Here is a 57,671-nt window from a genome sequence, read left to right as displayed (position 1 = left end):
GGTTGTGAATCCGGCTGTATTTCAGGATCTAGTCCGCATTGGGATCGTACCCATGAGCGACTAAGATTAAATCCGTAATCCTTTTCCATTAGCTCCACTATTAGTGATCCAGCGGTTCTGCTCGCAATCTCGTTAAGTAAAAATTCTCCATTGTCTGTATAAAATATCTCTGCATGGAAAGCTAACGGGTCTGTTTGTGGGAGAGCTGCTATCACCCTTTTGCAAAAACTGATTAGGTTTTTCGATAAGATGGTCTCTGGATCCATAGTCATACTTCCGTAACAACCATGACTTTGGTAATCTAAAGATGTGTTGATGTACTTGTATGCGGCAATAAAATGATATTGATTTTGATAAAAAATTCCATTTACATGGTACATTTTTCCGTTGACAAAACGCTCAACCATATATGGTCGAAGTACTGGAACAGATAAATATCTATTTAAGTCTTGTTCGGAGCGTAAAAGCTCCACGCCACGTGAGCCTGCCAAGTCAATGGGTTTTACGACCACAGGGTAACCGTGGTTGTGAACAAATTTAATCAAGTCAACACTGCTATCAAGTTTTCGATATGCTGCCGTTTTGATTCCGGCTCTGTTTAAGTAGTCTTTCATGACTACTTTATTTCTATAAGCGTGTGCGCTTTCTAACGATTGTCCTTCGATATCCAAATATTCTCTTAGGGTGGCCGCACGTATAACATCATATTCTGATTGAGACACTATACGGTTCAGTTTGGTTTTTTTAGAAATTTCTAATACTAATTTGTCAGCTAACCCTGTATTAAGGCTATCAAACCGGCGAACTAGCTTGTATTTTCCGGGAGTATTCAACGGCTTTTCCGAGGCAGCATAAATAACAGGAGAACTGTCGGAAAGCCAATTATAGTAATCGAACTTTGTTGATCGATTAAAAATAAAAACTGACATATCTCGTAAATTCAACTTTGAGAAAAATGAAAATCTTGAATCTTCATACACTCGGTCGCAAAGCATTCACCAATCACGTGCCAACTGTCCGAAAGTGCATTTTTTGATACTATGATACGGGCGCTGTTGGAGTATTTTCCTCCTTGAAAAATATCGATGGATCGAGATTTTCCGTCTCGCCATATATGCTTAGCCACCGTTGAAGCAATAGCGCCGGTGGCGATATCTTCTTGCTCACCCAAATTCACAGGGAAATGGCGAGCCAGTAGCTTGCTTTTGCTTGCATTGGATTTATCTGCAAATACGTAGATGCCTGTAGCTTCTAGAGAACAGCAAATTTCATCTCGAATCGAGGCGTTGACCTGAATCATCTTCAAAAATTTGTCATTCATAAATTGCACAATTATTTTCTCTCTTGCCCCGCCTTTGGTATAAAAAAACAGTATTTCATGATTGTCCGTGGATAAAAAACGGGGAAGTCCTAAAGATTCCAAAATTCTGCTTTTGTACTCAGAAGTAAATTGTAACTATCCCCTAAAATAATACAGCTGAAGCGTAGAATTTTTCTTACACTAAGAAAAAAGGATTTTTACGATGAGCAAACGGATGACAGAAAGCCAAATTGTGGCGATGTTGAAAGAAGCGGAAGCTGGGATACCGATTAAAGAGCTGTGCCGCAAGCATCATGTAGGTAACTCCACATTTTATAAATGGCGAGCCAAATATGGCGGCATGGAGCTCTCCGACGTAAAACGACTCAAAGAGCTCGAGGAGGAGAATCGTCGCTTAAAGCAGATGTATGCTGATTTAAGTTTGAAGTCTCAGTTGCAGGAAGAAATCATAAAAAAGCTGTAGTGCCTGTTGCGACGCGTAAAGACTGGGCAAAAGCGCTACAGGCACAGCATGACATCAGCGTTGTTTTAAGCTGCATGATTACGGGGATGAGTCGCACCGCGTTTTACTATCAGCCTAAACGTTGTGATGATAGCGAGGTAATTACAGTGCTAAACACGCTGGTTGAAAGACATCAACGTTGGGGGTTCCCCAAGTGTTTTAAGCGCATACGCGCTTTAGGTTACCGCTGGAATCATAAGCGTGTACAGCGTGTTTATAATGCATTGCGACTCAACATAAAGACAAAGCGCAAGCAACGCGTGCCTGCTCGCCAACCCGAACCACTCGTCGTACCTAAAAGTACGGGTCAGTGTTGGTCGATGGATTTTATGTCGGACCGCTTAGAAAATAACGTGCGATTTCGTACATTTAATGTGATTGACGATTGCAATCGCGAGTTGCTAGGAATCGATATTGGCACGGGCTTGCCGTCTGCTCGTGTCACCCGTTACCTAGATGGGCTGGCCTCTTGGCACGGCTACCCACGTAGAGTTCGTGTCGATAATGGCCCCGAGTTCACCTCCGCGGAGTTCGTTCAGTGGGCACATCAACATGGCGTTTATATTGATTATACGCAGCCCGGTTGCCCCTATCAAAACGCCTATATTGAGCGCTTCAATCGTACGTACCGCCAAGAGGTATTAGATTTATATCTTTTTACGTCGTTGAAGCAAGTTCAACACATCACGGAACACTGGACAACGATTTACAACACCGAAAGACCGCACGATTCACTCAATGACATGACACCCATTGACTATAAATTAACATTATAAATTCTATGTGTGTGGTGTATTAAAGATGGGGTATTTACACTTTGAACTCAGAATTATTCTGTTGCCGTCTGAGGAAACAGTAATTCATCAGGCAAACACCATTTCAAAATCTATCTTCAGGAGAATATCATGGAGAATATTGTAGTTTTTACAATTGACGAGGAAGCAATATTTGATTCTGCGTTAGCTACTTTGCAACTGAGCACCAGCACGACACCTTAATTTTTGGCTGGCTAGCTTATCTAGCGTTTAATGAGCACCAGGATGTTCACTACGCTGTTCGGAAGACATCCGGTGCTCTACTTTCTGGAGATGATCCAATGAGCAGAATCTTCCCATTAGTATCCGTATATCCCAGTCGAGATCGCGCGAAGTTGGCTAAAGAATATTTTTATCATAGAGTCATAAATAGTCTGCTTCATCTAAAAAACTCAGCAGTTTCCACGCTTAACAGAGCCAATTTTTCACTCGAACATCTCGTGGCACCAAAATCCGTGGGCTCTTTAAATCCAGAGTTATTCTATCTGCATGATAAATTGTTGCGATCAATGCGTGCTTCTGACGCTTTGATCGTAAATCAAACACTCGATCAGTTGATGACTCTGAAGAACTGTACAGCAGAAAACATGTATCCAATAATTAGTTCGATCGAAGAGTCTGATTGGGAGAAATTTATTATCGACGAGGCAGTGTTAAGTCTCAAGGAAGACTTAAACAAGCAAGCTGTACTAATGCCGATAACCGAAAGTGAGCAGCTCCATCACGAGCAAGAAGAAATAAAAAAGGCATTGAGAACAATCAAAAATCTGTTCGGCGATATGTACGATGAAATTTCAGAACTGCTTGCACATATTCGATTATTCTCTGGGCGACTTACCATGGGACTGACGGATGTACGGATGTTCGGTTGTATGTTCATTCGCCTACCCAGACCCGGGGTTGATAGGCAACTGTACTATATTGAACACATTTGCCATGAAGTCTCGCATATGTATTTGAATGCGGTTATGAGCATCGACCCAATTGTACTGAATGATAGAGAGAAAATTTACAAGTCGCCCTTGCGAAGTGATTCACGGGCGATGATTGGCGTATTCCACGCAACATTTGTTACATCACGCATTGTGCAAATGTTCGATCGATTGGGTAAATCTGGATTCACCGATGAAATAGGGGTTTATCTATCCCAACAATTAGCGGAGCTAAAAAATGGAATAATTGAGATCGGGCGCTATGCAACGCTCACAAAACAAGGAGGGATATTGTTAGAGGAAATTCAAGATATTTACTGGGACGCAGAAAAGGGCGGGTATTGGAAAAATTTCGATTTTAGTATTGAACGTAATCATCGGTTCTTGGGCAAAGGCGAAGAGCCCGTTCCAGCTTAAATTAGCTTTCTGTGTTCAGGTTAGATCAGCATGGATATCCGGCCTCACATAAGAATGATAAGCAGAATAAATGTATGCAATGAGAAATATTGGCTCGCGAAGGCAGGGGTTGGATTTGCAGATTCAAATGGAAAGAAGCATTACATCTTCGGTTTTGGTAGCCATACAGAAAGAACAATAGCCGAAAATTGCGCATACTACGAATGTATTGAGCACTTTTTCGGATCTCTCTGCGCCTATAACAAGAATCAATTACAGGAACCAATCCAAGTGCTCAGTCATTTTAACGATAATGCACAAGGAACGGCCGCCCGGGTTTCTTTTTTGATCGGAACGAATTCGAACGGTAAGACATATAACGCTACGGGTTTAGCTGTAGGGAAAACAATTGATCGTGCGAAAAGGCACGGCGAGTTTGAGGTATATGAGCGCCATATTACGCACAGTTGGTGGCATGGAAAATTAAATTTAGGCAAGCCAGTATTCCGTTCATTGGATGATACTCAGTACCGAATTGTATGGGAATCGGATTTTTTGAAATATTCGCTCCAGTACGCACTTGTGATTCATGTCGATTTTAAGCAAAGGTACATCGCGTCCGGATCAGCTTGTCGAATTTCGAGTGCTGACGCAATGGCGCATGCGCTGGCTGAGTGCGAAATGATAAGAGATAGCGTGTTAACGGCGAGAAGTACAGAGAAAGGAATAAAATTCAGCCGCAATTCATTGCGTCGGCTATCGCGGAAATATACGGAAAGGGAACTACAAGACTTTGTTTTTAAAGTAGAAAATTATAGTAAGTGCACCACGTACCAGAAGGCACAGTCTCTATCAGATCTCTCCATTTTGGATGGATTGAACCCCTGTTATGCGGTTTTGCATTTCGATAATAACATCGTCTGTATTCGTTCAAAGAGTAATTCTGCTAGTGACATTAGTTTAGGCCCTCCCAATGAGTCAGACGAAGTTTGGCCATTCTTTTGAAGTACAGGGATTTCTCTCATCAGTTTCAATTTCAATCGTGGCAATGCCCGCTGCGTTTGTGGTCGTATTGATTACGTCTATCTCTGCGAGATCCAACGGAGTAGAACTGGCATCACTGCTCTTTACTGGCCCATTAATAGGGCAGGTCATTGTTCAGCCGGTAATTGCGATATGGATGCGGGCAGTCTCACTGCAGAACCAAGCGATAATCACATTATTGGTACGCGTCGTCTTGGCTCTTTTGAGTTTATATCTGGTTATCGATCTGACAGCGGCTGAGTCTGCACTTCGAGCGAGACACTACGCGGTCTATGGTGTTTGGATGGTTCTGGGCATGGTAGATCAGCCGCTTGCTGTCAGAGCAAACTTATTGAATTGCCGATACTATAATTTTTCATTTCTACGAAGCAATTCGATTGGTAGTCTACTGGGGCGTGGAAGTATGGCGCTTGCTCCACTTGTATTGCTCGTAACTACTCGATATGTCCAGTACACCCTCTGGGCGTTATTGATATTGATTTACCTTTTCGCCTTGTATGCACCGTGGCAAACACTCAGGCGAACCAAGTCTGGAGACCCTTGCCAGGATCGAACGGATGCGAAAAAGCGAAGACTGCATTTCGACCGAGGATTGTCGTGGGAAACATGGTTCGTGTTGTTTCAGTTTTTGGCTAATGCGTCCATTGGTGCAATTGGTTTTCTATTACTCTCGTCTTCTAAATATACGACTTTGTCTCCACCTCCGTATTCGGTCCTTTATGGTGTATTCCTGGTCGTCCAAGCAGTTCTGGTATTGAAAATTGTTCAGCTGGAAAATTTTGCGACGCTTAGAACAGTAAGGAATTTATTTCTTCTTATTTCTATTGCGGTCTTGATAAATGGTCAGTCCAATCATGCCATTACGATAATGGCAAGCACCATAGTTTTAGGTATCTTGTATTCATTTCTTTTGCCGCTCTTGGCCGAAACAGTGGCGCGTAAAATAGCGGACCACAGGTTGCCAGAGTCTTTGATGCTAGGTAAGAGCGTCGGACGTATCGCTTCTATTACGTCAATTTGGCTGGCAGGGTGGGCGCTTGGAAACTCGATCCCGATTTCACTTATTCAATTGAGTTTCGGATTAATCGGCGTTATCTCCGTTGTCACGCTCGTGATCATAGAGAGACGTCTGCTAATTCAATAGCTGATTCAGAATTAAATTGGGAGAATTTATATCGACAATCGGAATTAGCGACGAAGTGCACGTCGACATTCAGTTGTTCTTTGAATAGTTATTATTGTGCGTTATGGGAACGACAACGTAGTGGGCTTTGCATACTAAAACTCAGGCTGAGCGGCTTCTGGTCGCGTAGAGGGATTGGGTTTTCTACCATGGTATCAGAACGTTGCACACTAAACATTGACTCGCACAGTTCGGTCGCTTGATGGAGCAGGGTCGCTCTGAGGGAGATCAGGCCAATAGCAGCCGGAAGCGAACTAGCACGTCTTGCGAGGGATTTTGAGTTTGCGTTTTAAGGTGTTTGTATAGGGAAACGTAGCAAAGTTGAGCGTAGGTTAAAGTAGGTAAAAGTAATTACTAATCAGTAGGTTAGCGTAGTTTGGCGAAATTGTCGAGAACTGATGAGTGTACCTGTACTGTACCGAAATTCGGGCGCCTCCTTTGGGAGGAACTCGGTCATTGTATTAGACCAAATAACAATTCCGGATATCTACATTCAAACCCGAGGGCCAATCAAATGGTAGTCGCCCGCCACTCGCGACATTCGTCCAGGTACGCCCTTGTATCCTGGGTAAGCCGGGCGATGCCAATTAATCTTGAAAGTTCCAGTACAGGATCCTCGGAAGCTGCTATGCGTGCCGTATGCTGATCTTCGACCCACGCAATTTCAGTACGCGATACTTCCCGAATTGTTCGTCCAGCCAAGCCTCTGAAGGGTACTCGGCTGGTAAGTGAGCCTTTGTTCCATAAAAAAGTTGTGCTGCCCTCGCTTGCAGACTCCCACAGATGATGCATGGATGAGATTCGTTTCTGGATACGACTGCCTGTCCGTTGCCAACCGTGCGCTTGAGAGATACGGCGGGCCAGACTTAGTTCAGATATGGGAGTGTCCGAGGCAATTACATGACTAATCAACTGAGCCAATGTGTCGTCGTAGGATGAGTCGAAGAATCGCTCCGGATCTGCTATAACATCAGAGGAATAGGGTGTTGATATGACAGCATCTGGTGCCGAGGCATACATAATCCTTGTTTGCTCTTCGTCTTTCGTCTCTTCCTCTGTAAATACCTCAATGAGCGTCGGTGGCTCTTCATTCGGAGTGAGCGCTTCCATGTCCACGTGATGAAGGTCGGGCGTGGTTACCTGCATGGTGGCTTTTTGCTCTCGGTCTTTAGCTAACGCTGCATGGAGGGCAATATCTACTCTCTCGGCGGCTGCGCCAGAGTTTCGAAACCAATCGGTCGACCAAATTCTTATCACGTTCCATCCGAGCCCTTCCAGCACCGCTTGACGGATGCGGTCACGGTCACGGGCCGTGGCAGAACTGTGATACGTGGCACCGTCGCATTCGAGGCCCGCCAGCCATGCGCCTGCGTAGTCCGGATGGCGTATGCCTAGGTCAATCCGGAAACCGGAGACTCCTATTTGAGTGTGCACTTCCCACCCTTTTTGGATTAGCGCTTCACGCACGGCTGCTTCAAAGGGCGAGTCCACTCCGCCCAAAGACCCCGCGTCTTGCGCGGCAAGTGCAATTGCTCCTCTATCAGCAAAATCGAGGAAAGCCTTGAAGTCCTTTACGCCCCTGGCACCGGTTCGGCTCAGGTCAATCTGGTCAGCGGTGAGTGAGCTGAACACATGAAGCTCTGAGCGCGCGCGCGTGACCGCAACGTTAAGGCGTTTCTCTCCGCCATCCAAATTCAGGGCGCCAAAGTTCATCGAAATCTTACCGGCTGAGTCGGCCCCGAAGGTCGTGGAGAACAGGATGACATCACGTTCATCCCCTTGAATGTTCTCGAGGTTCTTTACGATGACCGGCTCTTCGCGTTCGTCGGAAAAGAACCACTCTAACGAAGGATTTGATTTTCTCTCGGCATCCAGAAGATCCAGAAGGAGGCTCTGCTGTTGAGCATTGAAGGTGATGACGCCCAAAGTAAGCCGTTGCCGTTCTGGGACCAGCAACCACTCAGTGAGTCTGGCTCGAATCAACGAGACGACTGCGCGCGCTTCGTCCGGATTCGTACGCCCTTGGCCTCGCATGTAGGTCCCCTTGATTTTATGAAGGCGTAGGGCTTCTCCAGATGCGTTGGGCGACGGGAACGTCACAAGCCCGCCATCATAATAATTATGGTTGGAGAACGCGATGAGTGTCTCGTCGCGACTCCGATAGTGCCAGTTCAGACGATGTGTGGGTATGCCGGCCGCTGTTACTTCGTCCAGGATCGACGGCATATCTTTTTCGAACTCGGCGAGGTCCTGGCTATCACCCTCTCCATCGTCATTGCGGCCGAAGAAATTAGTTGGAGGAAGCTGCTTAGGGTCACCTACGATGATGGCTTGACGTCCTCGTGCAATAGCGCCCACGGCATCCCAGGTTGAAATCTGGGATGCCTCGTCGAAAATAACGAGATCAAACTGCGCTTGCCCTGGGGGCAGGTACTGAGCTACCGACAAGGGAGACATAAGCACACACGGCGCCAACTTTGCAAAGGTAGTTGGCATTTCGGATATAAGGTTTCGAATGGCGGCCGTGGGTCTTTGAAGCCCCAACTGATGGCGTAGCAGACCGAGTTCGGATCGGCGGGGCACACTGCCAGCTGTCGGCAGGTCATTTCCGAGTCGGCGCATGACTTCGCTGGCAGCCAAGTCTGTCATGGCTTGATCAAGTTCGCGGAAGCGCTGGATGAGCGCTTCATGTTCCCAGTGTGCGAAACTGCGTAAGGAGCTTGAGGCGTCCATGGCTAACCTGACCCACCATTTCATGTACGCTCTTTCAAAGGTCGCAGCGCTGTCGGAAATCACTTCGCCTGCTTCTAGTGCTTGGGCCAGAGGCAAGAGGCCGACGGCCTCTGCACGCTGTCTGGATGACAACCATTTCAGCCAGTCCGCCAGCCTGCCACTATGGGTTTCCAGCCCCGCTAAAAGTGTTTCAACCTGCGGTCCTTCGTCGAAAGCCATCCCTCCCGCCGCAGCGAAGGCTTCCCGCTCTAAAACTAAAGTTTTCAAGGCTGTGTCCAGCCGTTGAAGGAGCGGTTTCGTTGTTCCTCCGTCTTGCAGGATTAGTTCGGCCCGCTGCTCCATAATGCGTGCTGGCGGAGTTCCGGAACGAGCGAGTAGTCCCTCGAAGCTCAGGTAACCTTCAGCCGTGTCCAGTACTTCCTTTATCTTTTCTATATCCGTTTTCTCGCCGTCAAAAGATAAAAGCGCTGCTAGAGGCGAAGCGCTGATGCGAATTTGTGCAGCTTGCAAGGTGCGAAGTGCAGGAATATCCGTCTGGGGGTTTACCAGCTTTCCACTACTGAATGTCCGCAGCAGCTTCGTTACCCTGTTCTGTGCGAAAGATTTGAGTATCGAGAATTTGGTTCCTGCTTCAAGCCATTGCAGCTCAAGCGCTTCAAGCGGCATTGTTGCAATGGTTCGGTCCTCGTATTCTCCCTTTAGCTGCTGGCGCGCGGCATCGCACTGACTCAACTCATTTGCTAGCGCCGGTATCGCTGCCCGCAACTCACGCGGATTTCTCAGCGAGGCGGGATCAAGGGGGGCTTTGCCCAATCGCATGGCAGGCAGACCGTCGATCACTGGCCAAACTTCTGGCTGGACGGCCGAGCAGCCGAGCCGTTCACCTAGCGCTGTCCGGGCGGAATTGACTTCTCGTATCGCAATTTGCAGCCGTCGCGCAGTTTCCAGAAGCTTGTCTTGCCATGCATATGACCATTCTCCTGGACAGATCAAGGAAAGAGGACCATCGGGGGGGAGGTCAGCAACAATAGTGTGTCGCTGACCCAGCTCGGCTGCCAGTGCACGTAGTCGGTTCCAACTGTGTGTGTCGTGGCAGTCCTTATCGGCAAAACTAAGCGTGAAGGGCGCGGGGCCGCTTACCGCGCATCCTATCGCCTGGAAAATGCTGAATCCTTGAGTGCCAGGCCGGTGGAGCTCTTTGACGTAGGCGTTGAGTTGGTCGCGCGTCAGACGTACATCTTCCGTTATCTGCATCCATGCCTGCGCACACGATGTACTTGCACGCTGCCACGATCGGCCCAGTTGTTGGAGAACAGCCTTGCGATCAGCTTTGTTGGAGTGGAGCTCGAGAATAGCGGATCCCAGGCCCTGGCGCTCCAAGCGTCGTTGAACGACGTCCAACGCTGCGGCCTTTTCCGCAACGAATAGTACGGTCCGTCCTCTCGCCAACTGGTCGGCGATAATATTAGTGATTGTCTGGCTCTTTCCTGTCCCGGGCGGCCCAATCAGCACGAAATCACGTCGCTCTGCCGCGGCCACCACCGCCGCAAGTTGCGAGCTGTCTGCTGGCAGCGGAGCCAGGATGTTGGCGGGCGCGTGTCTATGATCGATCTCTTCCGGCTGCGGCATGGGGGTGCGCGCGCCTTCGAATGCTTCGCTCGGGCTGTCGACCAAATGTCTGACTAGCGCGCTTTCTCGTAAGCTGTCGGTGCGGTCGACGAGATCTTTCCACATCAAATACTTTGCGAACGAGAAAGTAGAGAGCGCGCACTCCTCCAGGACTTCGAAGCCGGCGACATCGCGAATTCGTCGACGCATGATCTCGAGAATGCGAGGAATGTCTAGTCCACGCTCGTCGCAAGGCAACTCCCCCTCTAGTTCGGGAATACGGAGCTCGAAGTCCCGTTTAAGGAGTTCAAGCAGCGTCGCGTTGATCCGAACCTCATCTTCAAGTTGTGTAAGACGGAACTCGGACTGGGCCGAACGTCGCTCTAGTTTCACAGGTATGAGCAATAGTGGAGCGCGGTAATGGCGAGGCTCCGCCTCGGTACGCTTCCACCTGAGGAAACCGACGACCAGAAATAGTGTGTTCGTTCCTCCTTCCTGTACATCGCTGCGCGCCTTTCTGTATAGCTCAGTAAGGCGATTGGCCATCTCGCGTGCTGTAAGCGGTACGGCAACCTGGCCCTTGGCTAGCGCATCCTGCGCTAGGCTCGCCTCGATCGCACGAGCTTGTTGCGGAGTGACATCACGCCCGGAAAGTGCATTCTCGTCCTTGAGGGCCAATAAGCGGAACGTCTTGCCTTCGGACAATTGGTCTTCGAGTTCCGACACATTTGGGCAGGTCAAGCCCACAGATAGCTTAGTTTCCTTGAAGTTGAGCAGTTTATTGGCCAACGAAAGGTCTAATAACTTACGTTGCCACCTTTCAATTCTCCCCAGTGCCGTCGAGGGAGCTGTTTCAACGATATCGCCTGGTAAATGGCCAAGATCCAGTGGACGAGGAAGGGCAGCGGGCGCCGACGTATCAGGTTGCTCGTCTGAAGCGATAGGTTCCCGATGACTGGCAAGCGGGCGGATGTGCGCCGCTCGTGCGCGGTTGATATCTATTGCTTTCTCGAACTCGGTTTCGTTCGCTTCGGAAAATCTATCCAATCCGGCTGCCATTGCCTGCTCGAAGCCGATGCTGGGGCGCTTTGTAAGTAAAGTGGTCTCCAGCGCGATGAACTCGCGGGCGGCCGCCGCTTTGCGCACAGCGATGACATCCGGCTCTATCAATTTGCCAAAATCACTGTTGGTGAGCCAGACGCCGACCCACGCATGGCCTTGCGAGAAAAGCACGGACGCATGCAATCCTGCCGCTTCGAATGCTGCAGCTAGCAGCAAGGTTGTATCGAGGCAAGTAGCGAGGCCTTCGGCCACGATGCGTTCAGGATCGCGTATTTTCTGTCCGCTGCGCTCAAATGAGGCCGGTGGAACGGCATACGCGAGGTTCAGCCCCGTTGCGGCGGACCAAATAGCTCCCGCGATCATCCACACGCGCTGAGGGTCATTCGATTGGTACCCCTCCATCGAACCAGCATGTCCCGCGGCCTCTAGTAACGATGATGCTTGCTTTAGCAATCGGGCTACCTGCGGCTGATTCGGAGATACGAATGCAGCAAGAATGTTTTCCATCTCGTGGAGGCCGCCCCATTCGTCTCGGGCTAGTAGCTCGACGGGATCTTGGTTGCACTGGACCAGATCGTCGCCGATCCTGAGTGAGAACTCGAGCTGTCCGATCTCTGCTTCGTCGATACCGCCTAGAATTGCCGTATCGAGCGGGGTGGTTAGATCGCCCAATTCGACACGTTCCCCGGGCCGAATGCGGTCGATTTGCCAAACCTTGTCGCGCAGAACGGCAGGATTAGCACGGAGTGTTAGCGACACGTTGGTTGCCGCTACGTTACCGCTGTTGTGAATGCAGAGTGAGTGCAGCACAGACGCGTTGTTTTGCGCCATTGCGAAGTTGATCTTCGCGTTGACTCGCTTCTCTAGCACAAGGATTGCTTTCGGTGGCTCCGATGCCAGCGGGTTGGCAACGGTCGCGCTGTTCTGCTCTTCTTGCATGTCTCGACCCGGTAGTTTTTAACTCGCTCAGAGTGATCGGGAAGCCTACTGGACTCTAGTTCTAATTATGAATTTGGAACGACTGTAGCCCGATGGGGGTTCCACGTCTCGCTAAGACTGGTTGAAAAATATACTTACAAATGGGAATAGCTTAACACATATCAAGAGAACTTGAGCGACCTTGCCACTTAAAGGTCGTCTGGCTTTTCATCAAGAACGGGGGCCAAGGGTAACCCAATGGTGGCTCTTCATCCTAAGCGGGGACATGCTGGAGTCAGCGGTGCTTGATTTAATTGTGGTGCCCGGGGCCGGAATCGAACCGGCACGCCTTGCGGCGGGGGATTTTGAGTCCCCTGCGTCTACCAATTTCACCACCCGGGCAGGTATGGAGGGTATTGCAGATAAGAGCGGAATTATACCCATATTCTTTTTCTTGCGCCATTCCCACGCGCCTGCGCACAAAAAATCCTCATTTCCCTGCCAATTTCCCACTTTTCCCCTTGAAAACCCTCCCGTCATCCCCACTACTATCGGATACGCGGGCAAAATCACCTGTAAACCGGCTGTTTTGCCCCATTTTTCACCATTTTCCATCCAATTTAACGAAAAGCTACCATGAGTCAATCCGATACTACCGTGAAAAAAGCAGAGGAAACGCTGGGTTTCCAGACAGAAGTAAAGCAGCTTCTGCATTTGATGATTCATTCCCTGTACAGCAATAAGGAAATTTTCCTGCGCGAGCTGGTCTCCAACGCGTCAGACGCCTGCGACAAGCTGCGCTTCGAGGCAATCGACAAGCCCGAGTTGCTCGAAGGCGGCGCAGAGCTGGAAATCCGCGTCAGCTATGACAAGGATGCGCGCACCATCACAATCGCCGATAACGGTATCGGTTTGACCAAGTCCGAGGCAGTGGCCAACCTGGGCACCATTGCTCGCTCCGGCACCAAGGAGTTTTTCTCCCAGCTCTCGGGCGACAAGCAAAAAGACGCCCAGCTTATCGGCCAGTTCGGCGTGGGCTTTTATTCGTCCTTTATTGTTGCCGACAAGGTTACCGTGGTCAGCCGTCGTGCCGGCGAGCCGGTAGATCAGGCGGTGTTCTGGGAGTCTGAAGGGCAGGGCGAGTTTACGGTTGCCGATACCGAGAAAACAGAGCGCGGCACCAGTGTGACGCTGCACTTGCGCGCCGATGAAGACGAGTTTTTGAATGGCTGGAAGCTGCGCGAAGTGCTGCGTCGCTATTCCGATCATATTTCCCTGCCTGTGCTTATGCAAAAGGAAGAGTACGATTCCGAGAAAGGCGAGCAGGTCAAAAAGGACGAGTGGGAAACCATTAACCAGGCCAGCGCGCTGTGGACCCGTGCCAAGAATGACATTACCGACGAGCAATACACTGAGTTCTACAAGCACGTTAGCCACGATTTTGAAGAGCCGCTGGCCTGGACGCATAACCGCGTAGAAGGCCGCAGCGAATATACACAGTTGCTATATTTGCCCAAACACGCGCCGTTTGACCTTTACGATCGGGAAGCGCGTCGCGGCGTCAAGCTTTATGTCAAACGTGTTTTCATTATGGATGATGCCGAGCAGTTGCTGCCGTCCTACCTGCGCTTTGTGCGCGGGGTGATTGATTCGGCCGACCTGCCACTGAACGTGTCGCGTGAAATCCTGCAGGAAAGCCGCGATGTGAAGTCGATCCGCGAGGGTTCGACCAAGCGTATCCTGAGCCTGTTGGAAGACCTGGCAGAAAAGCGTGCCGAAGACTATGCCGGTTTCTGGACGGAATTCGGTCAGGTGATCAAGGAAGGCACCGGCGAAGACATGGCCAACCAGGAGCGGATTGCCAAGCTGCTGCGTTTTGCCTCTACCCATAACGACGATGCCGTCCAGAATGTGACGCTGGCAGACTATGTCTCTCGCATGAAAGAAGGGCAGGAGGCCATTTACTATGTCACGGCCGATACCTTTGCCGCGGCCAAGAACAGCCCGCATCTGGAAATCTTCCGCAAGAAAGGCATCGAGGTGTTGCTGATGTCTGATCGTGTAGACGAATGGATGCTTTCACACTTCCGTCAGTTCGATGGCAAGTCTTTTGTTTCCGTGGCCAAGGGCGGCCTGGACTTGGACAAGCTCACAGACGAAGCAGAGAAAAAGCATCAGGAAGAGGTGGCCGAGTCCCTCAAACCGTTGCTGGAGCGCCTGAAAACGTCGCTGGGCGAGTCTGTGAAGGAAGTGAAGGTCACGAACCGCCTGGTGGATTCTCCTGCCTGCGTGGTAGTTGGCCAGAACGACGTGAGCCCGCACTTGCTGCGCTTGTTGAAAGCCGCCGGCCAGGAAACGCCGGATATCAAACCGGTGCTGGAGATCAATCCTGAACATGCCTTGATCGAAAAAATCAAGGGCACCGAAGGCGAGGCATTTGACGATTGGGCACATGTGCTGCTGGATCAGGCCATGCTGGCCGAAGGCGCGCAAATTGCCGATCCGGCTGCGTATGTGAAACGCTTGAACGGCTTATTGCTGAAAAGCTGAACAAGCGACAGTGTGCGATGACCGCTGTGGGAGGATCATCGCCGCGTGGCCGGTTGGCCTGTTTATCTGCCCGCTAGTACAAAAAAGCAGCCCCGGGAAATTGCGGGGCTGCTTTTTTAAATCCGTCGGGTATGACGCAAGCGATAATGCGTCTATGCGCTATGCCGTTGCAGTCACGAAACCCGCACTATCCTCTGGCTCGCGATCCCTTCCGGCATTTGCCGCCAGTCCCATCCGGTCAGTCGCCTATACCAATGCCAATCGAAATACGGCCCCGGGTCGGTCTTGCGCCTGGGCGCGATATGTTGGTGGCCGCGTACGGCTTTCAGGGTATAGCGATTACGCAGCACGGTCGTGAGCGCAGCCAGTTGCAGGTATTGGTCATCGGTAAAGGGGGTAAGGTCGGTGCCTTCCAGTTCGATTCCGATGGAAAAGTCATTGCAGCGGTCGCGTCCGTCAAAACGCGATACGCCCGCGTGCCAGGCGCGCCGGTTGGCGCTCACAAACTGGATAATGCGGCCCTGGCGGTTGATGAAAAAGTGGGCCGAGACGCGCAAGTTGGCGATCTGGGCAAAGAAAGGATGTTCGTGCGAACGCAGTGTGTTGGTAAAGAGTTGCTGCACGTGTGGCCCGCCAAATTGGCCCGGCGGTAGGCTAATGTTGTGAATGACCAGCAGGGAGATGTTTTCCAGCAGCGGGCGGCGATCCTGGTTGGGCGAGCGGATATGTCTGACGCCGGGTTGCGGACACAGCCAGCCGTGTCGATCCAGTTTAAGGTCTTCGGTCATAGGCATATTTCATTTGTCGTAAACACATTATTTGACTCCAAGTCGGGCATGGTCGTGGCTGCACCACTGGCGTCCCTGCTGCGTGACCGCTTCCGAGGCCGGCAGGTAGACGCCGCAATGGGCGCATTGGACCATATCTTCTTCGGGCAGGCTTGCGGTGGCGGTGCCTGAAGCACGGGCAGCCTGCGCCGCAGCGCCGTCATTGAGCCTGCGGATAAACGAGCGCAGAAAATGACGTATCACAAGGTAGAGCACACAAAGCAGGACGATCGTAATAATGAAGCGCATCAGGCACCTCCTTTGTGCAGCATGACGTCAAAAATAAAGCGGGTGCCGGTGTAGGCAATCATGAGCAGGGCAAAGCCCACCAGCGTCCAGCGCAGGGCAAAGCGGCCGCGCCAGCCGCGCAGGGCGCGTCCCAGCAGTAACAGCCCGAACACCACCCAGGACATCATGGTAAAGACGGTTTTGTGGTCAAACGGCAGCAGCACGCCGTTAAACCGCAAGGAAACGACCACACCTGTGATAATGGAAAGCGTAAGCAGCACAAAGCCGATCCAGATCAGGCGAAACAGGATTTTTTCCTGGACCAGCAGCGGCGGCTGCTCTTCGAGCGCACGGGCAAATACCGAGCGGTCGGCCCGGCTTTGCACCGGCTGGTGCAAGTACCGATCCAGCCAGGTCATCAGGAACGCGTGGATGGCGGCAATCGCGATCAGGCTGTAGGCGCCGATGGAAATGAGCAGATGTATCTGGAAATAGGCGTCGGCAACGGGGATGATCAGGCTGTCGTGGCCAGGAAACAGGGCTGCCAGCAGGCATATCCCGCCCGCAATGGGCAGAAGCAGCAGTTTTAGGCCATCAATGTCGCTGATCAGATTTTCCAGCCAAAAGACGATCATGCCCAGCCAGATGGTGAGCGACAGGCCCACCGACCAGGACAGGCTAAGCGAACTTTCCTGCAGCATGGCCATATGTACGGCCACGCCATGCACAATAAGCACGGCAGCCAGCAGCCAGCGGGAGGCGCCGGGCGAAAGCGTAGTGCCGTGTGTACCAAGCAAAGGCCGCCAAATTAGTAAACTGAGCAGCAGATAGGCCACGGTGGCCAGAGAGTGAAATACAATGTCGTAAGACATAAATAATGACGTGTGTTTCCGGATAAGCAATCAGCGGGTCTGCACAGCACGATCCGGCCTGCAGGCTTATAGTATAGCCGTTTTGCCCGGTCCCCCAATTTACTTCAGTGAAATTCCATGTTTGATAATTTGACCAACCGGTTAACCCGGGCCATGAAAACCCTGCGCGGCGAAGCGCGCCTGACCGAAGCCAATACCCAGGAGATGCTGCGCGAGGTGCGCATGGCGCTGCTGGAGGCTGATGTCTCTCTGCCAGTGGTGCGTGAGTTCATTGCCAAGGTCAAGGAGCGCGCGCTGGGCACCGATGTCACAGGCAGCCTGAACCCCGGGCAGGCGCTGGTCGGCGTGGTACACAAGGAGCTGACCGCCGTCATGGGCGGCGACCTGGGTGATAATGCCTCGGAGCTGGATCTGACCACCACGCCGCCGGCCATTATCCTGATGGCAGGTCTGCAGGGGGCGGGTAAAACCACTACCACCGGCAAACTGGCGCGCCTGCTGGTGAGCGGCGAGCTTATCCAGAACGGTCGCAAGATCCCCAAAAAGAAAGTGTTGGTCGTCAGTGTCGACGTTTATCGTCCTGCCGCGATTGAACAGCTTCGCACTGTGGCCGGTCAGGTGGGGGCAGATTTTTTCCCGTCGGCCGCAGACCAGAAACCGCGTGATATTGCGCTGGCAGCGGTCGATCACGCACGCAAGCATCATTATGAAGTGCTCATTGTCGATACCGCGGGCCGCCTGGGCGTGGACGAGGCCATGATGCAGGAAATCAGCATGCTGCACGGGCTGATCAAGCCGATTGAGACGCTGTTTGTGGTTGACGCCATGCAGGGCCAGGATGCGGTGAACGTGGCCAAGGCCTTTGGCGAGGCGCTGCCGCTGACCGGTGTGGTATTGACCAAGCTGGACGGCGATGCGCGCGGCGGTGCGGCGCTCTCGGTGCGTCATGTCACGGGCAAACCGTTGAAATTTATCGGGATGTCCGAGAAACTGGACGGCCTGGAAGTGTTCCATCCTGAGCGGATGGCGCAGCGCGTGCTGGGCATGGGCGATATCGTATCGCTGGTAGAACAGGCGCAACGCAATATTGATATTGCCGAAGCGCAAAAGCTGGCGTCCAAGATCAAGACGGGCGATCGCTTTGACCTGAATGACTTTCGTGATCAATTGCAGCAGGTCAAGAAAATGGGCGATATGAGCTCGCTGATGGAAAAACTGCCCGCGCAGTTTGCCCAGGCAGCGGGCCAGATTCAGGGTGGCCAGGCTGAAAAGCAATTGCGCCGTACCGAAGGCATCCTGAACTCCATGACGCCGCTGGAGCGCAGCAAGCCCGAATTGCTCAAGGCAACGCGCAAGCGCCGCATTGCTGCGGGCGCCGGCGTGCCGGTGCAGGAAGTGAACAAGTTGCTCAAGCAATTTGAGCAGATGCAGGGCATGATGAAGCAGTTCAAGAAAGGCGGCATGGGCAAGATGATGCGCGCCATGGGCGGCTTAAAGGGCCTCAAAGGCGGCATGGGCGCGTTTGGCAATTTCAAGAAATAGGATTGCCCCAGTCATCATTTGGCCGGGCGTCATGCCACGGTTTGCCAAATAGAGCGGGGGCAGCTCGGATAGTCGCGCTGGCGATCACGCAGAAAGAGATAGTCTATCTGGCTCGTGTCTCCCGCCAGCGCGCCAATCAGGCGCTTAAGGAAACGGGAGGCTTTCGTGGCTTCCGCATTTATTCGTGCAGCTTACACGGAATCAGGCGGCCAGCAGTCAGGAGCCGGGATTTCAGGAATCAGGCAGCCAGGTAGGCAGGTTCACGCAATGCTGTGCGGCGTACATGCCGTTAGGACAATGCGGCAAGTCCAATGGCTGCGGATGCATGGGCGTGGTAAACCAGACGCCGATATCACAATTGAGTTCATCCGCCAGCGCCTTGGGGTTGCGCTTATGCTCGGCATCAACCAGTATGGGAAAGCGCAGCCACGTTGAGTTGGCACTGTCAATATTGTGTGCTCGCCGGATATTGTGCTCGTCCGCCCATTGGCTCCAGAAGGCTGCGCCTTCGCTTCGCTTGCGGACAATGGCAGGCAATTGTTGCAATTGCTGTAATAGCAGCTGTGATACGCTGTCGGGCATGCGCCAGCGATATTGCTCGGTAAAGAGCCCACTGAGTTCTGCCGTCATCATTTGCGGAACGGTTTGGTAGCCGGTCAGACGTTCTGCCTCGTCCAGCCAGCCAGCAGCTAACGCTTGTTTCGACTGTGGCGCGTCTTGCCAGCACCGATAGACGGTATACAGCAGGTTGTTGATGTATTCGTCAGGGGGCAGTGGCGTCTGCGCATAAACATTCATGAGTGATTCGCCCAGTTGCGGATGGTTCGTGATCACCCAGCCTCCCTGGATCGTATTGACGATTTTGGAGCGTTCACTGCTGAAAAACGCGATATCCCCCAATGTGCCCAGGGCCTGGGAGCGGTAGGTGCCGCCGGTGGCGTGAGCACAATCTTCGATAATCCACAACTTGTGTTCTCTTGCCGTTTGCAACAGAACATCAATGTCTCTGCAAACCAAACCAAACGTATATTGAATAAGCAGGGCTTTGCTTTTTGGGGTAATGGCGTTTTTCAGTGCGTCGGCGGCCATGGCGAACGTATCCAGTTCGATATCCACGAAAACGATTTCCACACCGTTGAACGAAAAAGCGTTGGTAACGCATTGGCAGGTGAATGCCGGCACCAGTACCTGGTCTCCCGGCTGCAGGCCCAGCGCCTGTACGATGGCATACAGAGACGCGCGTCCTCCCATGAAGCTGGCAGCAAACGCTGCGTCCCAGGTCTGGCCGATGACGTCATGCAGGCTGTCGGTCGCTCCCATGTACTGTTCTGTGTTACTAATACAGTTGATGGCTGTTTGCGCGTTTTCTTGCGTAAGTGTATTATTCAGCAGCGGGATTCGATGAGTGAAACGGGTTTTTTTCATAGAATTCAGGGTAGTTACTAGTAGGCAGCTTGGGTTTCTAGTGTATTACAATAGCATAACAGGTCTGGAGTCTACATCCCTGACTACCCTTATATCTTCTTACCAGATCCCGGAGAACCCCCATGGATACGCGTAGCAAGTCGTTTGAGCGAAGGTGGTTTTGCCTCTTTTTGTTCATGTATGTTTTCGTCATGATTCCCTTTCCCTTCTTTTTCAATACCGACTATGTAGCCGGTTGGCTGGGTGTTCCTGTTTTTATTTATGGCTGGATTATCCATGGTGTTGTGGTGGTCGCCTTGATTATGCTGTTTGCACATCAATGCCTGAAGCGACCTGAATATCAGGATTTCGAGGACCAGGACGATCTGGCTGAAAATAATGGGGAGCTCAATCATGAATGATACCGTGGCACTGGTCCAGCCTGACCCGGTGGCTTTCTACGTTACCCTGGGTATATTTTTCATCGTTCTGGCCGCCATTGGCTGGTATGCCTCCACCAAAACCAAGTCGCTCAGCGATTTTCTGGTGATGGGCGGCAAGGCCGGGGCGCTGGTCGGCGGGTTTGCCTATTTTGCCAGCCAGTACAGCATGAGTACCTTCATGGGGGTGCCGGCCATGACATACGGCACAGGGTTTGCCGGTATGAGCGTTTCCGTACCGGGCCTGGCGTTTTCAATGATCATTCCGGCCCTGTTTGTGGGGCGCAAACTCATGCTGATGGGGCGGCGCTATGGCTTCATGACCATGACCGACTACCTTTCTGATCGCTACGAATCCAATGCCATTCGTGGTGTTCATGCGGTCATGATGCTGGTTTTCGTGATTGCCATGATGGGGGCCCAGACAGTGGGCGCCGGCGTGGTATACAACGTCTTTACCGGTGGCCCGGAATGGGTCGGTGTGGTGGTGATGGGCGTTGTGGTGGTGTTCTATTGCATCGCAGGCGGCATGCGTGGCGCCATGCTGACCGATGTACTGCAGGGCATGTTGATGGTGGCAACGGCGGTTGTCACGTTTATCATCACGGTGCAGGTCGGGGGCGGTATGGAAACCATTACCGCCACACTGGCCAATGATATGCCGGGTCATTTGTCTCATCCGGGTACGAATGATAATTTCCCCTGGCCGGCGTATTTTTCCATGATCGTCATGTGGAGTTTTTTCACCATCGGCCAACCGACGCTGTTTACCAAGTTTTTCACGATGAATAGCTATCGCACCATGTTCAAGGCGGTGATTCTGGGGACGCTTGGCATGCTGTTTTCTGCCACGCTGATCGAGTGGTCCGGCGTGAACGCCGCATCATTCCTGCATGGGCTGACAGGCAAGCAGACCGACTTTATTGTTCCGATTGTCCTGCAACAGAACCTGCCTCCTTATATTGCCGCCTTACTGATTACCGGCATTGTCTCGGCCGGGATGTCCACCATTTCAGCGTTGCTTATCGTCGCAACGGGGGGCGTGACGCGCGATCTGTATCAAAATTTTGTTGACCCGCAGGCGTCTTCCCGCAAAATGCTGTCATTGTCGCGCTGGGCCACCGTTGTGTTGGGCGCTATGGCAATTGCAATTGGCATCATGAAGCCCGCTGGCATTTTTGCCCTGATCCGCTTCGCGTTTGGCGGCCTGGGCATCTGGGTGGCGCCGGTGATCCTTGGTATGTTCTGGAAAAAAGCCACTCGTAGCGGCGCAATCAGCGCGGTCGTTATCGGGGAGGTAGCCTATATCGCCATGGAAATCTGGTTCAAAGATTGGTCCTTTGGATTCGAACCATTGATTATTTGCTGGACGTTGACGATGGTAGTGATGATCGTGGTCAGCCTGTTTACTCGAAGTGCCAGCGAAAAGACGTTGTACCGGCATTTCGAAGGCCTTGTGCGTCATCCCGGGCCTGCGCGCAATCGCCAGGTGACGGGGTTGGCAGCTCAAGGGTCTGAAGCCCGGCCTTAAAGAGTCACGCCATGATTTCCGTTGATCGCTCTCTGCCTATTTCGCTTCATGTCCAAATCGTGGGGGCGATCGAGTACGGCATTATGGCAGGCACGTTTCGGGGCGGCATGCTGCTGCCTTCGGTGCGTGAATTGAGTCGCACGCTGAATGTCTCGCCGCTGACTGTGAGTGCTGCGTATCGGGAGCTGAAGCAAAATGGCCTGATCGTGGCAGAGCAGGGCAAGGGGACCTACGTGCGCATCGAAAGTCGGGATGCGGCTGTGGAACAAAGCATCGTGTCGTTGCGAACCCGTTTTCAGCAATTGCTGGCCGAGGCGAACGCGCTGGGCGTGACGCCGTCTTTTTTTGCCGAAATGATCCGGCAGCAAAACGATAGCCGGGAGCTGGCGCAACTGCCGATAAAAATGATGATGGTCGGCAACTCCAATCGCATGGGCCGGGAGTACGCCGCTATTATCCAGCAAGCGCTGCCTGACGGGCAGACTATTGACGTTTGTACATTCGAGCAATTCGAGGCCATGGCGCCAGCGCAAGTGGATGCATGCTCTTTTTATTTAACGCTGCCCCATTGCGTCGCGCGTATCCGCCACAGGGTGCCGCAGACCACTGTCGTGCTGGCCCCTTACCTTATCCCTTCCGAAACCACCAGGCGTAACCTGGCCGGTCTGCCCAGCGAAAGCAATGTCTTGCTGGTTTCGCGATTCCGCAATTTTCTGCCGGCGATGCTTGAGGGTGTCAAGTCCTTCGCGCCGCACCTGGGCAATATCGATGTTTTTTCTGTCGATGAAAAGAACCTGGAAGGAAAAATCTCGCAATGCCAGGTGCTTATCTACAGTACGGGATGCCATCACCTGGTCCAGGACTATGTGGGTGTAAAGCCTGCATTCGAATATATGCACGTGCCGGAGCAACGGTACTTGCGCGATATTCTTCAGCCTGCCTATTTTAATTTCCGGCGACAACAGTCGCTGGATCATGAGGAAAATATTAATGTTGATTAAAGAGATGAATTGGTTTGACGTACAAGCCTATCTGGAAAATGACGATCGCGTGATTATGCCACTGGGCAGTACCGAGCAACATGCCTACTTGAGCCTGTGCACTGACTTTATTCTTTCTTCAAAGCTGGCACAAGAGGTTGGCGAGCGCAAAAACATTCCGGTTTACCCTGGCCTGCCGTTCGGCATGGCCGCTTACTTTACCGATTTTCCGGGAACCATTAATCTTCGGCCAGAAACCTATGGCGCCCTGGTTATTGATATTCTGGACAGTTTGTATAAAAGCGGCTTTCGTCGCATATTCCTGGTCAATGGCCATGGCGGCAATAGTCCCGTCCAGGTATTTATCGGCAATTGGCTGAACCAGCACGAGGATGCACGGGTCATCATTCATAACTGGTGGGCATCTGCCGAAGTGATGAAGCGTGTCAAGGCTATTTCCACCAACGCATCCCACGCTTCATGGATGGAAAATTTCCCGTGGACGCGCATCAAGGGCGTGGTGGTGCCACAGGAAGAAAAGCCGGGCATCGACGTTACAAAGCTGGGCCAGCTGTCGGCGCGCGACGTGCGCAAGTATGTGGGTGATGGCAACTATGGCGGCCAGTATCAACAGTCTGACGAGCAGATGCAGGACATCTGGAATGCCGGCATCGAAGAGACCTGTCAATTGCTGGATTCTGCCTGGATGCCGGTCGACTGACCGTATCGATCTGATCCGTGGTGCCTGCCAATGTCACGGTGCGCCAGCGCGTCAGCAGTCGTAACGGACAAAGCAACGCCCCTGAAGCGCCTGAAATCAGGCCTTTATCAGGGGCGTGTTGCCTCTTGCGGCAAATGCAGGGGAGGCTACCCGAGGTTTCTGTCGTTCAGAAACCGGGCGGTGCCCGTCACATCATATTACTTGGGAATACGCAGAACCTGGCCGGGATAGATTTTATCCGGATGGCTCAGCATTGGGCGGTTTGCTTCAAAGATTTTCTGGTACTGGTTAGCATCGCCATACTGGTCTTTGGAAATCTTGGAAAGTGTATCGCCAGACTTGACTGTGTAGAAATTGGATTCTTCTTCGGCGGTTGCGGCAGCCAGCTGGTTGTCTACAGAAGCGACGCCCTGAGTATTGCCAATGGCAATGGCAATTTTTTCGGCATCGGCGGTGGTTGCTGCATTGCCTTTGACCGTTACCTTGTCACCATCAACGGCAATGTCCAGACCGTCAGCGTTCAGGCCGTGCTTGGCCAGTTCCTTTTTAAGATCTTCCGGGGTAGCGGCTTGCGCTTCGTTGCCACCGAAAACTTTCTCGCCGACTTCTTTGATAAAACTGAGAATACCCATGGTTTTTACTCCTTGTTATCATGAATGACAACTTCAATATAGCACGGTTCGTGCGTATCCCTATTATTCATGCAATACATGACAAACGGAAGATCCTGAAGGTTAACAAATGTTAGAGGTGGCTTATTTCTGAGTGCAGGCGACCGTTGCCAGGCAGGCATAAAAGCCAAGAGCCGCGACAGCAATGCGCGGCTCTTGGCTTTGAGCAGCCGGCTTTTCAGGTTTGAACAAGCGGAGGTTCAGTTTGGGCTATTTTTCCGCGTAACGGTCGGTGGCCTGTAGCAGCAGTTTTTGAATACCCGGCTCATTAAATGCGTGGCCGGCGTCGGGCACCATATGGAACTCGGCCTGGGGCCAGGCCTTGTGCAAGTCCCAGGCGGTTTTGGCCGGGGTGCAGCAGTCATAGCGACCCTGGATTATCACGCCGGGAATCTCTTTGAGTAGGTGAGCATTGTCCAGCAACTGGTTCTCTTTCATGAACCCCGAATGCATGAAGTAGTGGTTCTCGATGCGGGCGAAGGCCAGGGCAAAGTGATCGGCAATGTAGTTCAGGGTATTGGACTGATCCGGATACAGGGTGATCGTGCGGCCTTCCCATTGACTCCACGCCCGTGCTGCAATGATCTGCGCCTGCCGATCGTCGCCGGTCAGCCGTTTGTGATAGGCGGCAATCAGGTTATCGCGCTCTTCGGGCGGGATCGGGGCCACATAGTCTTCCCAGTAGTCCGGGAACAGGTAGGAGGCGCCTTCCTGATAGAACCAGCGCAGCTCTTCCTTGCGCAAGGTAAAGATGCCGCGCACGATCAGCTCGCTCACTTGTTTCGGGTGCGCCTGGGCATAGGACAGGGCCAGGGTTGAGCCCCAGGATCCGCCAAACACCAGCATTTGTTCTGCCTTGAGCACGTCGGTGCGCAGCCGTTCAATATCGCGGATCAGGTGAGCGGTGGTATTGTTTTCCAGACTGGCGTGCGGGACAGAGCGACCGCAACCGCGTTGATCAAACAGCAGGATACTGTAATGTTGGGGATTGAACAGTTGCCGATGGTGCGTGCCGCAACCGGCGCCTGGGCCCCCATGCAGAAAAACAGCCGGTTTGCCCTGCGGATTGCCGCAAAGCTCCCAGTACACCTGGTGGCCGTCACCGGTATCAAGCAGGCCGGTCTGATAGGGTTCGATTGGCGGGTACATGCAGTGTTCCTTCAAATAAAACTAGATACGTTTGAAAACGAGATCACGAATGCCATGGCCCAGTCGCAGGCCACGGGTTTCAAATTTGGTCTGTGGCCGGTACTCGGGTTTGGGGCTGTAGTCGGCGCTGGTGTTTTGCAGCAAAGGCTCGCCGCTGAGCACTTGCAGCATTTGTACTGCGTAGTCTTCCCAGTCTGTCGCGCAATGGATGTAGCCGCCCGGTTTGATGCGGCTTGCCAGCAGGGCAATGAAGTCCGGACGCACCAGACGACGCTTGTGATGGCGCTTTTTCGGCCACGGGTCGGGGAAATAAATATGCACACCCGCCAGGCTGTCCGGGGCAATCATGTTCTGCACCACCTCGACGGCGTCGTGCTGGATGATCCGGATATTGCTCACGCCAGACTCTTCAATGCGCTTTAAGAGCGCGCCGACGCCAGCATTGAACACTTCCACGCCCAGAAAGTTTTCCTGGGTGCGCAACTGGGCAATTTTCTGCGTGGTCTCGCCCATGCCGAAACCGATTTCCAGAATCGTGGGGGCTGTGCGGCCAAAGGCCTGGTCATAGTCAAGCAGCCTGGCCTGATAGGGCAGCGCCCATGTGTCCATATGCTGTTCCAGGGCCTGCTTCTGGCCCGGCGTCATGTGGGAGCGGCGATGCACAAAACTGCGGATGTGGCGCTCTTTGAAATCGTCCGGATTGCTGCTGTCCTTGTCGGAAGCGGCCGATGGCGCAGTGACTGTGTCTGCGGCGGTGTCGCTACCGATATCACTGATGGGATCCCTGGCCGTATTGCCGCTGCCTCGCGCCTGCTGTGCCGACTGCGGCTGGCCTTGTGGAATCTCGGTCTTGTCAGTGTCTGCGGGTACGTTGCCGGCAGGCGGGTTGTTGGTCTTGTTATCAGGATCTGCAGTGGTCATGGTAAAGAGTGCAAGGGGTACAAGTCTGGCTTGTGTATAGGGTCTATGCGCGGGCGGGCAGCCCAACGGGCAATGTCAGCCAACAGCGGCCAGAACGACAAAACCTGCATTGTAGTGCATTCGCCCAGCGGGCGCGGGCTGCCTACGCTGCGAAGCGGAATGTCATGACCCGGGCCGGCGGCACATTAGTCCACACAATCTCACTGCTGTAATGACAGGCTTTCAGGGACGATTGCCAATGGGCCTGCCGCAGGTTGTAGGTAAACTGAATGGCGCGCCCGTCATCCTTGAGTAGGGTCTGCCAATGATGCAGAATGCGGCTGCGCACTTCGGGCGGCAAAGAGATTAGCGGCAGGCTGGAGACAATCGCGTTGATGCGCACGTCTGGTGGCAGCAGGGCGTCCAGATCGGCGGCATTGCCATTGATAACGGTCACTTGCGGAAAGCGCCGTTGCAGGTGCTGGGCAAAGACGCTGGAGAACTCGATGACGATCAGTTTGTCGGCGGGAACGCCACGATCAAGAATGGCTTGTGTGATGACCCCGGTGCCGCCGCCCAGCTCGATCACGATCCCGTCATGTTTTAGCGGGATGTGCTTGGCCATATACCGCCCCAGCTTGCGCGAACTGGGGCAGATGGCGCCGGTAAACTTGGGCTGGTGCATCAGTTCGTTGACAAACAACAGCGGGCGAGAGCCCCTGACGGTTTTTTTCAAACGGACAAAACCGCTTCTGCACCACGTTCCAACCATATGAATCTACGTCCCGTTTTATTGTTGACCACGCCATGATGCCGTCGCACACGGTCCTTTTTACGGGACCCACTGCTTAGCGAACGCGCATGCCGGGCTGAGCGCCTTCCCAGGGTTCCAGAATATAGATACCCGGGTTGGCCTTTTCATCAGCATCGCTGGCGGCAAGCACCATGCCTTCGGAGACGCCAAACTTCATTTTACGGGGGGCCAGGTTGGCCACCATCACCGTATATTTTCCGATCAGAGCCTCAGGCTGATAAGCGGACTTTATTCCCGAAAACACATTCCGGGTTCTGCCTTCGCCTACGTCCAGTGTAAGGCGCAACAGCTTGTTTGAGCCTTCCACATGTTCGCAATTAACAATTTTTGCAATTCGCAAATCAATTTTTACAAAATCGTCAATGGTTATTACGTCTGCAATGGCCTCGCCCCCGGGCAGTGCAGACGCAACAGCAGCGGCGACCACATCGGCTTCGGCTGCCGGCGCATCCGGTTCGATCAGGGTGTCCAGCAAGCTGGGTTCAACCCGCTGCATCAGGTGTTTGAACGGCGCGATTTGGGCGGGCAGTTGCGCCGCATCGGCCCAGACAAAGCCTTGCTTCATGCCGAATAATTCAGTCGCAATACGCTCGGCCAGCGCAGGCAATACCGGCGCCAGCATCACAGACAATGCCTTGAAGCCGGCAATGGCGCGCGAGCAAACGTCCTGCAGGGCCAGTTTTTGCTGCTCGTCTGCGGTGCTGATGCCCTTGGCCATGACCCAGGGCCGGGCGTTGTCAAAAGCCTGGTTGATTTTGTCGGCATGCGCCATCAGGTGGCGGATCGCACGGGCGTATTCGCGGTTTTCGAAATCATTTCGTACTTGTTCAGTCAGTGTAGCCAATTCGCTTGTCATTGCCTGCGTATCACCGGCATAACCCAGCTTGCCATCGAAATGACGGGTGACGAAAGTGGCGGCGCGGCTGGCAATATTGATGTACTTGCCGATCAGGTCACTGTTGACGCGGGCAACGAAATCATCGGGATTAAAGTCGATATCTTCAACGCGCGCATTGAGCTTGGCTGCGATGTAATAACGCAGCCATTCGGCGTTCATGCCAATATCCAGATATTTGATGGGTGATATTCCGGTACCGCGGCTTTTGGACATTTTCTCGCCACTCACGGTAATAAAGCCGTGCACGTTCAGTGCGTCTGGCACCTTGCGTCCGGAAAACTTGAGCATGGCGGGCCAGAACAGGGCGTGGAAGTACACGATGTCCTTGCCGATAAAGTGCACCTGCTCGGTCGCACTGTCCGGTGCCAGCAATGCGTCAAAGTCGATACCCTGAAGCTTGCAGTAGGATTTGAGCGATGCCAGATAACCCACCGGCGCATCCAGCCAGACATAGAAATATTTGCCTGGCGCATCGGGAATTTCAATGCCGAAATAGGGCTCGTCACGTGAGATATCCCAGTCGTTCAGATTGCTTTCTTGATTGTCATCGTCGCCCAGCCATTCACGGGTCTTGGCCAGCACTTCCGATTGCAGGCGTTTGTTGCCCTGGCTGTTGGTGCCCGTGGTCCACTCCTGCAGAAACTCAACGCAGCGGGCATCGGACAGATTAAAGAAAAAGTGTTCAGAGGACTTCAGTAGCGGTGTGGCCTTGGTTAGCGTGGAATACGGGTTGATCAGATCGGTGGGCGCGTACACGCCGCCGCACACTTCACAGGAATCGCCGTACTGATCCTTGGCGTGGCACTTGGGGCACTCGCCCTTGATGTAGCGGTCGGGCAGGAACATGCTTTTGACCGGATCATAGAACTGCTCGATGGTCTTGGTGCTGATGAAACCGGCAGACTTGAGCTGGCGGTAGATCGCCTGGGACAGTTCGATGTTTTCTTCGCTGTCTGTGCTGTGCCAGTGGTCAAATTTGATATGAAAGCCGTTCAGATAGCGGGGGCGTTCCTGCGCATAGCGGGCCACCAGTTCCTGCGGCGTAATGCCTTCCTTTTCTGCCTTGAGCATGATGGGCGCCCCATGGGCGTCGTCGGCGCCGACAAAATGCACGGTGTGGCCCGCCATTCGCATGCTTCGTACCCAGATGTCGGCCTGGATATACTCCATGATGTGGCCAATGTGGAACGAACCGTTAGCGTAGGGTAGAGCCGTGGTAACAAAAATCGTGCGGGACATAAGATGCAGTATCAGATCAAAAAAGGAGGGAAAAGACTGATTTTAGACGAATATTGGGGTACAACGGGGTTTTGTGGCGATGGGCGTGCAATGACCGGGCCGTGGCACTTGCGACCTTGCAAGGCAGCTCGCGAATGTTCCTGGAGCCCCGCTTTCAGAGTACGCCAGCCTGATAGGCCAGCATCCCGCCAATGGCGCAGACCAGCAGCGCCCACATTGGATTGGCTTCGGGAAGACCAGCGTGCCCAGGACCATGCTCCAGGTTAGTACGTCAAAGGCCGAATAGAACGATAGCTCAATGCCGCTTGCAATAATCAGCCCGATGGCCACCGGCACCACTGCATCCTGCACCAGCTTGTATTCACGCCGGTGCGTAAAGTGGCTGATGACGCGGCCAATGGCAAAGGCCAGCACCGAGGCGGGAAGGACCATGGCAATGGTGGCCACCACCAGCCCGGCAATACCGGCCACGTGCCAGCCGATAATACTTGCAATAAGCACATTGGGGCCGGGTGCCGACTGCGCCACAGCAAACAAGTGCGTGAAGGTATCTGTATTCATCCATTGATGCACATCCACGGCTGCGTGACGGATTTCCGGTATGGCGGCGTTGGCCCCGCCAATGGCGATCAGCGAAATGCGTCCGAAGGTCAAAAACAGCTCCAGCAGCACGCTCATGGCTGATGTCCCTGGCGGCGGGCGATGACGAAATTGGCAACAATGGCCAGCGGCATCATCACCCCGACAACCTGCAACAGGGAAAATTTCAGCAGGACCACAAGTGCAATAGTCGCTATGCCGGCCATCATATGATGCGCACGCAAGTCAATTTTGCTGGCCATTTTCAGGCCGGTACCGATCACCATGCCGGCCGCAGCACATGCCGACCCTTGCAGGGCTGCGTTGAAATAAGGATTTTGATCCAGGAATTGGTACAGGAGTGCCAGCACAATTAATATCAGGATTGGCGGCACCAGCAGTCCGAATACGGCCACAGCGGACCCTTTGAATCCATGATAGCGGTCGCCCAGCATGACGGCTACATTGACAGTATTGGCGCCCGGCAGAACCTTGCCGATGCCCAGCAGGGTTGCGTAATCCTTTTCGCTAAGCCACTGTTGTTCGCGGACAATGACATGTCGCGTGATCGGGCCGACTCCGCCAAAACCGAGCAGGCCGATTTTGGCAAAGCCGCGAAACAGGCTGGCCAGTGTAATGTCAGGAGTTCTGGTGGGAGCAGGAAAGGGGGGTGTTGCCGGAGTCCGGGCCATAAGCGGAGGTACCAAAAATTTAAGTCTTATATAAGACTTAAATTGTACCCGCAATATGGCGACGGTTCCGGGAAAACGTGCCGGCACGGGCTCACGTTTTCAAATCGGCCTTTTTGGGTGGCCTGCACGCTCTCCGGCCGCGGTACGAGGTTCTTTGTCTGGTCAGCGCCAGCCAGCCATTGCGCAGTGATGGCAGAATACAAAACAAGGCAAGGGCCGCCATAATAAGTCCGACATTGCGGAACATATCGGCGTAACCGACCACGCTGACCCAGTATTGGCTTAGAAACGGCGAAATGAACTGGCCGATGAAGATTGAGGTCGCAACCATGCCAGCGATGCGACCGCGCAGCGAAGCGGGGGAATGCGAAATGGCGGTTGAAAACACATTGGGTATGGCAATGCCCAGTCCCGCGCCCATGATGACATTGGCCAGCACCAGTCCGGGAAAGTGCGACGCGACTGACAGTAAACCAAAACCGGCCGCCATCAGACTCAAGCCTGCCAGGAATATTACCGCCGTATCCAGGCGGCGTTTGAGCCTTCCAAAGCACAGGGCGGCAATGCCGCCGGCCAGATTGAAGGCGGCCAGCACCATGCCAAAGGCACTGGCGTCATAAATGCCTAATCCTTTCATGTGAAATTGCAATTGCGAAGGGACGGTATAAAAAGAAACATTGATCAGGAAAGCCAGCAGGCACACCGCTGCCACAACCGGCCAGTTGGCCGGCACGCTGGTCAGTGCTGTGATCGTTTGCCGGGACTGCTTGCGCTGTAGACGTTGTGGCTCGGTCAGGAAAATAATGACTGCGGGGATCAGTATCAGTGCGGCGCCGTAGATGACAAATGGCATACGCCAGTGCAACTCGGCCAACAGGCCGCCGGACATGACAAAAACAACGCCGCCCAGTTGCACAAAAGCCTGTTGCAGGCCGAGATATTTTTCCCGCTCAGCGCCGGTAAAATAATCTCCGATTAGCGCTGTATTCAATGTAATGATGCCGCCAATGGCGATACCCAGAATGGCGCGTCCGGTCAGCAGCATTGGAAGGCTGTCGGCAATCAGTCCCGAGGCTCCCGCTATGCCATAAAGCGCGATCGCCCCCACCAACAGCTTTTTGCGCCCGTAGCGATCGGCCAGTATGCCGGCAAGCGGTGCCGACATGGCCACGAACAAGGAAGGCAGCGTCAGCACCATGCGGCTGAGCAGGGCGATATGATCGCTATCGCCAAAACGGCTTTCAATGGCCGGCAGCGACGGGGCGATGATAATGCCTGCCATGATGGTCAGCGTTGCCACCAGCAATAGGACCAGCTTGCGCCCGGCCAGAGAACGCGAACTCATGGGCGCAGGCGGTGTTGGTGGCGCTGCGTCTGGCAGCTTGGCCTGGGCTGCGCCGGTTTTTGTCGCGGCGCGCGGCGGCTGTTGCGCTTGGGTCCGCATTTGATCGAGAGAAGGGTCGTTCATGCTATGAGGGTTATTGGTGCTCCCAGGGCTCTCAAGGCCATCACGGCTTTGAGAACTTTGAGGATTTAGCCGATTTTGCGGCGTAGGCGGTGTATCGTTGGTCATTATTACCTTGGTTGGCGATCTTTATTGTTATCATAAAACCTGAAGCTAAGTTGATGTCAACCGAGCATGCCGAATGTATTTTTACGTACGGTAGCGTCAGGCAGTGATATAAAGCGATAAGACAAATGGCATTATTTACAAATGCGATATTACGATGAAAGACATCAGGAACCTTGATCTTAACCTGCTAAAGGCGCTGGATGCATTGCTGGATCAGAGAAATGTGACGCGCGCCGCTGCCCGGCTGGGTGTGACACAGCCGGCGATGAGCGGCATGCTGACGCGATTGCGCGATACCTTCGAAGACCCGCTGTTCGTGCGCACGCAGCGCGGCATTGAGCCGACGGAGAGAGCGCTGGCGCTGGCAATCCCGCTAAAGCAGGTGCTGGGTGAAGTAGGGGCGTTGCTGCAGCCGCCTGTGTTCGACCCTGCCACAGCTACCACGCAGTTTACGATCGCCTCAACCGACTATGCGCTGCGCGCCATCGCTTTGCCGTTTCTGGCCACAATCAAGCGGCTGGCGCCCAATATCAAGGTGGCGCTGGTGCTGGTAAACGACACACAGATGCTGAGCCAGCTCGAACGGGGTGTGATTGACCTGGCCCTGGTCTCGCCCGAATACACCTGCCCGGACCTGCGCGCGCGCAAGCTGTTTGATGAGCATTACGTTTGTGTTTTGCGGGAGAATCATCCGGTCATCAAGCGCCAGCAGGACCTTACACTGGACCGGTTTTGCGAACTGGATCATGCGCTTGTGTCATACACAGGCGCGGGCTTTGCCGGCGCAACAGATGAAGCGCTGGAAAAACTGGGCAAAACAAGACGGGTCACGGTTTCGGTCAAGAGCTTTCTGATAGTGCCCGATTTGCTGCGTGCCAGCGATATGGTCTCGCTGTTGCCCAGCCGCCTGGTCACAGACCTGGCAGGCCTGGCCGTGTTTGAGCCGCCCATTGCTATTGCCGGCTTCACCAAAATGGCGGCCTGGCATGAGCGCACGCATCGTGACCCTGCCCAGCGCTGGTTGCGGCAGTTGCTGTTCGATATTTGTTTTGATAACCATGCGTCATGCCAGCCAGACCGCGCCCATTTGGCTGCCGCAAGGGTAGCGGCGCCCTGAGCGGGGGCGCCGGTCCTATCCTCGTTCGCTTTAGCCGCCGTGCCGCATTGAGCGTGGGCGTCGGTTATCTCAAAAGTTGGCTGCACAAGCTGCCGTCCCGCCTTGGGCAGGAACGACGATCATCGTAACGATCCTATTATGAGTTCGCTGCTTAAGCGGCGGCGCCGCGATAGCGTTCCAGCCAGTGCGCATAGGGTGCTGGCAGAATCCACGTGGGGCGGGGCTGCTTAAGTGCCTTGGCCAGGGCAAACGCGTAATGTGGATCGCTCAGGTGTGCGCGGCCAATCATGACCAGATCCATCTGCTCGTCTTCGATCACGCGATTGGCGACTTGGGGATCATCGATACCCCACGCCGATGCAACGGGCAGCTCGGCCTGGCGGCGTACGCGTTGTGCAATAGGCGCCAGAAATGCCGGCGTGGCCCAAGGGATCTGCGTGTCGGCAATCACAAAATTGGCGCTCACGTTCAGCAGGTCCAGCCCGCCCTCGCGCATATTGCGGACCAGTTCGATAGACTCGGCAACCGTCTGCTCATCACGACCGTCATATTCAATCACGCCGAATCGGGCGGTAAGCGGCAGGTTCTGTGGCCACACACCACGTACTGCCGCAAGGGTTTCCAGGAGAAAGCGGCTGCGGCCATTCAAGTCGCCGCCGTACTGATCATCACGCAGATTGGAGTGGGCAGAAAAAAAGCTTTGCGCCAGGTAACCATGGGCAAAGTGCAGCTCCAGCCATTCAAAGCCGGCATCGCGGGCGCGTTGTGCCGCTGCGGCAAAATCGGCCTTCACGCGCTCAATATCTTCAAACGTCATGGCCTTGGGGACTTTGGGCAGGTTCTGGCCATAGGCAATGGCTGACGGGGCGATGGGTTGCCAGCTGCGGGGATCGTCATCGGCAATATGGTCATCGCCGTCCCACGGGCGGTTGGCACTGGCCTTGCGTCCTGCGTGAGCAATCTGAATGCCCGGCACGGCGCCGGCAGCCTTGATTGAAGCGGCAATGCGGGCCAGTCCTTCGACGTGTTCATCGCTCCATAATCCCAGGCAGTTCGGGGTTATGCGGCCTTCCGGGGAAACGGCGGTCGCCTCTACAATTACCAGCCCGGCGCCGCCACGCGCCAGACTGGCGTAGTGAATCTGGTGCCAGTCATTGGTGAAACCGTCCTGGGCGCTGTACTGGCACATGGGCGGAATCGCGATGCGGTTGCGTAGGGTTACGTCTTTCAGGCTGAAGGGGGAAAACAGATCGGTCATGGGGGAACTCTTGAAATAGGTAAGCGAAAATTGGACAGGGTTTGCGCCTGACGGCGGCCCGCACCGGGGTGGCAATCGCCTGGGTGCCCGGGTATGTCAAATTATGGTGGCCTGCTTTCAATAATTCAAATGCTATATTTTTATCTTAGATATCAGCTGAAATGATATCAGCCGCTATGCACAAGCGTTGAGGCAGTTGGCGTGACAAGTTCAGGGTAATCGCGCCGTCGGTGCCCGCGGCGCATTGGCACAGGACAAGCGCAAAGCACGAGCGCAGGTAGCACGCAGCAAGCGCAGGTGCAAGGACAAGCGCAGGTGCAAGGACAAGCGTAAGTGGAACAGGGCAAGCGTTTATGACATGAAACAAAAAACCTTTGTTGTGACAAGGGTTCTGGGCAGGCGATGCACGCCGTCACGGGCCACCGTTATAGCCGCCCTTGATGCGCGTTTACTTTATTTCGCGAATTTCCACGTCTGTGATATCGGGCTTGCGCGAGAAGTTACCGGGTTTTTTGAATTTTTCGGAAAATTCGGTATGGGTCTGGCGCGCACGGGTTGAAGTAGACTTCCAGTATTCGCGGGCGACAAAGGGTTTGCCGCGTACTTTTGCAATAACGTAAAACAGCCCCACCGCGATTGCCGCAGAGACCAGGAACACAGCGGCCATGACAAGGCCTGCGATGGTGATTACACCAAAAAGCAGCGCTTTGAAAAACCGGTCCAGAAAATCGTTCATAGGGGGTCAGATCCTTGTATGTGGGAAGAGCCAATAAGCGCAAGTGGTTGCTTATTGTACACAAGCAATTGATTTTGCTTGATTTGTTTTTCTATAGTAGGGCTTTTTCACGAAAATTCAATAGCGACAAGCACGTACATATAGCAAAAAATTTCAAAAATGGGGTGGCCGCTGGCGCGCATGTTGCCAGGTCAGCGGTTCCCTCATCAGCAAGACCGGCCGCATCTCATGTGTGCGCGACCGCTGTGGCCGCTGTTGGGCTACGCTGTTGGGCCAGCAAAGCTGCGCCTCATAGGGAAGATATCCTTTCACCACACAGATTTTAACAATGTCCGGGGTCATTAAACGTTATCATTAAGGTCGTCACTTCCTTAAATAGTATCAATTGCAGCGAGTTGAAATGAGTTTGTCGTCAAAAGCCCTTTTGGATGCGTTACGGTCTGTGGTAGATCCGGCCACCGGTATGGCGGTGGTTCCTGCGCTCAAAGAGGCCGATATCACGCTTTCCGAAACGGAGGCAACGGTGCGCGTCGAGCCCGGATATGTGACCGATGCAGCCGCAAAGGCCGCGTTAACTGCGCAACTTGAGGCGGCTGCCAAACAGGCTGGCGTGCAGCAAATCACACTGCAGTTCAGTGATACCGTCCGGGCTCATGCCGTGCAAAGCGGGCTCAAGCCCATTGCGTCGGTAAAGAATATTATCGCCGTGGCCTCGGGCAAGGGCGGCGTAGGCAAGAGTACCACCAGCGCCAACCTGGCGATTGCGCTGGCGCAAAGCGGCGCGCGCGTCGGTATTCTGGATGCAGATATTTATGGGCCCAGCCAGCCGCTGATCATGGGCGTATCGGGCAAGCCGGTATCCAATGACGGCAAAACCATGGAGCCGTTGCGTGCGCATGGTATTACGGTCAATTCCATTGGCTTTCTGATTGATGCCGATTCGCCCGCCATCTGGCGCGGTCCCATGGTCACGCAGGCGCTGGAGCAATTGCTGCGCCAAACCAACTGGCCGGATCTGGATTATCTGATCATCGATATGCCGCCGGGCACGGGCGATATTGCCCTGACACTGGCGCAAAAAGTGCCGGTGGTGGGCGCCATTATTGTGACCACGCCGCAGGACATCGCGTTGCTTGACGCCCGCAAGGGCCTGCGCATGTTCGAGAAAATGAATATCCCGATTCTGGGCATCGTTGAAAACATGGCGATGCACATTTGTTCTAATTGCGGTCACGCCGAAGCGATTTTCGGCGAGGACGGCGGCAAGCGCATGGCCAAGGAGCTGGGCGTGCCCTGGCTGGGTGCGCTGCCATTGGCAAAAAGTATTCGCGAGCAGACCGATTCGGGCTCGCCCACGGTGGCCAGCGATCCCAATAGCGAGGCTGCTGCACTATATCGTGACCTGGCCCGGTGTGTGGCCTTGGCTGTTGCGGCCCTGCCCAGGGATATGGCTGGCCGCTTTCCCTCTGTGGTTGTCGAAAATCTGAAAAAATAAAAGCGCTGAATGAACCAATGCGATTGAACAAGGCTTGCTTTCTTACGACGATTTTATTGTTGGCCGGTGTCGGTCAGGTTTCGGCGCAGAAACCGGAAGTGATTGTGGATCCCAGCGGACTTGGCCCCGAAGCGCTGGATGCGCTCAATAAGGGGATTTCAGCTGTGGTACGCATGGCCGACGATCAGGATTCGGGCGAGGCTGACCGGATTCGTCGCAAGGGCCGCGAAGCGGTGATTTCAGCATTGGCCACGCGCGGCTATTTTGCGCCCGAAGTCACGCTGGAAGTCGGCGAGGACGTTGGCGGCGAAACCTGGGATATTTCCATTGATCCGGGACAGGTCTCCAAGGTCAAATCAGTGACCAATAATTTTACCGGCAGTATTGCCACGCCACGCTTTAATGATCGCGTCACGCAATTGCGCAAAGACTGGGCCCTGCCGGTGGGCAAGGATTTTCTGAACGAACAGTGGAGCAACGCCAAGTCGGGCATGCTCGATGGCGTGGCTGCCGATGATTTTTACCTGGCCCGCATGACGCATTCGCAGGCGGTGGTCAATCCTGAAACCGCCACCGTGGAAACCGAGACCTCGGTCGATAGCGGCCCTGCAGTGACACTGGGTCACACCGAAGTGGTCGGGCTGCGGCGCGTGCCGGCCAGCCTGATTCGTCGCTATATCAAGTACACGCCGGGCCAGCGATTCTCACAGGAGCAACTGGATACCTGGCAGCAGCAAATCCAGTCCACCAATTTCTTCCGCGGGGCATTTGTTACCCTGAAAAAACCACCGGGTGACGAGATCTACGCGCAGGATTCTGCAGAACTGCCGGTTGCGGTGCGAGTCTCGGAGGCGCCGGCGCGCTCTCTGGCCGGCTCGCTGGGCATTGACGATGCAGTGGGTCCTGGTGTCGAAGTGATGTACAAGCAAAATGTGGTGTTCGGCCAGCCGCTCATCATGGAAACCGGTGCTGCCGTCAACGCCAAGCTGCAACGCGCCTATCTGGATTTTCATTTGCCCCCCAACCTGGATGGCAGCAAAGACAGCGTGGGCGTGATGTTCCGTCATTCCGATATTCAGAACGAAGATGTCATGCGCTATGCCCTGGGCTGGAAACGCAAGCTGGAGTTCAAACTGGACGCGGACAGCCGGGTCGATTATGAATCGAACTGGGGCGTGCTGGCCGCCTATGATTCGGTCAAGCGAGACGGCGAGGATCGTTATCGCCTGCCGTCGCTGGTGGCAACCTGGGATCTTCTGCGTCGCGATGTCGATGACAAATATGATCCGCGTGAAGGCAATTTGATTGCGCTGGGCCTGGGCGCTGGCGTGACGCTGGATAAAGGCGAACCTTTCAGTCGGGTCGGGCTGCGGGCTCAGCAATGGTGGCCGATAGGCCGGCGCGACGTGCTAACCTTGCGCGGCGAAACGGGGCAAGTGTTTGGCGCCAGCGGCATGCGCATTCCCGATGACTTCGGCTATCGCACCGGTGGGGCGCGCTCCATTCGCGGCTATAAATACAACGACATTGGTAAATCCGCAGGTGACGCGGTTGTGGGCGATCGCTCTCTGGCCGTGGTCAGCGTTGAATATATGCGTTACTTTGACGATCGATTTGGGATGGGTGTGTTTGTTGATGCAGGCGATGCCGCAGAGTCGTTCAATAAAATGAAATTGCATGTTGGCTATGGCGTGGGCGCGCGAATCAAGACGCCTGCCGGTCCGCTGTTCCTGGATCTGGCTTACGGCCAGCGTGATCATAGTATCCGGCTGCACTTTTCATTGGGAGTGGCATTCTAATGAAAACGAAATATTTGCGCGGGTTTTTTCGCTGGAAATCGATAGTCCTGACACTGTTGATCGGGCTATGTGCCTTTGTATTCTGGTTCATGGGAACCAATCCGGGCAGTCGCTGGCTGCTCAATACCGTGATCAGCCAGGTGGGCGGCGAGCTGAGTAATGTGCGCGGAACGCTTTGGAGCGGTATTGAGCTGGACCGGCTGCTGATCGATACGCCGGAGATCAAGATTACCGGCAAGGAAGCGGTGTTGAAGGTGGACTGGCTCAAACTGTTCAAGCGCACCTTGCGCGTGGAGCAGATGAGTGTAGCCGATCTGGATGTGAAGCTGCTGCCGTTGGAAAATCCCGAGCCCGAACCGGAAGAATCCAAGCCATTTGAAATGCCCGGTATTCCGATTGGCATACAGGTCGACAGGCTGGACGTTGGCAGTTTTGCCCTGCTGATGCCCGACGGTTCGGGCTTGCCAGTAGGCCTGAGTAATTTCAGCCTCGCTGATTTGCTGATTATTGACCAGCACGCCAAGGGAACGCTGCAAAGCGTTCACATCTCGCATCCGCAGTCCGACGTTGATCTGAGCGGTACGCTGGAAATCGAGTCGATCAAAAGCCCGTATCCCATGAAGCTGGATTTGAATGCAAAACTGGCTACGCAGAATCGGCAGTCGCCGGTCTGCCTGAGCCAGTTCGTGCAGGTGGGCGGTGTGCTCACGGGCGCGTTGCAGCAACGAGATTGCACTTTTGATTTGCGCACCCAGGTCAACGGCGATCTGGAAAAACTCGGCTTGGCCCTGCAGGGTAGCGGCCAGGGCGCGCAGGTAGACGCCAAGTTAAATCTGGGCCTGACAGACGGTGGCATTCCACTGAATCAGGCCGACGTGGACATCAAGCTCGGCGACAATTCCGGCTTGCAGCTGAAAGCGGACAAAAAGACAAAGCAGGGCGTGGCCGATTCAGACCGCCTGTCGGGGACCATCGCCAGCCAGCAATTGACGATCAAGGGTCAGCAGGGCGCCGCCGATTCCGTATTGACCACTGATATGACATTTGTGGCAGACGTTCTGGGTATGTCAAATGTGCAGGGATTGCAGCTGAAAGGCACGATTGATGGCCAGAGCCAACTGCAGGGCAAGCCGCTGGCAGCCGACCTGGACGTGGACATTGATTCACAGGGTGTCCTGACGCAGCGCCAGATTGTTGATGGCGAGCAAATGGGTCAGGCGGTTGCCGACAACGCCCGGGCGGCAGCCGCACGCCAGGCACAGCATGAAGGCAAGACCGTAACCACGGCAAGCGGCGACGATGCGCTGGAGAAGGCGCAGCAAGTTGCGTCAAACACAGATGCAATCCAGACGTCTACTACGCAGGTGGACCTGAACCGATTGAATGTTCGCAAGGCGGATATTGATGTCAAACTGGGTGAAAACAGCGTTTCCACTTCGGGCAGTTTCGGTCAGCAGGAAAGTGTGCTGCGACTTAATATTGACGCGCCCCAACTGGGCCAACTGGTCGATGGCGTCAATGGGACCGCGACGGTTTCGGGCACGCTGGCTGGCACCATTGCCTCGCATGTGCTGGACATCAGCGGCAAAGTGAATCAGGGGAATGTCAAAACCCTGGGCAAGGCGCCGCTTGATCTGTCAGCCAAAGTCAACGGCAAGTGGCACCAGCTGGCCGACGGCGTTGATGGCTGGGAAGGCGAGCTGGCCGCGCTGAACCTGGCTCATGCGGGGGTCCGTCTGCGCGAGCGCGCAGTGTTGCCGCTGCTGTTCAGTCCCAATGCCACCGGCGTGCAAAAAACGTGGTCTGCTGGCCCCGGCGCACTGGGCTTGACTTTGCCGGGCGCAAGCGAGACGCAATTGACGCTGGATAAAGCCAGTGGCAATGCGCAGGGCATCACCACGGCGGGATCATTTAACAATCTGGTCATCAGTGACCGGCTGATGGACGACATCGCCCGGATGAATGCGGCCGGCGCTGCGCAATCGGCGAACGCTGGCGATCAGGCCGATGCGGCTGCGCAGGATACGGCAGCCAAGAATGCGACCGCCAAGGCTCTGGCCAAACAAACGGCGGGCAGTTTCCCGGATATTGTTTTTGACGGCGACTGGAATCTGGAGACGGTCAATGGTCTGCAAGGTACGGTCAATCTCAAGCGGACTTCGGGCGACCGTTTCGTGCCGCTGGTGCAGAAAATTCCGCTGGATTTCGAGACGCTTAGCATCAAGCTGAACGAAACGCGCGAGGATGAGAAACACTCGGTACTGGCCATCGCCGCGCAAGGGCAGGGGCCACAATCGAACCTGAACGCCAATTTGAATCTGGATATGTCAGACGTGATTCCCTTGCGCGACGGGAAATTACAACTGGCATTAACTGACGGTGCCGGCGTAACCGCAGATATTGAATCGGTCGCAGGCGTTAGCGAAGGCACAGACCGACTGACTGCCATGGTGAATCTGCAATCGCTGAATCTGGCTTCGCTCTCGGCCGGCGCCACGCCGGCCTCTCTGCTTAACGGTAAGGTGTCGCTGATCGCGGATACCTTGCCTGGTAAGCAGCAAATCGCCGACGTGGCTGTTGATGCGCAATTTATGCCGGGCAGCCAATGGAATGACAAAGCGCTGGCCGGCGTGGTTCGCAGCAAGGTGCATCTGGCGGGCATGTTCGATGAGCAAAATGAGCAGGAGCGGGCTGATCGCAGCATCAAGCCGAATCTGGACAAGTTGCAGGTGAGCGACACCGAGGTGGATGTGACGCTGGGGAGCAACCGCATCACGGCGCATGGCGGCTTTGGCGAGGATGCGAGCCAGCTTTACCTTGACGTGAATGCACCGGCGCTAGCCAATTTCTGGCCATCCCTGCCGGGCAGCGCGCTGGTCAATGCAGTGGTGGACGGTCGTGTCACCAATCATCATGCGCAGGTTTACGGCATGTATGCCCAGGCGCCCAGCCAGGTGCTGGGCAAGGCGCCGGTCGTGTTCGGCCTGGATGTGGAAGGCGCCTGGGATAAAGTCGAGGGCGGCCAGCAAGGTTGGGTTGGCGTATTGAGCAATTTGCACCTGCGGCATACCGACTTGCGGCTGCAGCAGCAGAGCCCGATGTCGCTGTCTTTCCTGCCTGATGACGGCCGCCAGCCAACGCAGTGGGCCACCACGGCGTCCCGGTTTCTGCTGGATCTGCCCGAACACCGCAGTGCGTTGATTTTACCCGGCGAGTCCTCCGGCAGCGGTAGCCAGTGGCAGACCAAAGGACAGATTCAGGATCTGGTGATCAACCCGCAATACCTGATGAATCTGCAGAAAGCGTTTACCGCCACAGATGAGGCAGCAGCTCGCGCCGCAACGCAGGCGGCGGCCAAGGCCCTGGAAGTGGCTGCGGCACAGAATAAAAAAGCCGGGTCCGGCAAGCGTGAGAATGGCAACAATAAGGATGCGGCTGCCACGACCGCCGCCGACAAGGACATCACGCTGGACGCTGAGTGGGACCTGGCATTTGCGCAAATGCTGACCGGTTCCTTGCATGTTCATCGCACCGACGGCACGGGCGTTTTGCCGTTCAAGACGCCAGTACCGCTTGATTTTGACACGATTGCACTTGACATTGAACCACAGCAGACGCAGCAGGTGCAGGACGGATACGCGGTCACGGCCAGCGCAACCGGCGAAAAATCACATCTGAATGCAGACGTCAAACTGGATATGGCAACGCCGCTGCTGTTGCGCGATGCCAAGGCAGACCTTGCGCTGCGCGACGGCTCTACGCTCACGCTTGAGGCGCTGGTGTCGCCCAAAGGCGGTCAGGACGAGTCGGATCGCATTCATATGCGAGTCAATGCCAAGGCCCTGCCTGTGAGCAAGCTGATGGCAGACAGTATTCCCAAGACCTTGCTCAGTACCGACCTGGCCGTGGATGTCGATATGTTTTCACCGACGGCCATTAAATCGGCGAGCATCAAGGGGCAGTTCGATAAGGGTAGTGTCTGGAACGACAAGCCACTGGCCGGTACCGTAGACTTGGCGCTGCAGGATCTGACGCTGGACGGACAGGCCGGCGCGGGCATGGATCTGAATGCCTTCAAGGTGCCTGCGGCCAATATCGATTTGACCCTGGGCAGCAACAAAATACGCAGCAAGGGCGCATTCGGGCAAGCCGACAGCGAACTGACGCTGGATGTGGATGCGCCGGCCCTGGCTTCGTTCTGGCCTGGCCTGCCTGGCAGCGTCACACTGGATGGTACGATCAAAGGCATGGTCAGCAAACATGCGGTGGATCTGAAGGGCATGTTCTCCCAGGGTAAATCGCGCGAACTGGGCAAGGCGCCAGTTAATCTCCATTTGGCCGGCGATGGCTCATGGGGCAAGAACGCACAGGGCGCTGAAGGCTGGCAAGGTATGCTTTCGGTGCTGGATGTGCGCCATGCAGGCATCAGCGTTGAACAGGAAAAGCCCTGGACATTGGCGTTTGCGCCGTCTGCAGAGGGCGGACTGCCAGCATGGGAAGCAGGACCATCGGCCATTAATATTGGCCTGCCGGGCAAACACAGCATTGTGATCCGGCAGGAAGGCACCTCGGGCAGCAATGGCAAATGGAATACCAAAGGGTCAATTGACCGCTTTGTGCTCAGCCCGGCCTTCATCCGCGATATGCAAAAACTGGCCGATCCGGCCGCCCAAGAGGCGCAAAACAGCAACGCAGGCATTATCGACCGGCGCAAGAGTACGCAACAGGAGACCTCGCTGGTACTCGATTTTGACTGGGACCTGGCCTTTGATGGCGCGCTGACGGGCAAGACGGCCTTGAAACGGGTGAGCGGCGACTTTATGATTCCGGCGTCAACGCCGATTCCGCTGGGACTGACCAATATGCTGGTCGCGGCCAATTTCAATAAAACCGGCGAAACTACCAGCGCCGCTAATCTGAATATTGCCTTCGATACGCAAAACAAAGGCAATCTGAAGGGAGCGGGCGCGATTGCATTTAACGGTCTGTCGCCGAATCTGAGCGGCGCCAAAATCACGCTGAACGGCAATCTGGAAGATATCAGCTGGATGGGCCCGCTAACTGGCGATTTGCTGGATCTGGGTGGGGCCGTGGCGCTGAACGTCACGGCGCAATCACGCGCCAACGGCCAGTGGACCACGAACGGTAAAATTTCCGGCTCCAAAGTGAAAATCGTGGAAATCGACAACGGCATTCGTCTGTTGGACGGTACGCTGGAGGCCACACTGCGTGATAACCAGGTAATGATCAACACGCTGCGTTTCCCCTCTGTGATCCGCATCACGGCCAATGAATGGCGTACCAAGAAATGGATTGAAGAGAATGAGCCGGCGCAAAACGGCTCGCTGGGCATTACCGGCAAATGGAACTTGAACACCAGCCGCGGCGATTTCCGGATCGTGTTCGATCATTATCCGATCATCCAGCGCTCGGATCGCTTTGTCATGATCAGCGGCGATGTGGATATTGATGCGCCGTTGCCCAAAGTGGCAATCAAGGGCAAAGTCACGGCCGATGCCGGCTGGGCCAGCGTGGATATCCTGGGCAGCGTGCCGGCCGTCGATGGCGATGTGGTCGTGCTCAAACCCGGCCAGACCAAGGTCGTCAAGGAAGAGTCGCCGCTGGATCTGAGCCTGGATTTTACGGTCGACCTGGGCAAGCGTTTCTATATCGTGGGCATGGGGCTCGATTCGGGCCTGGTGGGCTCGCTCAATGTGATTCAGGAGAAAAACCAATTGACTGGCGTGGGTGCCTTCCGCACGCGTGGTGGGGCCATCGAGGCCTATGGACAGCGCTTGCAGATTCGCCGAGGCCGGATCACCTTCCAGGGTAATCTGGCCAATCCGATTCTGGATATTGAAGCCCTGCGCACCGGGCTGGATGTGGAAGCCGGGGTCAAAGTGGTCGGAACCGCCAAGAAGCCCAGGATTGACCTGGTGTCTTATCCGGACGTGAGCGAAGTGGAAAAACTGTCGTGGCTGTTGATGGGACGGGGTCCTGACAGCGGCGGCAGCGATGCTGCCCTGTTGTTCTCGGTGGGCTCGTCTATCGTGGGTGGCGGCGAGCCGTTCTATCGCAAGTTGGGGCTGGACGATATTGCCATCCGTTCGGGTAATGTCGGTAAATCCGGTACGGTTCTGCCCGAAAAAACAGTGGCCTCCAGCGTTAATCAGGAGTCATCCAGCGACTTGTCCGAACAGTTTTTCGCGGCCAGCAAAAAGTTTGAAAACGGCATGACCGTGAGTGTCGAGCAGGCCATGGCCGGCACCGGCACCGTGGTGCGCGGCAGTTACCGCCTGTTCAGAAACCTCTCGGCCGATATCAAGGCCGGCACGGTCAACGGACTGGAACTGATCTATCGCCGGTTTTTCAGGGACTGATGAAAAATGCATACTCCCCTGCAGCCGCAGGGGCTACAATGGCGCTTTTCCCTTCGGGGCAGACCCCAGCAGAGAGATACAGGCTATGAGTATCAAGAACGACCGGTGGATTCGGCAGGCGGCGCAAGACGGCATGATCACTCCCTTCGAGGCGGGTCAGGTGCGCCAGATTAACGGGCAAAAGATTGTGAGCTATGGCACCAGCAGCTATGGCTACGATGTGCGTTGCGCCGATGAATTCAAGATTTTTACCAACATCAATTCCACGATTGTAGATCCGAAGAACTTCGATGAGAAATCCTTTGTCGACTTCAAGGGTGATGTTTGCATTATTCCGCCGAACTCGTTTGCGCTTGCCCGGACTGTTGAATATTTCCGCATTCCGCGCGAAGTGCTCACGATCTGCCTGGGTAAAAGCACATACGCGCGTTGCGGGATTATCGTCAATGTGACGCCGTTGGAACCAGAGTGGGAAGGACATGTTACGCTGGAGTTTTCCAACACAACACCGCTGCCCGCCAAAATCTACGCTGGCGAGGGATGTGCCCAGTTTCTGTTCCTGCAGGGTGACGAGGTGTGCGAAACATCGTACCGGGATCGCGGCGGAAAGTATCAGGGTCAACAAGGCGTCACCCTTCCAAGAACATAATCAGGCTATTTGATCAGCCAGCCAGGAGTACCGGATGAAATTTCGTTTCCCCATCGTCATTATTGACGAAGACTTCCGCTCGGACAGCGCCTCCGGTTTCGGTATACGTGCGCTTGCCGATGCCATCAAGGCCGAAGGTGTCGAGGTGCTTGGCGTGACCAGTTACGGCGATCTGAGCTCGTTTGCGCAGCAGCAAAGCCGGGCCAGCGCCTTCATCCTGTCTATCGACGATGAAGAGTTTGACGTCGACTCGCGTGAAGACGTCGCCCATGCCATTCGCAATTTGCGTACCTTTATTGGCGAGCTGCGTTTTCGCAATGAAGACATTCCTATTTATTTGTATGGCGAGACCCGCACGTCCGAACATATTCCCAATGACATCCTGCGCGAGCTGCACGGCTTCATTCATATGTTCGAAGACACACCCGAGTTTGTGGCTCGTCATATTATCCGCGAATCCAAAAGCTATCTGGACGGATTGTCGCCGCCTTTTTTCCGCGAGCTGGTCAAGTATGCGCAGGATGGTTCCTACTCGTGGCACTGTCCGGGCCACTCCGGCGGTGTGGCGTTTCTCAAAAGCCCGGTGGGGCAGATGTTTCACCAGTTCTTTGGCGAGAATATGCTGCGCGCCGACGTTTGCAATGCCGTCGAAGAACTGGGCCAGTTGCTGGACCATACCGGTCCGGTCGCCGAATCTGAGCGTAATGCTGCCCGTATTTTCCATGCGGATCACTGCTATTTCGTGACCAATGGCACCTCTACGTCCAACAAAGTGGTGTGGCATGCCAACGTGGCTGCCGACGACGTGGTCGTAGTTGATCGCAATTGCCATAAATCGATTCTGCATGCGATCACCATGACAGGCGCAATACCGGTGTTTTTGCGCCCGACGCGCAACCACCTGGGTATTATCGGCCCGATCCCGCTAGAGGAATTCGACCCGGAAAGTATTCAGAAAAAAATTGAAGCCAATCCGTTTGCACGCAAGCTAAAGAACAAGACGCCACGCATTCTGACCCTGACGCAAAGCACGTACGACGGCGTGATCTATAACGTGGAAATGATCAAGGAAAAGCTGGGCAGTATTGTTGATACGCTGCACTTTGACGAAGCGTGGCTGCCGCATGCCGCCTTTCATGAGTTCTATACGAACATGCATGCGATCGGCCCGGACCGGCCACGCAGCCAGGACGCGATGGTGTTTGCCACGCACTCCACGCATAAACTGCTGGCCGGGATTTCACAGGCATCGCAGATCGTAGTGCAGGAATCCCAGACTCGCAAGCTGGATCGCAATATTTTCAATGAAGCATTCCTGATGCATACCTCCACGTCGCCGCAGTACGCGATTATCGCGTCCTGCGATGTCTCAGCGGCGATGATGGAGCCGCCGGGCGGCACCGCGCTGGTTGCAGAGAGTATTCGCGAAGCGCTGGACTTTCGCCGGGCCATGCGCAAGGTGGCCTCGGAGTATGGCCGCAATGACTGGTGGTTCAAGGTCTGGGGCCCGAATCGCCTGGTTTCCGAAGGCATCGGCTTTCAGGAAGACTGGGTGCTCGAATCGGGCGATGAATGGCACGGTTTTGGCGACCTGGCCGAAAATTTCAACATGCTGGACCCGATTAAGGCGACCATTATCACGCCGGGACTGGATATTGATGGCAACTTTGCCGACAGCGGGATCCCTGCGGCGCTGGTGACCAAGTATCTTGCCGAGCATGGCATTGTGGTGGAAAAAACCGGTCTGTATTCCTTCTTTATCCTGTTTACCATCGGCATTACCAAAGGCCGCTGGAATACGCTGGTGACTGCACTGCAGCAGTTCAAGGATGATTACGATCGCAATGCGCCACTGTGGCGCATTCTGCCGGAATTCTGTGCCGACTTCAAACGGTATGAGCGCATGGGGCTGCGCGACCTGTGTCAGAAAATCCATGAGGCCTACAGCGAGAATGACGTGGCGCGCTTGACGACAGAGGTCTATCTGTCGGATATGGTGCCGGCGCTCAAGCCCTCGGATGCGTTTGCCAAAATGGCGCACCGGCAAGTGGAGCGCGTACCGCTGGACCAGCTTGAAGGCCGCGTTACCGGCGTGCTGCTCACGCCCTATCCGCCGGGCATTCCCCTGCTGATTCCAGGCGAGCGCTTTAACAAGACCATCGTGGAATATCTGAAATTCGCGCGTGGCTTCAATGCAAAATTCCCGGGCTTTGAGACCTTTATCCATGGTCTGGGCCATGTGGTCGATGATGACGACCGTGATTTTTTCTACGTGGACTGCCTGAAGCTGGATGAGTGAATCAGTTGATGTCGTGATCATCGGCGCCGGCGCCGCCGGCCTGATGTGTGCGGCAGTGGCGGGCCAGCGTGGTCAGCGGGTGGTGTTGCTGGATCACGCCAGCCGGCTGGCGGAAAAAATTCGCATCTCCGGTGGCGGCCGCTGCAATTTCACCAATATCGGCACGACCTGGCAGCAATTTCTGTCGGCCAACCCGGCATTTTGCCGCTCCGCGCTGTCTGCCTATACCCCCGATGATTTTCTGGCGCTGATGCGCAGCCATGGCATTGCCTGGCATGAAAAGCATAAGGGGCAGCTGTTTTGTGACGACAGCAGCGAGCAGGTCATCGAGATGCTGGTGGCCGAGTGCGAAAAGGGCGGTGTTAAACGCCGCATGCAGGTATCTGTTACGGCAATTGGCCAGGAGAACGGCGGCTTTACGGTGCAGACCCAGGCCGGGAGGCTGACAGCCGCCAGGCTGGTGATTGCAACCGGCGGCATGGCCATTCCTCAATTGGGGGCGACCGACTTCGGACTGAAAGTGGCGCGCCAGTTTGGCCTTAAAATCATCGAGCCGCGTCCGGCGCTGGTTCCCCTGACGTTTGATGCGCAAAGCTGGACGCCGTTTGCCCAATTGTCGGGCCTGGCGGTGCCGGCCCGGCTGGAAACCGGGCAGGGCAAGCGGCGCGGCAGCTTTGACGAAGACCTGCTGTTTACGCATCGTGGTCTGTCTGGGCCAGGCATTTTACAGATCTCCAGCTATTGGGAGCCCGATACCCCGATTCACATAGACCTTTTGCCCGGGCGCCGCCTGTCGCAGGAACTGGTGCAGCGCAAACAGGGCAGCAGACAAAGCCTGGGCACTACCCTGAGCGAAGTGTGGCCGCGCCGGCTGGCCGAGAACTGGCTGCAATACAAGGGCATGCTGCCGGCTCAGCGACTGGCCGATACCGCCGACAAGGCGCTGATGCAACTGGCAGACAGCGCGCAGCCGTGGACGCTGACGCCATCGGGGACCGTCGGTTACAAAAAGGCCGAGGTGATGCGTGGCGGCGTGGATACGCGCGAGCTGGACCAGAAATCCATGCAGGCGCGCAAGGCGCCGGGACTGTATTTTATCGGGGAAGTGGTCGACGTGACTGGCTGGCTGGGCGGATATAACTTTCAGTGGGCCTGGGCCTCTGCCATGGCCTGCGCCCGGGCGCTATCGGTCTGATTTGCTGTAGTACCGATCCGGCTGGCAACCACCTGGGATGACTGCCGTATAAATTATAAAAATGTGTTTTCCGGACCGGCTAAGTATGGATACCGCCTGGCTTAGAAGCCCAGGTCAATATTGGCGATTTTCCGTGCATCGATCACGATTTCGCGTCCGCTGGGCGAATAGCCGGTCAGGCGAAAGCCGGTATCGGTTTTACCGCCCATCAGGGACAATTCGAAGCTGTTTTCGTCGGTGCCGAAAGACTGGTCAACCGCCGTATACGCCTTGATTTTCAGATTGGCGACGATTTCATCGTTGCCATCGGACTGGATGGTGCCTGAATACAGGTAATGGGCATCGCCGCCTCGGACCTTGTTGTCTTCTACGACCGTCACTCCGGCGTGGGCTTTGGAATCTGCGATCACTGTTGCGTAGAAACCGTTATCCATAATAGTACTCCTTATTTAATTGCCACTAGGGCGCTTGATGCTGACTACAGTTGCGAACGGCTATGGAATTAGTACCGTTCGCTATTGAATCTGCCAATGAAAACGTCTGTTATTTATCGAATATTGGTTTTGTTTATGCTGTCGTTCACCAGCGGATGGCTAGTGTACCGCAACATGATGACACCCATGTGTGAGGGTACTGCCGCAAGGGTGTCAGGCTACTTGTGGTCAAGTGTATTCTATCTCTTTTCCAAAGAATTATTTAATTGAAACTATAAGATGTAACAGTTCGTATTGATACGGTAACGCAGCGCTAACGGCGTTTAACCTCGCTTAACTTACGCGGTTAATAAACGGGCTGCCGGTCTTTGGGCGGGCTATCGCGGGACCTTGGCAAAAAATTGAATACCGGGGTTGCCGCAATGGATTTTTTTGCCGTTTGCCTGTATCCTTTCGCTTGCTTTCAAATTGTCGTGGGAGAGAGCATCAGGCGAGGTTACATGCTCGTCATGGTGCCACCGAAGGCGCAATTCGCCCGGAATCGCTCAGGTCCATGTACCGCACAATCACCGGCCCCGCCGGTAAGGCACTCTGGAGAGACCTTTTCACTAAGGCGCCGAAGGGGAAACGCGCTGTGCTGCGTCACAGGCCAGTCATGGCGCGCTACAACTCTCAGGCAAAAGGACAGAGGGCGATGAGCGCTGGTTTCATGGTGAAACTGCGCGCTGCGACCTCAATCCTTTTGAACAGGTGCAAGCATGTCTACGCAGACAAACTCTCCCTCCACGCCGGCAAGTCCTTCTCCTGAACCACTGAACCGTACCTCCCTGTTTGCCGCCCATATTGCGGCAGGCGCCAAAATGGTTGATTTCGGCGGCTGGGAAATGCCCATTTCCTATGGCTCACAACTGGCTGAGCACCATGCCGTGCGCGAAAAAGCGGGCATGTTCGACGTTTCGCACATGCTCAATGTCGATATTACCGGCATACAGGCCCGGCGCTTCCTGAGCCTGCTGCTGGCCAACGACGTGGCCAAGCTGGCCATTTCCGGCAAGGCGCTCTATAGCTGCATGCTGAACCCCGAAGGCGGCGTGATCGACGATCTGATTGTTTACTTTTTTGATGATGACCGCTGGCGCGTGGTCGTCAACGCCGGTTGCGCGCCCAAGGACATTGCCTGGATGCAGCGCGTGGCCAGCGAGCACAAGCTGGATGTGACCATTACGCCGCGTCGCGACCTGGCCATGATTGCCGTGCAGGGTCCGCAGGCGCGCGAACTGGTATGGCAAATTCATCCCGACTGGCAGACTGCCACCGAGCCGCTCAAGGCGTTCTTTGCCGCCAGCGTTGGCAACGACACACTGGTCGCTCGCACCGGCTATACCGGCGAAGATGGCTTCGAAATCGTGCTGCCTGCCACGCAAGCCGAAACCCTGTGGAACCAGCTGGCGGCGGCGGGGGTCGTGCCTTGCGGACTGGGCGCCCGCGATACGCTGCGTCTGGAAGCCGGCATGAACCTGTATGGCCAGGATATGGACGAGCAGACCCAGCCGGCGCAGGCGGCGCTCACCTGGACGGTCAGCCTGACCGATACCCAGCGTGACTTCATCGGGCGGCAGGCCATTGAGTCGGCGCCACGCAAGAATGTATTTACCGGCCTCAAGCTCAATGAGCGTGGCGTGATGCGGGCCCATATGCGGGTACGCACGGCGCAGGGTGAAGGGGAAATTACCAGCGGCACCATGTCGCCAACGCTGGGCGTTTCCGTGGCGTTTGCGCGCCTGCCCCAGGGCGTCAAAGCCGGCGATAGCGCCGAGGTGGAAATTCGCGGCAAGTGGGTGTCCGCCACAGTCACGGCGCTGCCTTTCGTGCGCCACGGCAAGGCCGTCGAACCTGCGCAAAAATAGAAAACCGTCACATAAACCTTGATACTATATGACCGTGTGCAACGTGGTCATTTTCCTCTTCCAGGAGTCTTGAATGAAATTACCAACCGATCGTAAATACACCCCTTCGCATGAGTGGGTTCTGGCCGAAGGCGACGTGTTCGTTGTCGGCATTACTGATAACGCCCAGGAACAGCTTGGCGATCTGGTCTACGTGGGCGATGTCCAGGTGGGCGCGCAGCTGAAGGCCGGCGATACTGCCGGCGTCGTGGAATCCGTAAAGGCGGCGTCGGACATTTATGCGCCGGTTGATGGCGAGATTGTTGCCTTCAACGAGGTGCTGGAGGCGCAGCCCGACCTGGTCAACGAAGACGCCTATACCAACTGGATTTTCAAGATCAAACCGGCCAACGCGGCCGATGCCGACAAGCTCATGGATGCGGCAGCCTACGAAGCCCAGGCCTGAACTGCGCTGCGGCCGCCCGCATTTGTACTGAATGCCCGGCAGCCGCGGCATGACTGATTACCACCGGATTACCCAGATTATGTTGCACACACACGAAGCGGCGTCCCAGGAATTTGTCGGACGCCATATCGGCCCGTCTGAAGCTGAACAGGCAGAAATGCTGTCTGTGATCGGCGTCGAAAGCCTGGACGAGCTCATCAATGAAATTGTTCCCGACCGTATTCGCAATGCCGCGCCGCTGGCGCTGGACGGGCCGCGCAGCGAAGCCGACATGCTGGCCCGCATGCGCGCCATTGCCCAGAAAAACACGATTTATCGAAATTACATCGGCCAGGGGTATTACGGCACATTGACGCCCAATGTCATTCTGCGAAATATCCTTGAAAACCCGGCCTGGTACACGGCCTATACCCCGTATCAGCCCGAGATCTCCCAGGGACGGCTTGAGGCGCTGCTCAATTTCCAGACCATGGTGACCGATCTGACTGGATTGGATATTGCCAATGCCTCGCTGCTGGACGAGGGTACGGCGGCTGCCGAAGCCATGACGCTGGCGCGCCGTTGCGCCAAAGCCAAAAGTAACGTTTTCTTTGTTTCCGCGCATTGCCATCCGCAGACCATCGAAGTGGTCAAGACGCGCGCCGAAGGCCTGGGCATCAAGGTACAGGTTGCCGATGAAGCCGATGGCCTGCCCGAGTGCTTTGGTGTGCTGCTGCAGTATCCGCAAAGTCTGGGTCGGGTCAGCGACTATACGCAACTGGCGGCGGATGCGCACGCCGCAGGCGCCCTGGTGGCTGTGGCCACCGACATGCTGGCGCTGGCGATACTGAAAGCGCCAGGAGAGTGGGGCGCCGATATCGCCGTCGGTTCTGCGCAGCGTTTTGGCGTGCCACTTGGCTTTGGCGGCCCTCATGCCGGCTTCATGGCCTGCCGCGACGCCTTCAAGCGCAACTTGCCCGGCCGCCTGGTCGGCGTGTCCAAAGATGCCCAGGGCAAGCCCGCTCTGCGGCTGGCGCTGCAAACGCGTGAACAGCATATCCGTCGCGAGAAGGCGACTTCCAATATTTGTACCGCGCAGGTGCTGCTTGCCGTGATGGCCAGCATGTTCGCCGTCTATCATGGCGCCACGGGCGTGCGCCGCATTGCCCAGCGCGTCTACGTCACGACGACCTTGCTGCGCACGCTGCTGCAGTCTGCCGGTTATCAAGTGCAGAATGAGACCTGGTTTGATACGCTGCTGGTGCAGACCGAACACGCTCCGGCGCTGCGCTCCGGGCTGCAAGCCGCACAAATCAACGTGCGCTGGGTTTCCGATTCGCAGTTTGCCCTGTCCATGGACGAGACCGTTACGCTGAGCGATCTTCAGGCCTTGGCTGACGTGCTCACGCAGGCTGCCGGTGCGTCCGCCATCGACGTTTCGGCGCTCAATGCCGGCGAAGATACCTTCGTGCCGGTTACTCTGGCGCGCCAGTCGGCGATATTGTCGCACCCCATCTTTTCCAGCATTCATTCCGAAACCGACATGCTGCGCTACCTGCGTGGCCTGGCTGACAAGGACCTGGCGCTGGATCGCAGCATGATTCCGCTTGGCTCCTGCACCATGAAGCTGAATGCCACAGCCGAGATGATTCCCATCACCTGGCCGGAGTTCGCAAATATTCACCCGTTCGCACCGACGGCGCAAACCACCGGTTATGCAGAACTGATCAGCCGCCTGTCGGCCGCTCTGTGCGAGATTACCGGCTACGATTCGGTCAGCCTGCAGCCCAATTCAGGCGCGCAGGGCGAGTATGCCGGCCTGCTGGCCATTCGAGCCTATCATCAGGCCAATGGCCAAGCCCAGCGCGATGTCTGCCTGATTCCGGCTTCAGCGCATGGCACCAATCCGGCGTCGGCCAACCTGGCCGGCATGTCCGTTACCGTGGTGGCGTCCGATAGCAACGGCAACGTCGATGTTGAAGACCTTAAGCGCAAGATTGAACAGACGGGTGATCGCCTGGCGGCGTTGATGATTACCTATCCATCCACCCATGGCGTGTTTGAAGAAACTGTGGTGCAAATCTGCGATCTGGTGCATGAGGCTGGGGGTCAGGTGTACCTGGATGGCGCCAATATGAACGCCATGGTAGGGCTGGCCAAGCCGGGCAGCTTCGGTTCCGATGTGTCCCATCTGAATCTGCACAAGACCTTCTGCATTCCCCATGGCGGCGGCGGCCCCGGTGTGGGGCCGGTTGCGGTGCGCGCGCATTTGGCGCCGTATCTGCCCGGTGTGCTCAATGAACAAGGCAAGCCTGATCTGGCGGCCGCGGCCGGCCAGCCTGGGCCAGTCTCGTCGGCGCCTTTTGGGTCGGCCAGCATCCTGCCCATTTCCTACGCTTATATCATGCTGATGGGCGCATCGGGCCTGCAGCGCGCCACGGAAGTGGCACTGCTCAATGCCAATTACATTGCCACCCGTCTGGCGCCGCATTATCCGGTGCTCTATAGCGGTCGTAACGGTCGCGTGGCTCATGAGTGCATTCTGGACTTGCGCCCCATCAAGGACGCTTGCGGAATCAGCGTAGATGACGTGGCCAAGCGCCTGGTCGATTATGGCTTTCATGCGCCGACCATGAGTTTTCCGGTGGCCGGCACGCTGATGATTGAGCCCACAGAATCGGAAAGCCTGAAGGAGCTGGATCGTTTCGTGGAAGCCATGATTAGTATCCGCCGCGAAATTGCCCAGGTGGAGGCCGGTCAGGTGGATGCCAAGGACAATGTGCTGACCAATGCACCACATACGGCGCAGATGCTCACCGCCGATGAGTGGAACCATGCATATGCACGCAGCCAGGCCGCCTATCCCGGACACGTATCGCCTGTCGGCAAATACTGGCCGCCGGTAGCACGGGTTGACAACGCCTTTGGCGATCGAAACCTGGTATGTGCCTGCCCGCCGCTGGAAGCCTATATGGACTGACGGCAGTACACTTGGGCTCACGAAAAACCGGGGCGACATTGTCTGGCATCGTGCCAGGCAGGTCGCCCCGGTTTTCGTTGGTGTCTTGGGTTTGTTTGTTGCTGCTAATCGGCGGGAGCAAGGCCGGCCCCGTGTTTGTGCGCAACGCCAAGCGCACGCCAGTTCACTTCACCAATAATATGGTGCCCGTAATGAATCCAAACAGGAATGTTCGGCTTTCTTTTGTTATACACCGTCTTTCAGCGTTAATATGGGCGTTTTCACCAGCGCTGATCACATCCATGATATTTCAGTTGCGTTCGCGAACCACGTTTCGGCCTTTGCCAGGTTTGGGCTGGGCACTGGTCCTGCTGACATTGCTTGCGGCATTGTGTTGCGCCGGCCCTGCCTGGTCGCAGGCCAAGGAAGCACCGCCCGATGTGGCACAGGTGCTCAAGCAGGCGCAGACGCAGATCGAGCCCATCAAAAAGCAGCTTGAGGCAATTGCAGAAGCGCCATTAGATGATGCTGCGCTGGCAGCCATGCGCGAGCAGGCGCTCAAGACGCAATCGGCGGTGGGCGGAGTGGCGGCTACGCTGGGGCCCAAACTGAAAGACGTGCAGGAGCGCTTGGCCGAACTGGGTCCCGTGGACGGCGCCACGACGGAGGCGTCCAATATCCGCGAACAACGCGCAGAGCTGGGCAAGGAGCGCGGCAAGCTGGACTCCCAGATCAAACTGGCGCGCCTGCTTGGCGTTGAGGCAGAGCAGGCGGCCGAGAAATTGAGCAAAGAGCGCAGAGAGCGCTATCAGGCACAGCTTGGTGAGCGCACAGCTTCAATTTTGTCGGGCGCGTTCTGGACAGACTTGGCTCGGGAATGGGCCCGTGATTCTGATCGCACCCAGCCCCTGGCCAATGAGTTGAGCGACTTGCTGCAGGCAATGACGCCTGCCTGGTGGATCGGCGTTGCCATTGCCATTAGCCTGCTTATTGGCGTGCGCCTGACGGCCGAGCAGTTTCTGCTGAAGGCCATGACCCGGTTCGTAGCGCCGGGGCGTCTGCGACGCTCACTGTATGCGCTGGTCGTGGTGGTGATGTCCGCGGTGGCTTATGGGTTGATGGCCGAAATGGTCAGGGCCGGCCTAAGCTGGAAGCAGAGCCCCACCTCTACAATGAACGAGATGCTGACGCATATGGTGCTGGTATCCTGGTTCGGCGGCTTTGTGGCGGGTTTGGGCAAGGCCTTGCTGGCGGCTCATCATCCGTCATGGCGACTGATTCCCATGCGCGATGACGTGGCGCTGAACCTGCGCTGGTTTCCGGTGGTGCTGGCCACGATTATCAGCCTGGGCTGGTTTATCCAGGGCGTTTTTTCGACCGTATATGCCAGTCTTGCGCTGACGGTCGCCTTTAACTGCATTATTTCATTGATCACCAGTATTGCCATGGGCGTGACTATGGTGCGTTCGCGCAAGCGCTATGCGACCGAGGCAGAGGCGGCCCAGCGCAGCAATCAGTTGACTATTCCAGGGTGGCTCAATACGGTGATCTCGCTGGCCGGTATTGCTCTGATTGTCAGCCAGATCGCATTGTTGCTGGGCTACGTTGCGCTGGGCACTGTGATTGTGCAGCAGCTGGTCTGGGTCTTTCTGGTGCTGCTGTCGGCCTATTTGCTGGCCGTGCTGATTGATGACATCTGCACCGTGATGCTGATCTCTATCAAGCGCCAGAGTGGGCAGGACGAGGACAGCGCGTTCCCGGCGATACGCAGTCAACTCTTGGTACTGGCCTCGGGTATGGGGCGGCTGCTGGTCGTGCTGCTGGCCCTGGCCCTGTTGCTGGCGCCGTTTGGCGGCGGCCCCACAGAATGGTTGCGCAACTTTTCGTTTATTTATTCGGGCATCTCCCTGGGCGAAGTGCAGATTCGGCCCACTGCCATTTTGATTGCGCTGGCGGTGCTGGTGCTTGGCTTTGCGCTGGTCAAAATGCTGCAGAACTGGCTGACAGAGCAGTATCTGCCGACCACGCGCATGGATGCCGGCATGCGGGCTTCGGCCGGCGCGCTGTTTGGCTATGCCGGTTACGTGCTGGCGGGTGCGATGACCTTGTCGGCGCTGGGTATTGGACTGGAACGGGTGGCGTGGATAGCCAGTGCACTGTCGGTAGGTATCGGTTTCGGTCTGCAGGCGATTGTGCAGAACTTTGTCTCGGGGCTTATTCTGCTGGCCGAGCGCCCGGTCAAGGTGGGCGACTGGGTATCGCTCAATGGCGCCGAGGGCGATATCCGTCGCATTAATGTGCGGGCCACGGAAATTCAGCTATGGGACCGCTCGACCATGATCGTTCCGAACTCGGAATTAATCACGAAAGTGGTGCGCAACGTCACGCATGCGAACCCGGTTGGCCGCGTGCTGATCCGCCTGCCGCTACCCGTGGGCACAGATCCTTCCCGGGTGCGGGATATTATTCTGGCAGCCTATGAGGCCAATGAAGATGTGCTTGCCGAGCCGCGCCCTGACATCCTGCTCGATAGCATTGAAGCGGCGGGACTGATTTTTATTTCTACCGGCTACGTCAATTCGCCGCGCATGGTGGCGCGAGTTCGCAGCGCGCTACTGTTTGACATCTTGCAGCAACTGCACGTTTCCGACATTGCCCTGGCCGCACCGGCCACCATGATGCTCAAGGAAGTGGCAGCGCCGCCTCAGAGCAAAAGGCATTTTGAGGGCGGGCCCGATTAGGCGACGCATGCAAAGCGTCTTCTGGCGGGCAGATCATTGACGTTCCGTTCGTGACGACAATCATCAACGGCTCAAGTCCATACCAAAAGGCCTGACCTCGGCAAGTGCCGAACCCAGGCCTTGAGCCCGTCATCTGCAACCGTCAAAGTGATGG

39 protein-coding genes, 1 tRNA gene, 1 pseudogene and 2 riboswitches (1 of these 43 cut by a window edge) are annotated in these 57,671 nt (G+C 55.3%); of the genes and pseudogenes, 22 read left to right on the top strand and 19 right to left on the bottom strand.

The window, feature by feature from the left end; all coding sequences use genetic code 11:
- Both CAP48_RS17760 and CAP48_RS17755 read right to left on the bottom strand, forming a co-directional pair.
- A protein-coding gene (locus tag CAP48_RS17760) for an acetyl-CoA carboxylase biotin carboxylase subunit family protein (protein ID WP_100699187.1) crosses the window boundary here: on the bottom strand, positions 1–929 show its 5' portion. It extends 265 nt beyond the left edge of the window; the window shows 929 of its 1,194 coding nt (coding positions 1–929); it begins with the start codon at positions 927–929; its stop codon lies off the left edge, out of view.
- A gap of 11 nt (positions 930–940) precedes the next feature.
- Positions 941–1,423, bottom strand: coding sequence for a PhzF family phenazine biosynthesis protein (locus CAP48_RS17755; RefSeq protein ID WP_161495299.1), 483 nt, complete (start codon positions 1,421–1,423; stop codon positions 941–943).
- A gap of 100 nt (positions 1,424–1,523) precedes the next feature.
- Between CAP48_RS17755 and CAP48_RS17750 the strand changes: the two genes are divergently transcribed.
- The 4 genes from CAP48_RS17750 to CAP48_RS17735 all read left to right on the top strand — a co-directional run bounded on the left by CAP48_RS17750 (position 1,524) and on the right by CAP48_RS17735 (position 6,154).
- A protein-coding gene (locus tag CAP48_RS17750) for an IS3 family transposase (protein ID WP_369806312.1) occupies positions 1,524–2,599 on the top strand; the annotation gives its coding sequence in 2 pieces (ribosomal slippage) (positions 1,524–1,779 and positions 1,779–2,599; 1,077 coding nt in all).
- A 320-nt stretch (positions 2,600–2,919) separates the two neighbouring features.
- A complete protein-coding gene (locus CAP48_RS17745) occupies positions 2,920–3,987 on the top strand; it encodes an HEXXH motif-containing putative peptide modification protein (RefSeq protein ID WP_100699183.1) in 1,068 nt (355 codons plus the stop codon).
- A 30-nt stretch (positions 3,988–4,017) separates the two neighbouring features.
- Positions 4,018–4,971 carry a YcaO-like family protein gene (locus CAP48_RS17740; RefSeq protein ID WP_100699175.1) on the top strand — a complete coding sequence of 318 codons (954 nt, stop codon included), beginning with the start codon at positions 4,018–4,020 and terminating at the stop codon, positions 4,969–4,971.
- Complete coding sequence (locus CAP48_RS17735) at positions 4,940–6,154, top strand: hypothetical protein (RefSeq protein WP_153045723.1); 1,215 nt, start codon at positions 4,940–4,942, stop codon at positions 6,152–6,154. The genes CAP48_RS17740 and CAP48_RS17735 overlap by 32 nt, the downstream gene beginning before the upstream one ends.
- A gap of 549 nt (positions 6,155–6,703) precedes the next feature.
- Here CAP48_RS17735 and CAP48_RS17730 read toward each other — a convergent pair.
- Complete coding sequence (locus CAP48_RS17730; RefSeq protein WP_100699171.1) at positions 6,704–12,535, bottom strand: DUF3320 domain-containing protein; 5,832 nt, start codon at positions 12,533–12,535, stop codon at positions 6,704–6,706.
- A gap of 296 nt (positions 12,536–12,831) precedes the next feature.
- Positions 12,832–12,916 (bottom strand) — tRNA-Leu (locus CAP48_RS17725).
- Positions 12,917–13,150: 234 nt separating this feature from the next.
- On the opposite strand from CAP48_RS17725, the gene htpG reads away from it, so the two are divergent.
- Positions 13,151–15,064: a molecular chaperone HtpG gene (htpG, locus tag CAP48_RS17720; protein WP_100699169.1), complete on the top strand. Its 1,914-nt coding sequence runs from the start codon at positions 13,151–13,153 to the stop codon at positions 15,062–15,064.
- Between the two features lie 173 nt (positions 15,065–15,237).
- On the opposite strand, the gene ampD is transcribed toward htpG, so the two are convergent.
- Genes ampD through CAP48_RS17705 form a run of 3 tightly spaced genes read right to left on the bottom strand, consistent with a single transcriptional unit; the run spans position 15,238 to position 16,991 of the window.
- Positions 15,238–15,852, bottom strand: coding sequence for a 1,6-anhydro-N-acetylmuramyl-L-alanine amidase AmpD (ampD, locus tag CAP48_RS17715; RefSeq protein ID WP_369806372.1), 615 nt, complete (start codon positions 15,850–15,852; stop codon positions 15,238–15,240).
- Between the two features lie 27 nt (positions 15,853–15,879).
- Positions 15,880–16,140 (bottom strand): PP0621 family protein, encoded by a 261-nt coding sequence (locus CAP48_RS17710; protein ID WP_100699165.1) that lies wholly within the window; start codon positions 16,138–16,140, stop codon positions 15,880–15,882.
- On the bottom strand, positions 16,140–16,991 hold the full coding sequence (locus CAP48_RS17705; protein WP_100699163.1) for an inner membrane protein YpjD: 852 nt from the start codon (positions 16,989–16,991) through the stop codon (positions 16,140–16,142). Before CAP48_RS17705 ends, CAP48_RS17710 begins: the two co-directional genes overlap by 1 nt.
- 117 nt (positions 16,992–17,108) lie before the next feature.
- Here CAP48_RS17705 and ffh point away from each other — a divergent pair, with 117 nt between their 5' ends.
- Together ffh and CAP48_RS20680 are read left to right on the top strand one after the other, a co-directional pair.
- Positions 17,109–18,533: a signal recognition particle protein gene (gene ffh, locus CAP48_RS17700; protein WP_100699161.1), complete on the top strand. Its 1,425-nt coding sequence runs from the start codon at positions 17,109–17,111 to the stop codon at positions 18,531–18,533.
- Between the two features lie 77 nt (positions 18,534–18,610).
- Positions 18,611–18,682 (top strand): annotated as a pseudogene (locus CAP48_RS20680) (Crp/Fnr family transcriptional regulator); the annotation flags it as partial.
- 82 nt (positions 18,683–18,764) lie between these two features.
- Here CAP48_RS20680 and CAP48_RS17690 read toward each other — a convergent pair.
- Entirely contained in the window at positions 18,765–19,958 is a 1,194-nt protein-coding gene (locus tag CAP48_RS17690) for an aminotransferase class I/II-fold pyridoxal phosphate-dependent enzyme (RefSeq protein ID WP_100699159.1), read from the bottom strand.
- 122 nt (positions 19,959–20,080) lie between these two features.
- Between CAP48_RS17690 and CAP48_RS17685 the strand changes: the two genes are divergently transcribed.
- From CAP48_RS17685 to CAP48_RS17670, 4 genes are read left to right on the top strand one after another with little or no spacing between them, the layout of a single operon-like run.
- Positions 20,081–20,359 (top strand): hypothetical protein, encoded by a 279-nt coding sequence (locus tag CAP48_RS17685; protein ID WP_100699157.1) that lies wholly within the window; start codon positions 20,081–20,083, stop codon positions 20,357–20,359.
- A complete protein-coding gene (locus CAP48_RS17680) occupies positions 20,352–21,908 on the top strand; it encodes a sodium:solute symporter family protein (RefSeq protein WP_100699155.1) in 1,557 nt (518 codons plus the stop codon). Before CAP48_RS17685 ends, CAP48_RS17680 begins: the two co-directional genes overlap by 8 nt.
- 11 nt (positions 21,909–21,919) lie before the next feature.
- The gene (locus CAP48_RS17675) at positions 21,920–22,909 is read left to right on the top strand and encodes a GntR family transcriptional regulator (protein WP_100699153.1); all 990 of its coding nucleotides are present in this window, start codon (positions 21,920–21,922) and stop codon (positions 22,907–22,909) included.
- A complete protein-coding gene (locus CAP48_RS17670; RefSeq protein ID WP_100699151.1) occupies positions 22,899–23,609 on the top strand; it encodes a creatininase family protein in 711 nt (236 codons plus the stop codon). Before CAP48_RS17675 ends, CAP48_RS17670 begins: the two co-directional genes overlap by 11 nt.
- 197 nt (positions 23,610–23,806) lie before the next feature.
- Here CAP48_RS17670 and lysM read toward each other — a convergent pair whose 3' ends face one another.
- From lysM to CAP48_RS17630, 8 genes are all read right to left on the bottom strand, one after another.
- The gene (gene lysM, locus CAP48_RS17665) at positions 23,807–24,241 is read right to left on the bottom strand and encodes a peptidoglycan-binding protein LysM (protein ID WP_100699149.1); all 435 of its coding nucleotides are present in this window, start codon (positions 24,239–24,241) and stop codon (positions 23,807–23,809) included.
- Positions 24,242–24,490: 249 nt separating this feature from the next.
- A complete protein-coding gene (pip, locus tag CAP48_RS17660; protein ID WP_100699147.1) occupies positions 24,491–25,429 on the bottom strand; it encodes a prolyl aminopeptidase in 939 nt (312 codons plus the stop codon).
- A gap of 21 nt (positions 25,430–25,450) precedes the next feature.
- Positions 25,451–26,350, bottom strand: coding sequence for a tRNA (guanosine(46)-N7)-methyltransferase TrmB (gene trmB, locus CAP48_RS17655; RefSeq protein WP_242444548.1), 900 nt, complete (start codon positions 26,348–26,350; stop codon positions 25,451–25,453).
- A 142-nt stretch (positions 26,351–26,492) separates the two neighbouring features.
- Positions 26,493–27,065 carry a class I SAM-dependent methyltransferase gene (locus tag CAP48_RS17650; RefSeq protein ID WP_242444547.1) on the bottom strand — a complete coding sequence of 191 codons (573 nt, stop codon included), beginning with the start codon at positions 27,063–27,065 and terminating at the stop codon, positions 26,493–26,495.
- A 112-nt stretch (positions 27,066–27,177) separates the two neighbouring features.
- Complete coding sequence (gene metG, locus CAP48_RS17645; protein ID WP_100699145.1) at positions 27,178–29,280, bottom strand: methionine--tRNA ligase; 2,103 nt, start codon at positions 29,278–29,280, stop codon at positions 27,178–27,180.
- Between the two features lie 42 nt (positions 29,281–29,322).
- Positions 29,323–29,958 carry a chromate transporter gene (locus CAP48_RS17640; protein WP_100699143.1) on the bottom strand — a complete coding sequence of 212 codons (636 nt, stop codon included), beginning with the start codon at positions 29,956–29,958 and terminating at the stop codon, positions 29,323–29,325.
- Positions 29,955–30,551: a chromate transporter gene (locus tag CAP48_RS17635; protein WP_100699141.1), complete on the bottom strand. Its 597-nt coding sequence runs from the start codon at positions 30,549–30,551 to the stop codon at positions 29,955–29,957. The genes CAP48_RS17640 and CAP48_RS17635 overlap by 4 nt, the downstream gene beginning before the upstream one ends.
- 91 nt (positions 30,552–30,642) lie before the next feature.
- Complete coding sequence (locus CAP48_RS17630; protein ID WP_197707286.1) at positions 30,643–32,019, bottom strand: MFS transporter; 1,377 nt, start codon at positions 32,017–32,019, stop codon at positions 30,643–30,645.
- Between the two features lie 259 nt (positions 32,020–32,278).
- On the opposite strand from CAP48_RS17630, the gene CAP48_RS17625 reads away from it, so the two are divergent.
- On the top strand, positions 32,279–33,241 hold the full coding sequence (locus CAP48_RS17625; protein WP_100699139.1) for a LysR family transcriptional regulator: 963 nt from the start codon (positions 32,279–32,281) through the stop codon (positions 33,239–33,241).
- A gap of 151 nt (positions 33,242–33,392) precedes the next feature.
- On the opposite strand, the gene CAP48_RS17620 is transcribed toward CAP48_RS17625, so the two are convergent.
- A complete protein-coding gene (locus tag CAP48_RS17620) occupies positions 33,393–34,499 on the bottom strand; it encodes an NADH:flavin oxidoreductase/NADH oxidase (protein WP_100699137.1) in 1,107 nt (368 codons plus the stop codon).
- A gap of 448 nt (positions 34,500–34,947) precedes the next feature.
- Positions 34,948–35,235: a hypothetical protein gene (locus tag CAP48_RS17615; RefSeq protein WP_100699135.1), complete on the bottom strand. Its 288-nt coding sequence runs from the start codon at positions 35,233–35,235 to the stop codon at positions 34,948–34,950.
- 400 nt (positions 35,236–35,635) lie between these two features.
- Between CAP48_RS17615 and apbC the strand changes: the two genes are divergently transcribed.
- The 6 genes from apbC (at position 35,636) to CAP48_RS17580 (ending at position 49,052) form a co-directional block, all read left to right on the top strand.
- Positions 35,636–36,730 carry an iron-sulfur cluster carrier protein ApbC gene (gene apbC, locus CAP48_RS17605; protein WP_100699131.1) on the top strand — a complete coding sequence of 365 codons (1,095 nt, stop codon included), beginning with the start codon at positions 35,636–35,638 and terminating at the stop codon, positions 36,728–36,730.
- Positions 36,731–36,747: 17 nt separating this feature from the next.
- Positions 36,748–38,529 (top strand): autotransporter assembly complex family protein, encoded by a 1,782-nt coding sequence (locus tag CAP48_RS17600; RefSeq protein ID WP_100699129.1) that lies wholly within the window; start codon positions 36,748–36,750, stop codon positions 38,527–38,529.
- A complete protein-coding gene (locus CAP48_RS17595; protein ID WP_100699127.1) occupies positions 38,529–44,909 on the top strand; it encodes a translocation/assembly module TamB domain-containing protein in 6,381 nt (2,126 codons plus the stop codon). The genes CAP48_RS17600 and CAP48_RS17595 overlap by 1 nt, the downstream gene beginning before the upstream one ends.
- An 85-nt stretch (positions 44,910–44,994) precedes the next feature.
- A complete protein-coding gene (dcd, locus tag CAP48_RS17590; RefSeq protein WP_100699125.1) occupies positions 44,995–45,558 on the top strand; it encodes a dCTP deaminase in 564 nt (187 codons plus the stop codon).
- A 34-nt stretch (positions 45,559–45,592) separates the two neighbouring features.
- On the top strand, positions 45,593–47,857 hold the full coding sequence (locus tag CAP48_RS17585) for an arginine/lysine/ornithine decarboxylase (RefSeq protein ID WP_100699123.1): 2,265 nt from the start codon (positions 45,593–45,595) through the stop codon (positions 47,855–47,857).
- Positions 47,850–49,052: an NAD(P)/FAD-dependent oxidoreductase gene (locus tag CAP48_RS17580; protein WP_100699121.1), complete on the top strand. Its 1,203-nt coding sequence runs from the start codon at positions 47,850–47,852 to the stop codon at positions 49,050–49,052. The genes CAP48_RS17585 and CAP48_RS17580 overlap by 8 nt, the downstream gene beginning before the upstream one ends.
- 101 nt (positions 49,053–49,153) lie before the next feature.
- Here CAP48_RS17580 and CAP48_RS17575 read toward each other — a convergent pair whose 3' ends face one another.
- Positions 49,154–49,486 carry a GrlR family regulatory protein gene (locus CAP48_RS17575; RefSeq protein ID WP_100699119.1) on the bottom strand — a complete coding sequence of 111 codons (333 nt, stop codon included), beginning with the start codon at positions 49,484–49,486 and terminating at the stop codon, positions 49,154–49,156.
- A 464-nt stretch (positions 49,487–49,950) separates the two neighbouring features.
- Positions 49,951–50,057, top strand: a riboswitch (glycine riboswitch).
- A gap of 10 nt (positions 50,058–50,067) precedes the next feature.
- Positions 50,068–50,184, top strand: a riboswitch (glycine riboswitch).
- A gap of 60 nt (positions 50,185–50,244) precedes the next feature.
- Here CAP48_RS17575 and gcvT point away from each other — a divergent pair.
- From gcvT to CAP48_RS17555, 4 genes are all read left to right on the top strand, one after another.
- Entirely contained in the window at positions 50,245–51,393 is a 1,149-nt protein-coding gene (gene gcvT / locus CAP48_RS17570; RefSeq protein WP_100699117.1) for a glycine cleavage system aminomethyltransferase GcvT, read from the top strand.
- A gap of 73 nt (positions 51,394–51,466) precedes the next feature.
- A complete protein-coding gene (gene gcvH, locus CAP48_RS17565; protein WP_100699115.1) occupies positions 51,467–51,838 on the top strand; it encodes a glycine cleavage system protein GcvH in 372 nt (123 codons plus the stop codon).
- A gap of 79 nt (positions 51,839–51,917) precedes the next feature.
- Positions 51,918–54,797 (top strand): aminomethyl-transferring glycine dehydrogenase, encoded by a 2,880-nt coding sequence (gcvP, locus tag CAP48_RS17560; RefSeq protein WP_100699218.1) that lies wholly within the window; start codon positions 51,918–51,920, stop codon positions 54,795–54,797.
- A gap of 281 nt (positions 54,798–55,078) precedes the next feature.
- The gene (locus CAP48_RS17555) at positions 55,079–57,517 is read left to right on the top strand and encodes a DUF3772 domain-containing protein (RefSeq protein ID WP_161495298.1); all 2,439 of its coding nucleotides are present in this window, start codon (positions 55,079–55,081) and stop codon (positions 57,515–57,517) included.
- Positions 57,518–57,671 lie beyond the last annotated feature (154 nt).

This window comes from Advenella sp. S44, assembly GCF_002810445.1.
Classification (GTDB): domain Bacteria; phylum Pseudomonadota; class Gammaproteobacteria; order Burkholderiales; family Burkholderiaceae_B; genus Advenella.
Note: the sequence above shows the minus strand (reverse complement) of the source record. Positions and strands in the feature narration are given on the sequence as shown.

Bases quoted from the DNA above. Each gene is read 5' to 3' on its own strand.
- CAP48_RS17745 (WP_100699183.1), top strand. From the start codon at position 2,920: ATGAGCAGAATCTTCCCATTAGTATCCGTATATCCCAGTCGAGATCGC.
- CAP48_RS17680 (WP_100699155.1), top strand. From the start codon at position 20,352: ATGAATGATACCGTGGCACTGGTCCAGCCTGACCCGGTGGCTTTCTAC.
- CAP48_RS17740 (WP_100699175.1), top strand. From the start codon at position 4,018: ATGGATATCCGGCCTCACATAAGAATGATAAGCAGAATAAATGTATGC.
- CAP48_RS17685 (WP_100699157.1), top strand. From the start codon at position 20,081: ATGGATACGCGTAGCAAGTCGTTTGAGCGAAGGTGGTTTTGCCTCTTT.
- CAP48_RS17595 (WP_100699127.1), top strand. From the start codon at position 38,529: ATGAAAACGAAATATTTGCGCGGGTTTTTTCGCTGGAAATCGATAGTC.
- dcd (WP_100699125.1), top strand. From the start codon at position 44,995: ATGAGTATCAAGAACGACCGGTGGATTCGGCAGGCGGCGCAAGACGGC.
- CAP48_RS17580 (WP_100699121.1), top strand. From the start codon at position 47,850: ATGAGTGAATCAGTTGATGTCGTGATCATCGGCGCCGGCGCCGCCGGC.
- pip (WP_100699147.1), bottom strand. From the start codon at position 25,429: ATGTACCCGCCAATCGAACCCTATCAGACCGGCCTGCTTGATACCGGT.
- CAP48_RS17675 (WP_100699153.1), top strand. From the start codon at position 21,920: ATGATTTCCGTTGATCGCTCTCTGCCTATTTCGCTTCATGTCCAAATC.
- gcvH (WP_100699115.1), top strand. From the start codon at position 51,467: ATGAAATTACCAACCGATCGTAAATACACCCCTTCGCATGAGTGGGTT.
- CAP48_RS17670 (WP_100699151.1), top strand. From the start codon at position 22,899: ATGTTGATTAAAGAGATGAATTGGTTTGACGTACAAGCCTATCTGGAA.
- trmB (WP_242444548.1), bottom strand. From the start codon at position 26,350: ATGACCACTGCAGATCCTGATAACAAGACCAACAACCCGCCTGCCGGC.
- lysM (WP_100699149.1), bottom strand. From the start codon at position 24,241: ATGGGTATTCTCAGTTTTATCAAAGAAGTCGGCGAGAAAGTTTTCGGT.
- CAP48_RS17625 (WP_100699139.1), top strand. From the start codon at position 32,279: ATGAAAGACATCAGGAACCTTGATCTTAACCTGCTAAAGGCGCTGGAT.
- CAP48_RS17620 (WP_100699137.1), bottom strand. From the start codon at position 34,499: ATGACCGATCTGTTTTCCCCCTTCAGCCTGAAAGACGTAACCCTACGC.
- CAP48_RS17585 (WP_100699123.1), top strand. From the start codon at position 45,593: ATGAAATTTCGTTTCCCCATCGTCATTATTGACGAAGACTTCCGCTCG.
- CAP48_RS17735 (WP_153045723.1), top strand. From the start codon at position 4,940: ATGAGTCAGACGAAGTTTGGCCATTCTTTTGAAGTACAGGGATTTCTC.
- CAP48_RS17640 (WP_100699143.1), bottom strand. From the start codon at position 29,958: ATGAGCGTGCTGCTGGAGCTGTTTTTGACCTTCGGACGCATTTCGCTG.
- gcvT (WP_100699117.1), top strand. From the start codon at position 50,245: ATGTCTACGCAGACAAACTCTCCCTCCACGCCGGCAAGTCCTTCTCCT.
- CAP48_RS17690 (WP_100699159.1), bottom strand. From the start codon at position 19,958: ATGAAAAAAACCCGTTTCACTCATCGAATCCCGCTGCTGAATAATACA.
- htpG (WP_100699169.1), top strand. From the start codon at position 13,151: ATGAGTCAATCCGATACTACCGTGAAAAAAGCAGAGGAAACGCTGGGT.
- apbC (WP_100699131.1), top strand. From the start codon at position 35,636: ATGAGTTTGTCGTCAAAAGCCCTTTTGGATGCGTTACGGTCTGTGGTA.
- gcvP (WP_100699218.1), top strand. From the start codon at position 51,918: ATGTTGCACACACACGAAGCGGCGTCCCAGGAATTTGTCGGACGCCAT.
- CAP48_RS17575 (WP_100699119.1), bottom strand. From the start codon at position 49,486: ATGGATAACGGTTTCTACGCAACAGTGATCGCAGATTCCAAAGCCCAC.
- CAP48_RS17600 (WP_100699129.1), top strand. From the start codon at position 36,748: ATGCGATTGAACAAGGCTTGCTTTCTTACGACGATTTTATTGTTGGCC.
- ffh (WP_100699161.1), top strand. From the start codon at position 17,109: ATGTTTGATAATTTGACCAACCGGTTAACCCGGGCCATGAAAACCCTG.
- CAP48_RS17630 (WP_197707286.1), bottom strand. From the start codon at position 32,019: ATGAACGACCCTTCTCTCGATCAAATGCGGACCCAAGCGCAACAGCCG.
- CAP48_RS17615 (WP_100699135.1), bottom strand. From the start codon at position 35,235: ATGAACGATTTTCTGGACCGGTTTTTCAAAGCGCTGCTTTTTGGTGTA.
- ampD (WP_369806372.1), bottom strand. From the start codon at position 15,852: ATGACCGAAGACCTTAAACTGGATCGACACGGCTGGCTGTGTCCGCAA.
- metG (WP_100699145.1), bottom strand. From the start codon at position 29,280: ATGTCCCGCACGATTTTTGTTACCACGGCTCTACCCTACGCTAACGGT.
- CAP48_RS17705 (WP_100699163.1), bottom strand. From the start codon at position 16,991: ATGTCTTACGACATTGTATTTCACTCTCTGGCCACCGTGGCCTATCTG.
- CAP48_RS17710 (WP_100699165.1), bottom strand. From the start codon at position 16,140: ATGCGCTTCATTATTACGATCGTCCTGCTTTGTGTGCTCTACCTTGTG.
- CAP48_RS17730 (WP_100699171.1), bottom strand. From the start codon at position 12,535: ATGCAAGAAGAGCAGAACAGCGCGACCGTTGCCAACCCGCTGGCATCG.
- CAP48_RS17555 (WP_161495298.1), top strand. From the start codon at position 55,079: ATGATATTTCAGTTGCGTTCGCGAACCACGTTTCGGCCTTTGCCAGGT.
- CAP48_RS17635 (WP_100699141.1), bottom strand. From the start codon at position 30,551: ATGGCCCGGACTCCGGCAACACCCCCCTTTCCTGCTCCCACCAGAACT.